The 56,448-nt window shown below is 64.4% G+C and carries 55 protein-coding genes and 1 tRNA gene (2 of these 56 cut by a window edge); 24 read left to right on the forward strand and 32 right to left on the reverse strand.

Going from position 1 to position 56,448, the window contains the following annotated elements:
* The 3 genes from BJG93_RS14035 to mpl form a co-directional block, all read right to left on the reverse strand.
* Positions 1-351 carry the start of a ribonuclease catalytic domain-containing protein gene (locus BJG93_RS14035; RefSeq protein WP_027198875.1) on the reverse strand. Its footprint begins 1,782 nt before the window's first position, so only the first 351 of its 2,133 coding nucleotides appear in the window; the start codon lies at positions 349-351; the stop codon falls past the left edge of the window.
* A 215-nt stretch (positions 352-566) separates the two neighbouring features.
* The gene (locus BJG93_RS14040) at positions 567-1,181 is read right to left on the reverse strand and encodes a YqiA/YcfP family alpha/beta fold hydrolase (protein WP_027198876.1); all 615 of its coding nucleotides are present in this window, start codon (positions 1,179-1,181) and stop codon (positions 567-569) included.
* Positions 1,178-2,572: a UDP-N-acetylmuramate:L-alanyl-gamma-D-glutamyl-meso-diaminopimelate ligase gene (mpl, locus tag BJG93_RS14045; protein ID WP_027198877.1), complete on the reverse strand. Its 1,395-nt coding sequence runs from the start codon at positions 2,570-2,572 to the stop codon at positions 1,178-1,180. The genes BJG93_RS14040 and mpl overlap by 4 nt, the downstream gene beginning before the upstream one ends.
* A gap of 186 nt (positions 2,573-2,758) precedes the next feature.
* Here mpl and BJG93_RS14050 point away from each other — a divergent pair, with 186 nt between their 5' ends.
* The 10 genes from BJG93_RS14050 to BJG93_RS14095 all read left to right on the forward strand — a co-directional run bounded on the left by BJG93_RS14050 (position 2,759) and on the right by BJG93_RS14095 (position 11,139).
* Positions 2,759-3,409, forward strand: coding sequence for a hypothetical protein (locus BJG93_RS14050; protein WP_027198878.1), 651 nt, complete (start codon positions 2,759-2,761; stop codon positions 3,407-3,409).
* Positions 3,410-3,428: 19 nt separating this feature from the next.
* Positions 3,429-3,989, forward strand: a complete 561-nt coding sequence (locus tag BJG93_RS14055) for a TlpA family protein disulfide reductase (protein ID WP_027198879.1) — start codon at positions 3,429-3,431, stop codon at positions 3,987-3,989.
* A gap of 208 nt (positions 3,990-4,197) precedes the next feature.
* On the forward strand, positions 4,198-4,653 hold the full coding sequence (gene aroQ / locus BJG93_RS14060; RefSeq protein WP_027198880.1) for a type II 3-dehydroquinate dehydratase: 456 nt from the start codon (positions 4,198-4,200) through the stop codon (positions 4,651-4,653).
* A gap of 79 nt (positions 4,654-4,732) precedes the next feature.
* Positions 4,733-5,200 carry an acetyl-CoA carboxylase biotin carboxyl carrier protein gene (gene accB, locus BJG93_RS14065; protein ID WP_027198881.1) on the forward strand — a complete coding sequence of 156 codons (468 nt, stop codon included), beginning with the start codon at positions 4,733-4,735 and terminating at the stop codon, positions 5,198-5,200.
* Positions 5,201-5,315: 115 nt separating this feature from the next.
* Positions 5,316-6,680, forward strand: coding sequence for an acetyl-CoA carboxylase biotin carboxylase subunit (gene accC, locus BJG93_RS14070; RefSeq protein ID WP_027198882.1), 1,365 nt, complete (start codon positions 5,316-5,318; stop codon positions 6,678-6,680).
* Between the two features lie 3 nt (positions 6,681-6,683).
* Positions 6,684-7,586: a 50S ribosomal protein L11 methyltransferase gene (gene prmA, locus BJG93_RS14075; RefSeq protein WP_027198883.1), complete on the forward strand. Its 903-nt coding sequence runs from the start codon at positions 6,684-6,686 to the stop codon at positions 7,584-7,586.
* A gap of 47 nt (positions 7,587-7,633) precedes the next feature.
* The gene (locus BJG93_RS14080) at positions 7,634-9,034 is read left to right on the forward strand and encodes a zinc-ribbon and DUF3426 domain-containing protein (RefSeq protein WP_027198884.1); all 1,401 of its coding nucleotides are present in this window, start codon (positions 7,634-7,636) and stop codon (positions 9,032-9,034) included.
* Between the two features lie 72 nt (positions 9,035-9,106).
* The gene (tpx, locus tag BJG93_RS14085) at positions 9,107-9,607 is read left to right on the forward strand and encodes a thiol peroxidase (protein WP_027198885.1); all 501 of its coding nucleotides are present in this window, start codon (positions 9,107-9,109) and stop codon (positions 9,605-9,607) included.
* A gap of 91 nt (positions 9,608-9,698) precedes the next feature.
* Positions 9,699-10,637, forward strand: coding sequence for a carbohydrate kinase family protein (locus BJG93_RS14090; protein ID WP_027198886.1), 939 nt, complete (start codon positions 9,699-9,701; stop codon positions 10,635-10,637).
* Positions 10,638-10,662: 25 nt separating this feature from the next.
* Positions 10,663-11,139: an outer membrane lipoprotein gene (locus BJG93_RS14095; protein ID WP_027198887.1), complete on the forward strand. Its 477-nt coding sequence runs from the start codon at positions 10,663-10,665 to the stop codon at positions 11,137-11,139.
* Between the two features lie 227 nt (positions 11,140-11,366).
* Here the strand turns inward: BJG93_RS14095 and BJG93_RS14100 are convergent, their stop codons facing one another.
* The 8 genes from BJG93_RS14100 to BJG93_RS14130 form a co-directional block, all read right to left on the reverse strand.
* Entirely contained in the window at positions 11,367-12,017 is a 651-nt protein-coding gene (locus BJG93_RS14100) for a histone H1-like repetitive region-containing protein (RefSeq protein ID WP_082194663.1), read from the reverse strand.
* 29 nt (positions 12,018-12,046) lie between these two features.
* On the reverse strand, positions 12,047-12,364 hold the full coding sequence (locus tag BJG93_RS14105; RefSeq protein ID WP_082194664.1) for a hypothetical protein: 318 nt from the start codon (positions 12,362-12,364) through the stop codon (positions 12,047-12,049).
* An 87-nt stretch (positions 12,365-12,451) separates the two neighbouring features.
* Positions 12,452-13,687 carry a ribonucleotide-diphosphate reductase subunit beta gene (locus BJG93_RS14110; RefSeq protein ID WP_027198888.1) on the reverse strand — a complete coding sequence of 412 codons (1,236 nt, stop codon included), beginning with the start codon at positions 13,685-13,687 and terminating at the stop codon, positions 12,452-12,454.
* A gap of 567 nt (positions 13,688-14,254) precedes the next feature.
* Complete coding sequence (locus BJG93_RS14115) at positions 14,255-17,257, reverse strand: ribonucleoside-diphosphate reductase subunit alpha (RefSeq protein WP_027198890.1); 3,003 nt, start codon at positions 17,255-17,257, stop codon at positions 14,255-14,257.
* A gap of 43 nt (positions 17,258-17,300) precedes the next feature.
* Positions 17,301-17,435 carry a hypothetical protein gene (locus tag BJG93_RS36065; RefSeq protein ID WP_269217454.1) on the reverse strand — a complete coding sequence of 45 codons (135 nt, stop codon included), beginning with the start codon at positions 17,433-17,435 and terminating at the stop codon, positions 17,301-17,303.
* A gap of 354 nt (positions 17,436-17,789) precedes the next feature.
* The gene (gene ampD, locus BJG93_RS14120) at positions 17,790-18,386 is read right to left on the reverse strand and encodes a 1,6-anhydro-N-acetylmuramyl-L-alanine amidase AmpD (protein ID WP_027198891.1); all 597 of its coding nucleotides are present in this window, start codon (positions 18,384-18,386) and stop codon (positions 17,790-17,792) included.
* The gene (locus BJG93_RS14125; protein ID WP_027198892.1) at positions 18,383-18,691 is read right to left on the reverse strand and encodes a PP0621 family protein; all 309 of its coding nucleotides are present in this window, start codon (positions 18,689-18,691) and stop codon (positions 18,383-18,385) included. Before BJG93_RS14125 ends, ampD begins: the two co-directional genes overlap by 4 nt.
* A 10-nt stretch (positions 18,692-18,701) precedes the next feature.
* Positions 18,702-19,625, reverse strand: coding sequence for a cytochrome C assembly family protein (locus tag BJG93_RS14130; RefSeq protein WP_027198893.1), 924 nt, complete (start codon positions 19,623-19,625; stop codon positions 18,702-18,704).
* Positions 19,626-19,706: 81 nt separating this feature from the next.
* Here BJG93_RS14130 and ffh point away from each other — a divergent pair, with 81 nt between their 5' ends.
* Together ffh and BJG93_RS14140 are read left to right on the forward strand one after the other, a co-directional pair.
* The gene (gene ffh, locus BJG93_RS14135; protein WP_027198894.1) at positions 19,707-21,074 is read left to right on the forward strand and encodes a signal recognition particle protein; all 1,368 of its coding nucleotides are present in this window, start codon (positions 19,707-19,709) and stop codon (positions 21,072-21,074) included.
* A 153-nt stretch (positions 21,075-21,227) separates the two neighbouring features.
* A complete protein-coding gene (locus BJG93_RS14140) occupies positions 21,228-21,779 on the forward strand; it encodes a hypoxanthine-guanine phosphoribosyltransferase (RefSeq protein WP_027198895.1) in 552 nt (183 codons plus the stop codon).
* A 93-nt stretch (positions 21,780-21,872) separates the two neighbouring features.
* Here BJG93_RS14140 and BJG93_RS14145 read toward each other — a convergent pair whose 3' ends face one another.
* Both BJG93_RS14145 and BJG93_RS14150 read right to left on the reverse strand, forming a co-directional pair.
* The gene (locus BJG93_RS14145) at positions 21,873-22,472 is read right to left on the reverse strand and encodes a MarC family protein (RefSeq protein ID WP_027198896.1); all 600 of its coding nucleotides are present in this window, start codon (positions 22,470-22,472) and stop codon (positions 21,873-21,875) included.
* A 12-nt stretch (positions 22,473-22,484) separates the two neighbouring features.
* Positions 22,485-24,221 (reverse strand): proline--tRNA ligase, encoded by a 1,737-nt coding sequence (locus tag BJG93_RS14150; protein ID WP_027198897.1) that lies wholly within the window; start codon positions 24,219-24,221, stop codon positions 22,485-22,487.
* Between the two features lie 301 nt (positions 24,222-24,522).
* Here BJG93_RS14150 and BJG93_RS14155 point away from each other — a divergent pair, with 301 nt between their 5' ends.
* The gene (locus BJG93_RS14155; protein ID WP_027198898.1) at positions 24,523-25,272 is read left to right on the forward strand and encodes an RNA pyrophosphohydrolase; all 750 of its coding nucleotides are present in this window, start codon (positions 24,523-24,525) and stop codon (positions 25,270-25,272) included.
* 76 nt (positions 25,273-25,348) lie between these two features.
* Positions 25,349-25,906, forward strand: coding sequence for a CNP1-like family protein (locus BJG93_RS14160; protein ID WP_027198899.1), 558 nt, complete (start codon positions 25,349-25,351; stop codon positions 25,904-25,906).
* 34 nt (positions 25,907-25,940) lie between these two features.
* Here BJG93_RS14160 and proB read toward each other — a convergent pair whose 3' ends face one another.
* From proB to rplU, 4 genes are all read right to left on the reverse strand, one after another.
* On the reverse strand, positions 25,941-27,059 hold the full coding sequence (gene proB, locus BJG93_RS14165; RefSeq protein WP_027198900.1) for a glutamate 5-kinase: 1,119 nt from the start codon (positions 27,057-27,059) through the stop codon (positions 25,941-25,943).
* A gap of 69 nt (positions 27,060-27,128) precedes the next feature.
* The gene (gene cgtA, locus BJG93_RS14170; RefSeq protein WP_027198901.1) at positions 27,129-28,250 is read right to left on the reverse strand and encodes an Obg family GTPase CgtA; all 1,122 of its coding nucleotides are present in this window, start codon (positions 28,248-28,250) and stop codon (positions 27,129-27,131) included.
* Positions 28,251-28,469: 219 nt separating this feature from the next.
* A complete protein-coding gene (gene rpmA, locus BJG93_RS14175; protein ID WP_008923994.1) occupies positions 28,470-28,730 on the reverse strand; it encodes a 50S ribosomal protein L27 in 261 nt (86 codons plus the stop codon).
* Between the two features lie 25 nt (positions 28,731-28,755).
* Complete coding sequence (gene rplU, locus BJG93_RS14180; protein WP_007180329.1) at positions 28,756-29,067, reverse strand: 50S ribosomal protein L21; 312 nt, start codon at positions 29,065-29,067, stop codon at positions 28,756-28,758.
* A gap of 284 nt (positions 29,068-29,351) precedes the next feature.
* On the opposite strand from rplU, the gene BJG93_RS14185 reads away from it, so the two are divergent.
* The 9 genes from BJG93_RS14185 to BJG93_RS14225 all read left to right on the forward strand — a co-directional run bounded on the left by BJG93_RS14185 (position 29,352) and on the right by BJG93_RS14225 (position 37,569).
* A complete protein-coding gene (locus tag BJG93_RS14185) occupies positions 29,352-30,344 on the forward strand; it encodes a polyprenyl synthetase family protein (RefSeq protein WP_027198902.1) in 993 nt (330 codons plus the stop codon).
* A 49-nt stretch (positions 30,345-30,393) separates the two neighbouring features.
* Positions 30,394-30,470, forward strand: a tRNA-Pro gene (locus tag BJG93_RS14190).
* A gap of 315 nt (positions 30,471-30,785) precedes the next feature.
* On the forward strand, positions 30,786-31,997 hold the full coding sequence (locus BJG93_RS14195; RefSeq protein ID WP_027198903.1) for an HlyC/CorC family transporter: 1,212 nt from the start codon (positions 30,786-30,788) through the stop codon (positions 31,995-31,997).
* A 148-nt stretch (positions 31,998-32,145) separates the two neighbouring features.
* A complete protein-coding gene (locus BJG93_RS14200; RefSeq protein ID WP_027198904.1) occupies positions 32,146-33,402 on the forward strand; it encodes a GspE/PulE family protein in 1,257 nt (418 codons plus the stop codon).
* Complete coding sequence (locus tag BJG93_RS14205) at positions 33,399-34,640, forward strand: type II secretion system F family protein (RefSeq protein WP_027198905.1); 1,242 nt, start codon at positions 33,399-33,401, stop codon at positions 34,638-34,640. The genes BJG93_RS14200 and BJG93_RS14205 overlap by 4 nt, the downstream gene beginning before the upstream one ends.
* 27 nt (positions 34,641-34,667) lie before the next feature.
* Positions 34,668-35,609: a prepilin peptidase gene (locus tag BJG93_RS14210; protein ID WP_027198906.1), complete on the forward strand. Its 942-nt coding sequence runs from the start codon at positions 34,668-34,670 to the stop codon at positions 35,607-35,609.
* A 3-nt stretch (positions 35,610-35,612) separates the two neighbouring features.
* Positions 35,613-36,227 (forward strand): dephospho-CoA kinase, encoded by a 615-nt coding sequence (gene coaE, locus BJG93_RS14215; RefSeq protein WP_027198907.1) that lies wholly within the window; start codon positions 35,613-35,615, stop codon positions 36,225-36,227.
* 259 nt (positions 36,228-36,486) lie between these two features.
* Positions 36,487-37,242 (forward strand): cell division protein ZapD, encoded by a 756-nt coding sequence (zapD, locus tag BJG93_RS14220; protein ID WP_027198908.1) that lies wholly within the window; start codon positions 36,487-36,489, stop codon positions 37,240-37,242.
* Positions 37,243-37,365: 123 nt separating this feature from the next.
* Positions 37,366-37,569 carry a DNA gyrase inhibitor YacG gene (locus BJG93_RS14225; RefSeq protein WP_027198909.1) on the forward strand — a complete coding sequence of 68 codons (204 nt, stop codon included), beginning with the start codon at positions 37,366-37,368 and terminating at the stop codon, positions 37,567-37,569.
* An 82-nt stretch (positions 37,570-37,651) separates the two neighbouring features.
* On the opposite strand, the gene BJG93_RS14230 is transcribed toward BJG93_RS14225, so the two are convergent.
* The 4 genes from BJG93_RS14230 to secA form a co-directional block, all read right to left on the reverse strand.
* Entirely contained in the window at positions 37,652-38,101 is a 450-nt protein-coding gene (locus BJG93_RS14230; protein ID WP_027198910.1) for an NUDIX domain-containing protein, read from the reverse strand.
* On the reverse strand, positions 38,098-38,967 hold the full coding sequence (locus BJG93_RS14235; RefSeq protein WP_027198911.1) for an ATP-binding protein: 870 nt from the start codon (positions 38,965-38,967) through the stop codon (positions 38,098-38,100). Before BJG93_RS14235 ends, BJG93_RS14230 begins: the two co-directional genes overlap by 4 nt.
* Positions 38,968-39,004: 37 nt before the next feature.
* Positions 39,005-40,246 carry a bifunctional glutamate N-acetyltransferase/amino-acid acetyltransferase ArgJ gene (gene argJ / locus BJG93_RS14240; RefSeq protein WP_027198912.1) on the reverse strand — a complete coding sequence of 414 codons (1,242 nt, stop codon included), beginning with the start codon at positions 40,244-40,246 and terminating at the stop codon, positions 39,005-39,007.
* A 153-nt stretch (positions 40,247-40,399) separates the two neighbouring features.
* Positions 40,400-43,216, reverse strand: coding sequence for a preprotein translocase subunit SecA (secA, locus tag BJG93_RS14245; RefSeq protein ID WP_027198913.1), 2,817 nt, complete (start codon positions 43,214-43,216; stop codon positions 40,400-40,402).
* Between the two features lie 286 nt (positions 43,217-43,502).
* On the opposite strand from secA, the gene BJG93_RS14250 reads away from it, so the two are divergent.
* Positions 43,503-43,985, forward strand: coding sequence for a DciA family protein (locus BJG93_RS14250; RefSeq protein WP_027198914.1), 483 nt, complete (start codon positions 43,503-43,505; stop codon positions 43,983-43,985).
* A gap of 60 nt (positions 43,986-44,045) precedes the next feature.
* On the opposite strand, the gene lpxC is transcribed toward BJG93_RS14250, so the two are convergent.
* The 11 genes from lpxC to mraY all read right to left on the reverse strand — a co-directional run.
* Positions 44,046-44,963 (reverse strand): UDP-3-O-acyl-N-acetylglucosamine deacetylase, encoded by a 918-nt coding sequence (lpxC, locus tag BJG93_RS14255; RefSeq protein ID WP_027198915.1) that lies wholly within the window; start codon positions 44,961-44,963, stop codon positions 44,046-44,048.
* Positions 44,964-45,251: 288 nt separating this feature from the next.
* Complete coding sequence (locus BJG93_RS14260) at positions 45,252-45,755, reverse strand: peroxiredoxin (protein WP_013090605.1); 504 nt, start codon at positions 45,753-45,755, stop codon at positions 45,252-45,254.
* A 264-nt stretch (positions 45,756-46,019) separates the two neighbouring features.
* Complete coding sequence (ftsZ, locus tag BJG93_RS14265; RefSeq protein WP_027198916.1) at positions 46,020-47,222, reverse strand: cell division protein FtsZ; 1,203 nt, start codon at positions 47,220-47,222, stop codon at positions 46,020-46,022.
* Between the two features lie 115 nt (positions 47,223-47,337).
* Positions 47,338-48,570, reverse strand: a complete 1,233-nt coding sequence (gene ftsA / locus BJG93_RS14270) for a cell division protein FtsA (protein ID WP_008921172.1) — start codon at positions 48,568-48,570, stop codon at positions 47,338-47,340.
* Between the two features lie 27 nt (positions 48,571-48,597).
* Positions 48,598-49,350 (reverse strand): cell division protein FtsQ/DivIB, encoded by a 753-nt coding sequence (locus tag BJG93_RS14275; RefSeq protein WP_027198917.1) that lies wholly within the window; start codon positions 49,348-49,350, stop codon positions 48,598-48,600.
* A 23-nt stretch (positions 49,351-49,373) separates the two neighbouring features.
* Entirely contained in the window at positions 49,374-50,315 is a 942-nt protein-coding gene (locus BJG93_RS14280; protein WP_027198918.1) for a D-alanine--D-alanine ligase, read from the reverse strand.
* Position 50,316: 1 nt separating this feature from the next.
* A complete protein-coding gene (murC, locus tag BJG93_RS14285) occupies positions 50,317-51,720 on the reverse strand; it encodes a UDP-N-acetylmuramate--L-alanine ligase (protein WP_027198919.1) in 1,404 nt (467 codons plus the stop codon).
* On the reverse strand, positions 51,717-52,841 hold the full coding sequence (gene murG, locus BJG93_RS14290) for an undecaprenyldiphospho-muramoylpentapeptide beta-N-acetylglucosaminyltransferase (protein WP_027198920.1): 1,125 nt from the start codon (positions 52,839-52,841) through the stop codon (positions 51,717-51,719). The genes murC and murG overlap by 4 nt, the downstream gene beginning before the upstream one ends.
* On the reverse strand, positions 52,838-54,112 hold the full coding sequence (ftsW, locus tag BJG93_RS14295) for a putative lipid II flippase FtsW (protein WP_027198921.1): 1,275 nt from the start codon (positions 54,110-54,112) through the stop codon (positions 52,838-52,840). Before ftsW ends, murG begins: the two co-directional genes overlap by 4 nt.
* Positions 54,109-55,620 (reverse strand): UDP-N-acetylmuramoyl-L-alanine--D-glutamate ligase, encoded by a 1,512-nt coding sequence (gene murD / locus BJG93_RS14300; protein ID WP_027198922.1) that lies wholly within the window; start codon positions 55,618-55,620, stop codon positions 54,109-54,111. The genes ftsW and murD overlap by 4 nt, the downstream gene beginning before the upstream one ends.
* 25 nt (positions 55,621-55,645) lie before the next feature.
* Positions 55,646-56,448: the 3' portion of a phospho-N-acetylmuramoyl-pentapeptide-transferase gene (gene mraY, locus BJG93_RS14305; protein WP_027198923.1), read on the reverse strand. 367 nt of this gene lie beyond the right edge of the window; the window shows 803 of its 1,170 coding nt (coding positions 368-1,170); the start codon falls outside the window, past its right edge; the stop codon is at positions 55,646-55,648.

Raw genomic sequence — 56,448 nt, forward strand, 5'->3', positions numbered from 1 at the left:
GCCGCGGCCCTTGCGGCGGAAGTACACCGGCGAGCCGTGCATGCGCAGCACCAGCGCCGCACGCTCGGTCGCGCCGAAGCTCGCGCCGAAGTACTCGGCGCCCAGCGTCGCGAATGGGAATTCATCGTCCGGCGCGCACTCCCACAGGAAGTCGAGATCGATCTCTTGCGCCAATGCGTCGGCCTGCTGCATCAGTTCGGCCGCGGTGGGCTTGTCGAACTCGATCAGCACATCCTTCGCGCGCACCTTCGCGCGCCGGCCGCCCGGCAACTCGACCTGAAACGCGTCGCCCTGACGCGACAGCACGCTGCCGGCCTTGAAACTACCCGATTCCTCGAAGAAAACGTTCACTCAATACTCTCGTTCTGACTTGCATCTGCCGGCGCGCCCGACGCTCTCTAGCGATCGATCACTGCCTGCGCGGCACGGCAAGCTGTTCGTGATAATGGATCCGCGGCGCGCACTGCGCGTGCCAGCGGGTTGAATCTTGCGACCAGCGGTGACCGTCGATGTGTCTTGCTGTCTGACGTCGTTGCAGGGATCGGCGCGGCCGCGTTCGCGCACCGTCAAGCCGCCGCGCGCGGCGCCGGCGGCTCGACGTGGGCGGCGTCGCAAAAGGCCAGCACGTCGTCGAGATACTGCGCGAACTCGCTGATCGCATGGTCGCTGCCTTCGATCAGCGTCGTGCGCGCGCCCGGATAGTGCGCGAGCATTTCGCGGTAGTCGAGCACTTCGTCGCCGGTGGCTGCCATCAAATAATAGCGTTCGGGCCGCGTGATCGACGCGACACCAAGCGCGCGCAATTCGTCCAGATGACGGGGCTCGACGACGATGCTGCCGCCGCCGTGCCATAACGGCTGCTCGCCGAGATAGGCGCTCAGGTCGCGCTGCGGCACCACCGCCGGGTTCAGCAGCACGGCCGGCCAACCGTGCTTCTCGGCCAGATGCGTGGCGAAGTAGCCGCCGAGCGAACTGCCGATCAGCGTCACCTGCCCCGCGGCGCCTTTCGCGCGTGCCCTCGTCACCAGCGATTCGGCGAGCGCCACGGTTTCGAACGGCGACACCGGAAGCATCGGGCAGCACCACTCGTCGGCGCGGCCCAGTTCGGCGAGACGTGCCGCCAGCAGGCGCGCCTTGAACGAATTCGGCGACGAGCGGAAACCGTGCAGATAGAGAATCACGCCGCGCCTCGCGTCGAAAGAGCGTCGAGCAGCTTCTGATGCACGCCGCCGAAGCCGCCGTTGCTCATCACCAGAATCTGATCGCCGGGGCGCGCCGCGTGGACCACCGCCTTCACGAGCGCGTCGAGGTTGTCGAACGCCTGCGCCTTGCCGTCGAGCGGCGCGAGCGCTTCGCGGAGATTCCAGCCGAGCGCGTCGCGCCCGCTCGGCGCGCCGTAGCCGAACACGAGGTCGGCGTCGGCGAGGCTCGCCGGCAGCTGCGCTTTCATGACGCCGAGCTTCATCGTGTTCGAGCGCGGTTCGAGCACGGCGAGAATCCGCGTGTTGTCGCGGCCGACGCGCGCGCGCAGCCCGGCCACCGTCGTCCCGATCGCGGTGGGGTGATGCGCGAAGTCGTCGTAGACGGTCACGCCGTCGACGCTGCCGCGCACTTCCATGCGGCGCTTCACGTTGCGAAAGCCTGACAGCGACTTCGCGGCTTGCGCGGGCGGCACCCCGACGTGGCGCGCGGCGGCGATCGCGGCGAGCGCGTTCATGCGGTTATGCTCGCCCTGCACCTGCCAGTCGACCACGCCGACTCGCTCGCCGTTGTGGTACACGGCGAAGCGTTCGTCGACGGGCACGCCCTGTTCCGCCGGTTGAACCTCCCAGCCGCCCTGCACGCCGAAGCGCTCGACCTCGCTCCAGCAACCGCGCGTCAGCACGCGCTCGAGCGCGTCCTCGCGGCCGTTCGTGACGACGCGGCCGAGCCGCGGCACGGTGCGGATCAGGTGATGAAACTGCGTTTCGATCGCGGCGAGATCGGGGAAGATGTCGGCGTGATCGAATTCGAGATTGTTCAGCACCGCCGTTTTCGGGCGGTAATGGACGAACTTCGAGCGCTTGTCGAAAAACGCGGTGTCGTATTCGTCGGCTTCGATCACGAAAAAGCTCGAATCGGTGAGCCGCGCCGACACGCCGAAATTGAGCGGCACGCCGCCGATCAGGAAGCCCGGGTTCAGGCCCGCGTCCTCGAGCAGCCAGGTCAGCATCGAGCTCGTGGTGGTCTTGCCGTGCGTGCCGGCCACGGCGAGCACCCATTTGCCGTTCAGCACGTGCTCGCCGAGCCACTGCGGACCGGACACGTACGGCAGGCCGCGGTCGAGAATCGCTTCCATCAGCGGGTTGCCGCGCGTGACCACGTTGCCGATCACGAACAGATCCGCGCGCAGGCCGTTCAGTTGGTCGGCGTCGTAACCCTCGATCAGACGGATGCCTTGCGCCTCGAGCTGTGTGCTCATCGGCGGATAGACGCCGGCGTCGCAGCCGGTCACGGTGTGGCCCGCATTGCGCGCGAGCACCGCGAGACCGCCCATGAAGGTGCCGCAGATGCCGAGGATGTGGATATGCATAAGCCTGTCGTGCCGCGGGGGTCTTTTTGCGGGAAATGGAGTGGCGCAGGACGGCCGGAATGACCGTCTGCAAAGGACGCCTATTGTAACCGACGCGGCGCGCGCTGCCCCTGCCGGCCATGCCCGGCGGCGCCCCGCGCGGGCCGCCTGGCCGCGTCGCCAGGGGCGATCGAGTATCATGCGAGGATGGTCCGCAAATCACATTTCGATCCGCAGCGCGTGCGCGAGGAAATCGCGATCGCGGCGGCACGCCTGATTGCCGAAGACGGTCTGGATTACGCCAGCGCGAAGCGCAAGGCGGCCCGGCAGGTCGTCGGCGAGACCCGGGTTGCCGGCGAATGGCTGCCGGACAACGATCAGATCGAACAGGAAATCCGTGAATATCAGTCGCTGTTCCAGGGCGACAGTCAGCCGGCGCTGCTGCGACGGCTGCGCATGATCGCGGTCGACTGGATGAGGCGGCTCGCGCCGTTCAATCCCTACCTGACGGGCGCGGTGCTGGGCGGCACGGCCGGCGAGCATTCGGATATCCATCTCCAGGTCTTTTGCGACAACCCGAAGGAAGTCGCGATCTACATGCTCAATGCAAACCTCCAGTATGACGTGTCCGAAACGCGCCATTTTGCGGGCCGCGGCTATGTGGAAACGCTGAGCTTCCTGTGGCGCCCCGCGGACGAGCGCGCCGCCGAGCCGGTCGGCATCCACGTCGCGCTGTACGAAACCGACGACCTGCGCGGCGCGGTGCGCGCCGACGCGCGCGGCCGCACGGCGCGGGCGAATCTGCAGGCGGTCCAGGCGCTGCTCGACGGCGACGAAGTGCCGTCCTTCACCAATTGATCAGACGGAACGGAGCACGATGAACACGAGACGTATGCTGGTGGGCGCGGTCGTCGCGCTGGCTGCCGCCGGCGGCGGCGTGCTGGCCAATCACTGGCTCAATCGCGGTGCGGACGTCGCGAATGCGGCGCAGGCCGGGTCACAGTCCGACGCGCATGCGAGCCCCGTCCAGCAGCTGTGGACCACACCCGTCACGAACATCGACGGCAAGCCCCAGTCGCTGAGCCTGCTCAAGGGCCACCCGATCGTCGTGAACTTCTGGGCCTCATGGTGCGGTCCGTGCGTCGAAGAAATGCCGGCGCTGTCGCAGATCCAGCGCGAGTACGCGCAGAAAGGCATTCAGTTCGTCGGCCTCGGCGTCGACTCGGAAAAGAACATCCAGACCTTCCTGCAGAAGGTCAAGGTCGCGTACCCCATCTACGTAACCGGCTTTGGCGGCGCGGACCTCGCTCGGGCGTTCGGCAACAATGCGGGCGGCTTGCCGTTTACCGTCGTGATCGACGCAAAAGGCAACGTCCGCTCGACCAAATTAGGCCAGATCGACGCCGCGGCGCTGCGCCGGACGCTCGACACGCTGTAAATTCCCCGATTTCTCACGCCGCGTTTTTTGGCATGCAATTCCGCGCAGAACGAGCAAAAATACGCGGATGATTCCCGAATTTGAGTGAAGTTCGACCCTCGGCCGCGCCGCAGCCCGCCGCGGCCGTGGCCGGGTACGCGCGTGAAACTAGACAAGTTTCTCTAATCAGCGCTAAAGTGCGCGCAATTCCACGGAAAAAGAAGCGACCATGACGCGACTGCTGGTACTGCACGGACCCAACCTCAACCTTCTCGGCTCCCGGGAACCCGAGGTCTACGGTCGCGTGACCCTGCCGCAGATCGATCAGGCGCTAGCGGACCGCGCAGCCGATGCAGGCGTCGAGCTCGCGTCTTTCCAGAGCAATCACGAAGGCGCGCTGGTCGACCGTATCCAGGCGGCCCGCGCCGAAAAAACCGATTTCATCCTGATCAATCCCGCCGCCTACACGCAGACGAGCGTGGCTATCCGAGACGCACTGGCGGGGGTCGGCATCCCGTTCGTCGAGATTCATCTATCGAATGTGCATCGACGGGAATCGTTCCGGCATCACTCATATTTCTCCGATCAGGCTGAGGGCGTCATTTGCGGCCTCGGCTGGAAGGGGTATCTGTACGCGCTCGAATTCGCGCTCGACCGGCTCGCGGCCGGCTCGTCGCGCGGCTGAACCCAAACACGTCCAATTTGAGCCGGCTACTGCACGCTCGCACGCGCCGGCATACAACGCATTGAAAAGGGGCACCCCGATGGATCTACGTAAACTAAAAACTCTGATCGACCTCGTCTCCGAGTCCGGTATTTCGGAACTCGAAGTGACCGAGGGCGAAGGCAAGGTCCGCATCGTCAAGAACGCGCCGCCCGTTTACGTTCAACCGTCAGCCTCCTACGCCGCACCGCAATTCCAGCAAGCCGCGCCGCCAGCCGTCGAGGCGCCGGGCGCCGCGGGCGCTCCTGCCACGCCGGCCGCCGCCGCGCCGCAGGGTCACGTCGTGACTTCGCCGATGGTCGGCACGTTCTACCGCGCACCGTCGCCGGGCGCCGATCCGTTCGTGCAGGTCGGCGACACGGTCAAGGAAGGCCAGACCATTTGCATCATCGAAGCGATGAAGCTGCTCAACGAGATCGAGTCGGACAAGTCCGGCGTGGTCAAGGAAATCCTCGTCGAAAACGGCCAGGCGGTCGAGTACGGCCAACCGCTGTTCGTGGTCGGCTAACGCGGCACGCACTGTTCGCCGCCCGCGCGCCGTTCTCCCGAGGCGCGCGACCGATCCTCTGCGGCAGCCGGCGTCGTGACCGACCCGGCGCCCATTGATGAGTCGAAAACCCGCTATGTTTGAAAAAATCCTCATTGCCAATCGTGGCGAGATCGCGCTTCGTATCCAGCGCGCCTGCCGCGAGCTCGGTGTCAAGACCGTCGTCGTCTATTCGGAAGCCGACAAGGAAGCCAAGTACGTGAAGCTCGCCGACGAGGCGGTCTGCATCGGCCCCGCGCCGTCGAATCTGAGCTATCTGAACATGCCCGCGCTGATCAGCGCGGCCGAAGTCACCGACGCCGAAGCGATCCATCCCGGCTACGGCTTCCTGTCGGAAAACGCCGATTTCGCCGAGCGCGTCGAGCAGTCCGGCTTCACCTTCATCGGCCCGCGTCCGGAAACGATCCGCATGATGGGCGACAAGGTCACGGCCAAGCAGACCATGATCAAGACCGGCGTGCCTTGCGTGCCCGGTTCGGAAGGCGCGTTGCCGGACGATCCGAAGGAGATCGTGAAGATCGCCCGCCAGGTCGGCTATCCGGTCATCATCAAGGCCGCGGGCGGCGGCGGTGGCCGCGGCATGCGCGTGGTCCATACGGAAGCGGCGCTCGTCAACGCGGTCAACATGACCCGCGAGGAAGCCGGCCGCGCGTTCGGCAACCCGCAGGTCTACATGGAGAAATTCCTCGAGAACCCGCGGCACATCGAAATCCAGGTGCTGGCCGACTCGTTCAAGAACGCCGTGTGGCTCGGCGAGCGCGATTGCTCGATGCAACGCCGTCACCAGAAGGTGATCGAGGAAGCGCCGGCGCCGGGCATCGCGCGGCGTCTGATCGACCGCATCGGCGATCGTTGCGCTGACGCGTGCAAGAAGATGGGCTATCTCGGCGCGGGCACCTTCGAGTTCCTGTATGAAAACGGCGAGTTCTACTTCATCGAGATGAACACGCGCGTGCAGGTCGAGCATCCGGTGACCGAACTGATCACCGGCGTCGACATCGTGCAGGAGCAGATCCGCATCGCGGCCGGCGAGAAGCTCACGTTCCGTCAGCGCGACATCCAGTTCCGCGGCCATGCGATCGAATGCCGGATCAACGCCGAAGATCCGTTCAAGTTCACGCCGTCGCCGGGACGCCTGACGTCGTGGCACATGCCCGGCGGTCCTGGCATCCGCGTCGATTCGCACGCCTACAATGGTTATTTCGTGCCGCCGAATTACGATTCGATGATCGGCAAGCTGATCGCTTACGGCGCGACGCGCGAACAGGCGATCAAGCGGATGCGCATCGCGCTGTCGGAAATGGTGGTTGAAGGCATTCACACCAACATCCCGCTGCACCGCGAGCTGATGCTCGACGCGAAGTTCGTCGAAGGCGGCACCAGCATCCACTACCTCGAAAACCGGCTGGCCGCGCGTCAGCAGGTCGCGGAAGAAGCGTAAGTCATGAGCTATCGGGAACTGGTTGCCGAACTGGCGCGGGAGCACGCGGACGAGTTGTCCGACGCGTTGCTCGAATTGGGCGCGCTGTCCGTGTCGGTCGAAGACGCCGACGCCGACACGCCCGATGAGCAGCCGCTGTTCGGCGAGCCGGGTCTCACGCCTGATCGCACGGCGTGGCAGCATTCGCGCGTGATCGCGCTGCTCGCGCCGGAACAGGATCCGGCCCTGCTGCTCGCCGCCGCCGCCAATGAAATCGGACTCGATGCCGCGCCGGCGCATACCGTGCGCGAGGTCGAGGAACAGGATTGGGTGCGGCTCACGCAGTCGCAGTTCGATCCGATCCCGATCGGCGAGCGCATCTGGGTCGTGCCGTCGTGGCACGATGCGCCGGAGCCCGACGCGCTCGTGCTCGAACTCGATCCGGGCCTCGCGTTCGGCACCGGCAGCCACCCCACGACGCGTCTGTGCATGGAGTGGATCGAGCAGTCGGTCAAGGCGGGCCAGTCCGTGCTCGACTACGGCTGCGGTTCGGGCATCCTCGCGATTCTCGCGAAGAAGTGCGGCGCCGATCCGGTGATCGGCATCGACATCGATCCGCAGGCGGTCGAATCGGCGCGTCACAATAGCGAGCGCAATCACGCCGACGTCACCTATGGCCTGCCGGATACCTGCCCGGCCGGCGAGTTCGACGTCGTGGTCGCGAACATCCTATCCAATCCGCTGAAGCTGATGGCGTCGATGCTGTCGTCGAAGGTGAAGCCGGGCGGGCGCATCGCGCTGTCGGGCATTCTCGCGCGCCAGGCCGACGAAGTCGCGCGGGTCTACACGCACTGGATCGATATCAGCGTGTGGCGTGAACACGAAGGTTGGGTGTGCCTCGCCGGAACGCGCCGCGAAAGCAATTAGAATAAGGCGTATTGTCAACCCAACGGCCTCAGGCTCAACGGCTCGAAATGCACCTGGCGACGCGCTGCCCCTTCTGCGAAACTGTCTTCCGTCTGCAACCGGCGCAGCTTGCGCAGCGCCGCGGCCTCGTGCGATGCGGGCATTGCCAGGAAGTCTTCGACGCGTCGAGCAGTCTGTTCGACGTCGCCGAAGGCGGCGATTTTTCCACCGCCAAACCGGTTGCCGCCGCGGCGGCGATCGAAGCGCTGTCCGGTGTGCGGCAGCAGCGCCCGGACTTCAGCAGCGACGCGTGGGACACGTGGGTGCCGGCTTCGCACCCGGTGTCCACTAGCCATTCCAGCAGCACGCTCGACAGCCGTTTGCGCGACCACGCGAGCAGCGTGCCGCTCGCGCCGCTGCCGCCTGGCGGCAACGAGCACGCACCCATCACATCGGGCACGCCGCACCTACCGACCGAACCGCAGTTGCACGCCGGCGCTTTCACGGCGCCGCTACCCGCGGACGACGAACCGACGCTGGCCGACGCGCCGCTCGATCCGTTTGCCTATCCGTCCGACGACGCGGTTGACGAACCGCCTGTCGTCACGCCCACCGCGCCTGCTGCCCCATCGCGAGCCGAAGACGAAGCGCCGCGCGTCTGGCACAAGGTCGAGCGCCCCGGGCCGTCCACGTTCGATGAACCGGCGCGGCGCGAACCGGCAAGCCGGCATGGCATGCCGGACAACGAACCGCGCTTCGGATCGGGCGGTGCGGGGCCGGCCGGCTTCGGCGCCGCCGCTGGCCTGGGTGCTGCGGGTGCTGCGGGTGCTGCGGGTGCTTTCGGCGCCGGCGGTCCCGGCGGTCCTCGCCCGCCGAACGGTCCTTCGCCCGCCGCATCGAGCGGCGAACCATTTTCGGTCAACCCTCCCGTCAGCGACGGCGCCGATCCGTTCCCGGTCGTGCGAGAAACCCGCCCCGCGGACGCCGGGCGCGTCGGCTGGATCGTAGCCGGCGTGGTGCTCGCCACCCTGCTCGTCATCGCGCTGCTGGCGCAGCTCGCGTGGTGGCAGCGCGAGACCGTGATGGTCAACCTGCCGCGCTCGCAACTCCTCTACGCTCAAGCCTGCGCGCACCTCGGCTGCCAGCTGACGCCGCCGCACGACATCGAAGGCTTGCTGGTCGAGCCCTCCGATCTGCGGCAGATCGACGGTCCGCACAAGCTCGAGCTGAAGATGCCGCTGCACAATCGCCTGAACATCGCGCTCGCCTACCCCGCGATCGAACTCACGCTGCTGGACGATCAGAATAACGTCGCCGTGCGGCGCGTGCTGTGGCCGCAGGATTACGTGCCGCCCGGCACCGGAATCGCGTCCGGCCTGCCCGCACACGCGACGCAGACGATGATCGTGCATCTGGACACCGGCACTGCGATCGCCTCCAATTTTCGCGTACAGATTTTTTATCCGTAGCGCACCCTCGCGCGCCCGCTCGCGAGCGGGCGCATCATTGTCTTCACTGACGCCCTTTTCGGAGCACAACACATGAGTCAAGTCACGCTGGGTGGCAACCCGATCGAAGTAAGCGGCACGTTCCCGTCGGTCGGCCAGCAGGCGGCCGCCTTCTCCCTGATCGGCAAGGACCTGAAACCGCTGACGCTCGCCGACTTCGCCGGCAAGCGCAAAGTCCTCAACATCGTCCCGAGCCTCGATACGCCGACCTGCGCGACGTCGACGCGCAAGTTCAACGAAGCGGCCGCGAAGCTGAGCAACACGGCCGTCATCGTCGTCTCGGGCGACCTGCCGTTCGCGGCGTCGCGCTTCTGCACGACCGAGGGCATCGAGAACGTGGTGACGGCATCGACGTTCCGCGGCCACGAGTTCGCACAGGCGTACGGCGTCGACGTGACGAGCGGTCCGCTGACCGGCCTGACCGCGCGCGCGGTCGTCGTGCTCGACGAAAACGACAAGGTCCTGCACGCCGAGCTGGTCGGCGAAATCAAGAACGAACCGAACTACGACGCAGCGCTCGCCGCGCTGAAGTAAGCCCTCTCGCACGAACGACGGCGCCGCGTCTCGCGCGGCGCCGTCGCTGCGTCGCGTCTCTTCCCACCGCTTTCATACAGGAACGCTCGCCTTGGCTACGCTCATCTGCGGCTCGCTCGCGTACGACAACATCATGACCTTCGAAGGCCGCTTTCGGGAGCACATCCTGCCGGAGCAGGTCCACATCCTGAACGTGAGCTTTCTGGTGCCGACCATGCGTCGCGAGTTCGGCGGCTGCGCGGGCAACATCGCCTATGCGCTGAATCTGCTCGGCGGCGACGCGCGCATCATGGGCGCGATCGGCGCCGTCGACGCGCAGCTCTATCTGGACCGCCTCGCGCAGCTCGGCCTGTCGACGCAAAACGTGCTCGTCGTGCCCGACACCTACTCGGCGCAGGCGATGATCACGACCGACCTCGAGAACAACCAGATCACCGCGTTCCATCCGGGCGCGATGATGCAATCGCATCTGAACCGCGCTGATGAAGTGGCAGGCCTGACCCTCGGCATCGTCGCGCCGGACGGCTACGACGGCATGGTTCAGCACTCCGAACAGCTTGCCGCCGCGGGTGTTCCGTTCATCTTCGATCCGGGCCAGGGTTTGCCGCTGTTCGACGGCCAGACGCTGCGACGCATCATTGAACTTGCTACCTACGTTGCGGTCAACGATTACGAAGCCAGGCTGGTGAGCAATAAGACCGGCTGGTCGATCGAACAGATCGCCAGCAAGGTCGACGCGCTGATCATCACGCTCGGCGAGAAGGGCGCAGAGATCCATCACGGCGGCGGCATCGAAGAGATTCCGGCGGTCACCGCGAAGCAGGTGCTCGACCCCACAGGTTGCGGCGACGCGTTTCGCGGCGGCCTGCTCTACGGTATCGAGAAGGGCCTCGGCTGGGCCACGACCGGCCGTCTTGCCAGCTTGATGGGCGCACTGAAGATCGAGCATCAAGGCCCGCAAAACTACGCGCCCAGCCGGGCGGAAATCAACGAGCGGTTCAAGCAGGCCTTCGGATACGACCTGCACTGATATCGCGTGCTATGGGAGTTTGGGAATGAGAACAACGCGTCGCCTGATCGTCGCCACTTTGATCGCCGGTTCGCTGGCCATGTCGGGGTGTGCGGTCAACAGCAGCTCTCCGGACGTTTTCACCGCTTCGCAGGCGCAACGCGAACAGACGGTTCGCATGGGCACGGTGGATAGCGTTCGCGCGGTGCGGATCAGCACGAACAACGGTCAGCCGAGCGGCGTCGGCGCACTCGGTGGTGCGGCGCTCGGCGCGCTCGCCGGCAGTACGATCGGCGGCGGACGTGGCTCGATCGCGACGGGTATCGTCGGCGGCATCGGCGGTGCGGTCGCGGGCAATGCAGTCGAAAACCGCGTCGCGGTGCGCGACGGTATCGAAATCACCGTGCGGCTCGACAACGGCGACATGCGCGCCATCACCCAAACTGCTACCGGCGAGATCTTCCGCGCCGGTGATCGCGTGAGGCTGCTGTCGAGCGGCGGCGTCACGCGCGTCACACACTGAGCGCAGTTGTTCCCTCGCGCGGCCGCGCATAGATCAGCGCCGCGACGACTTTACACGCATGCGCCCTCGCGGGTTCATGCGTGTTTTTACTTGTTGGGGCGACGCGCAAAAAAAAGCCCGCCACCGGCACTCCGGTAACGGGACACTGACCGGGTGGCGCTCGCACCAACTCGAGCACGACCCGGTCACCCGACACATCGTGCGATGTGTCGAATTACTGCTACTGCTTACGGACGGCTGCCCGTCGGGAACGGCCATGCCGCTGCCGGGTTCAGCGCGGTCTTCACAGTCGCCGCCGGTGCGCTCGAGACAGCAGGCGCAGCGGGAGCAGGGGCGGCCTTCTTGGCAACAGCCTTCTTCGCAGGGGCAGCCTTCTTCGCAGGCGCAGCGGCCTTCTTCGCGGCAGCCTTCTTGGCAGGTGCAGCCTTTTTGGCAGGCGCAGCCTTCTTGGCAGGTGCAGCTTTCTTGGCGGGTGCGGCTTTCTTGGCTGCAGCCTTTTTCGCGGGTGCCGCCTTCTTGGCAGCGGTCTTCTTCGCTGCGGCCTTCTTCGCCGGTGCAGCCTTCTTCGCCGCGGCCTTCTTCGCCGGTGCCGCTTTCTTCGCTGCTACCTTCTTCGATGCGACCTTCTTCGCTGCCGCTTTCTTCGCCGGTGCTGCCTTCTTCGCCGCGACCTTCTTGGCTGCAACCTTCTTCGCTGCAACCTTCTTCACTGCGGCTTTCTTCGCCGGTGCTGCCTTCTTCGCCGCGACCTTCTTCGCTGCAACCTTCTTCGCTGCGACCTTCTTGGCCGGAGCAGCCTTCTTAGCCGGAGCAGCCTTCTTGGCTGCGGTCTTCTTTGCTGCGGGCTTCTTGGCCGCGGCCTTCTTTGCAGTTGCCATCATTTTCTCCTTCAGGTTTTCAGATGAGGTCAGTTCAAACTACACCCTTCGTCAAAACCCGCTTCCCGCGGACGCTTCTCAGGGCGCGCGCTACGAAGCGGGCTATTCATCGGCGTACGCAGGTCCGGCGCGCTTACGCTAATGAATGCGGTAAGGCGCGCCGTGCCCGAAGGCACCGCGCGCCAAATCTGGTCGACGTCGCAAGGCGACGCCGGCAATTGCTTGATCGGGCCGCCGGCAACGACGCCAACGGCTTTTTCCGGGGGGAAGTTTGCCCATCCCACTGAAGGGTCCGCAAAGTGCCTGTCATGTTTGTGGGCCGTCAAGGCACCGGGCACGCTTTGCATCAGGCCGTTCTGCTCCTAACCCGGGGCGCCGCGGCCACAGGCGGCGGCATCCCCATCAATGAATACATCTGCGACGCGAATCCCGGCTTACTCCCAGGAAAGCGCTCCGCCAGTCTGATATTCGATCACTCGCGTCTCGAAGAAATTGCGCTCCTTCTTCAGATCGATCATTTCGCTCATCCACGGGAACGGGTTTTCCTCGTTCGGGTAGAGCGGGTCGAGACCGATCTGCTGGCAACGGCGGTTGCAGATGAAGCGCAGATAACTCTTGAACATCGACGCGTTGAGGCCGAGCACACCGCGCGGCATCGTATCTTCGGCGTAGCGGTATTCGAGCTCGACCGCCTGCTGGAAGATCGCGCGAATTTCGGCGCGGAACTCGGCCGTCCAGAGGTGCGGGTTTTCGAGTTTGATCTGGTTGATCAGGTCGATGCCGAAGTTGCAGTGCATCGACTCGTCGCGCAGGATGTACTGGTACTGCTCCGCCGCGCCGGTCATCTTGTTCTGGCGGCCGAGCGCCAGGATTTGCGTAAAGCCGACGTAGAAGAACAGGCCTTCCATCACACAGGCAAACACGATCAGCGAGCGCAGCAGCGTCTGGTCTGCTTCGAGCGTACCGGTCTTGAAGGCCGGGTCGGTCAGCACGTGGATGTACGGAATCAGGAATTCGTCTTTCGCGCGGATCGACGGGACCTCGTGATACGCGTTGAAGATTTCGCCCTCGTCGAGACCGAGCGACTCGACGATGTACTGGTAAGCGTGCGTGTGGATCGCCTCCTCGAACGCCTGGCGCAGCAGGAACTGGCGGCATTCGGGCGCCGTGATGTGGCGGTAGGTGCCCAGCACGATGTTGTTGGCGGCGAGGGAATCTGCCGTCACGAAGAAGCCCAGGTTGCGCTTGACGACGCGGCGCTCGTCTTCGGTCAGCCCGTTCGGGTCTTTCCACAGGGCGATGTCGCGCGACATGTTCACTTCCTGCGGCATCCAGTGGTTGGCGCAACCCGCCAGATACTTTTCCCAGGCCCACTTGTACTTGAACGGCACCAGCTGATTGACGTCAGTCTGGCCGTTGATGATGCGCTTGTCGGCAACATTGACGCGCGCTTCGGAAGCAGCCGCCGCGTTGGCAACCGCGTTGCCAACATGAGCGACCGGAGCGACAGCGATGTCGTTCGCGAAGACTTCTTGAGCGGAGGGAGCGTGAGCAGCGGAACGCGTTCCGATTTGCGAACTCACAGCCGACCCCGCAGCGTTGCGCAACACGTTCGGTTGCGTCGCGCTCGAGGGAGTTACGGCAGTGATCTCGTCATCCCAGTTGAGCATAAATGTCACCATCAATTTAGAACGGTTTGTACCATCTTTTCACGAGCGATAAAAGACTTCGTTCGCGAAAATTCCTGTTTTCGATTCGCGTTGCTACGTTCATACAACACTTTGTTCGACATGCTGTGCGTGACGCGTCGAGTGACGCGTGATGAACGCATGTTGAAGATGTGTTGCCGAGGTGCTTCGAGAACTCGAAGAGCAACGTTTCGACACGACGTTTCGTTGCTCTATCTCTATCTATATGTATTGCGCAGTGCGTTCGCGGCATCCGTCGACTGATCGACGCCGCGCGAGCCGCTCATCGCGAGAGTCGGCGGTGAGCCGCGTTGATCATCTTGCGTCAGCGTTCGCGGGTGACGTGCGATGTCATGTCGAGCGATCGTCTGGTGTTGCCAACTGCTGGGTCGCTTCGCTGCGTCGACGAGCGGTGAGACTTCGATACGGCTCACCGCTCATCGACCTGCTTCTACTTCATCGACGACGCGCGTTGCTCGCCGCCTGCGGGTCACCTCCTGCGACCCTCGCGTGCAGTTAGCAAGCATCGCTCCCGCTGCTTGCCTCTTTTTACTGGCAAGCCTCGCACTCGTCGAAGCCCGGATCGCCAGGACGCATCATGCAGACCGGACCATCCGCTTCCGGTGCCGCTTCGACCGCCGCCGCGGCAGTCGCTGCAGCAGCCTGGAAGCCGCCGCCCACACCACCCGCAGCGCCGCCGCCCACGCCGAAGCCGCCTGCCGCGCCGCCTGCGCCACCCGAGCCGTCATGACCCGAGCTCACCGCGTTGAGCGCGCCGTGCGCGACCGTCGACTTCTCGACGTGCGTTGCGGCCATCGTGCGGAGGTAGTACGTGGTCTTCAGACCGCGCAGCCATGCGAGCTTGTAGATCTCGTCGAGCTTCTTGCCCGATGCGCCCGCCATGTAGATGTTCAGCGACTGCGCCTGGTCGATCCACTTCTGACGACGCGAGGCCGACTCGACGAGCCACACGGGATCGACTTCGAACGCGGTCGCGTAGATCGCGCGCAGATCGGCCGGGATGCGGTCGATGCGCGACAACGTGCCGTCGAAGTACTTCAGGTCGGCGACCATCACTTCGTCCCACAGGCCGCGCGCCTTCAGGTCGCGCACCAGGTAGTCGTTGACCACCGTGAACTCGCCCGACAGGTTCGACTTCACATATAGGTTCTGATAGGTCGGTTCGATGCACGCCGACACACCGATAATGTTCGAGATCGTCGCGGTGGGCGCGATCGCGACGCAGTTCGAGTTGCGCATGCCGTAGGTCGCGATGCGCGAGCGCAGCACGGGCCAATCCATCGACTCGCTCGAATCGACTTCGACGTAACCGCCGCGCGCTTCGGCGAGCAGCGCCACCGAATCCTGCGGGAGGATGCCGCGATCCCACAGCGAACCGCGGTAGCTCGAGTAGCGGCCCCGCTCTTCGGCGAGCTCGGTCGACGCGTAGTACGCGTAGTAGCAAACCGCTTCCATCGAGCGATCGGCGAACTCGACCGCTTCCTGCGACGCGTACGGCGTGCGCAGCACGTGCAGGCAGTCCTGGAAGCCCATGATGCCGAGGCCGACCGGACGGTGCTTCAGATTCGAGTTACGCGCCTTGGCGACCGCGTAGTAGTTGATGTCGATCACGTTGTCGAGCATGCGCATCGCGACGCTGATCGTGCGTTTCAGCTTGTCGTGGTCGAGCGCGAGCGTGCCGTCGGCCTCTTCCTTCAGGTGCGCGACGAGGTTCACCGAGCCGAGGTTACAGACGGCGATTTCGGCGTCGCTGGTGTTCAGCGTGATTTCCGTGCACAGGTTCGACGAATGGACGACGCCGACGTGCTGCTGCGGCGAGCGCACGTTGCACGGATCCTTGAAGGTGATCCACGGATGGCCGGTTTCGAACAGCATGCCAAGCATCTTGCGCCACAGCTGCGCCGCCGGGATCTTCTTGAACAGCTTGATCTCGCCGCGCGCGACCTTGGCTTCGTAAGCCGTGTAAGCCGCTTCGAACGCAGCGCCGAACTTGTCGTGCAGATCCGGGCAGGTGGACGGCGAGAACAGCGTCCAGTCGCCGCCTTCCATCACGCGCTTCATGAACAGATCGGGAATCCAGTTCGCGGTGTTCATGTCGTGCGTGCGACGACGGTCGTCGCCGGTGTTCTTGCGCAGCTCGAGGAATTCCTCGATGTCGAGGTGCCACGATTCGAGGTACGCGCACACCGCGCCCTTACGCTTGCCGCCCTGGTTCACGGCGACCGCCGTGTCGTTGACGACCTTCAGGAACGGCACGACGCCCTGCGACTTGCCATTGGTGCCTTTGATGTGCGAGCCGAGCGCGCGCACACGCGTCCAGTCGTTGCCGAGGCCGCCGGCGAACTTCGACAGCAGCGCGTTTTCCTTCAGTGCTTCGTAGATGCCGTCGAGGTCGTCGTCGACCGTGGTCAGGTAGCACGACGACAGCTGCGAGCGGCGCGTGCCCGAGTTGAACAGCGTCGGCGTCGAGCTCATGAAGTCGAAGCTCGACAGCACGTTGTAGAACTCGATCGCGCGCGCTTCGCGGTCGATCTCATTCAGTGACAGGCCCATCGCGACACGCATAAAGAATGCCTGCGGCATCTCGATGCGCACGTTGTCGTGATGCAGGAAGTAGCGGTCGTACAGCGTCTGCAGACCGAGGTAGCCGAACTGCAGGTCGCGGTCCGCGTCGAGCGCGGCGCCGAGGCGCTTCAGGTCGAACTGCAACAGCTTGTCGTCGAGCAGTTCGGCTTGCACGCCGCGCTTGATGAACTGCGGGAAGTACTCGGCGTAGCGCTCGCCCATTTCGGCTTGCGTGACTTCTTCTTCGAGGATTTCGCGGCGGATCGTGTGCAGCAGGATACGCGCGGTGGCCTGGCTGTAGGCCGGGTCCTTTTCGATCATCGTGCGGGCAGCGAGGATGGCCGAGTCGTACACCTGGCTCATCGGCACGCCGTCGTACAGGTTCTTCACCGTTTCCGCGACGATCGGCTCGGCGCTCACCGCGTCGCCGAGGTTCGCGCACGCCGACTCGATGATGCCGCGCAGCGCAACCATGTCCAGCGGACGCGTGATGCCGTTGTCGGTCACGTTCAGGCCCGGCGTGCTGCCCGCTTCCGGATGCTCGTCATGCGCGCGCGCCTGGTTGCGCTTCTCGCGATACAGCACGTACGCACGCGCGACGTTGTGTTCGCCGCCGCGCATCAGCGCGAGTTCGACCTGATCCTGAATGTCCTCGATATGGAACGTGCCGCCGTTCGGACGGCTGCGCACCAGCGCGCGCACCACGTTCTGCGTGAGTTGCTCGACCAGTTCGCGCACACGCGCCGACGCCGCGCCCTGACCACCGTTGACGGCGAGGAACGCCTTCGTCACGGCGATCGCGATTTTCGACGGCTCGAACGACACCACGCTGCCGTTGCGGCGGATCACCTTGTAGTCGGTGTAGTTCGCTTGCGCGGCGAGCGCCTGTGCGCCTTGAGCCTGGCCGAACGCCTGGCCAGTCGGTGAGCCCTCGTACCGGGTCGTCACGTTGTCGGTGGTTTGCATGTGCAAAGCTCCTGGTCTTGGAAATGGCGGCGGGTGCCGCGGATTAAATCGAACGCCGCGCCGCCGCGTGCGCGAGCGATGAGGTGCAGGAAGGCCGGCTACGCCGGTTGGCGGGATGCAACTGCGAGGAAGCCTGGTTCGATTTGATGGCGGTCTTCATCGGGTCGGTCGCGATCACTGGCTGGTCCTTTCCTGAATGCTTCTGGATGCGGCCGGCGATCCCCCTACCGGCTGCGCCCCAGGAATTTTTTCGCTGTCTGGAACGCTTGCGGCGCCATGCTCGAGGAGCGGGGCGCCGCAGACTTATCCACGCTTATTCACTCGGTTATGCACATGGTTATTCACAGCACAACACAAGATATAGTGCGAAACTCAGTTGTCGGCACCAAGTATAGTGGAGTTTCGAGACAGGTCAAATCGTTTTATTTGCCCTCGGCGCCTTGACTTTTGCCTCGTGCGGCGCGCAGAAGCTCCCCGGAGACGCAGGCTGCGCCTCGTTCTCTGCGGATTACGCAAGATCGTGCGAAGGGGATTACCGCTTTTCTGAAAACTTGAGATAGGGGAAATACCGACCGTCGAGCGAGGTGTCGCGCCGCAGCCGTGGCCACTCGAAATACGGACCAGGATCGGTCTTGCGGCCGGGCGCGATGTCGGAGTGACCGGCCAGCGCGTCGATCGGATAGCGCGCCTGCAATGCGCTCACGAGCGCGGCGAGCGTGCGGTATTGCGCCGCTTCGAAGGCGGTGGTGTCGCTGCCTTCGAGTTCGATGCCAATCGAGAAATCATTGCAGCGCTCCCGGCCGAAAAAATTCGACGGCCCGGCGTGCCACGCGCGCTCGTCGCATGACACGAACTGCTCGAGTGCGCCGTCGCGACGAATCACGAAATGCGCGGACACGCGCACGCCGCGCAGCTGCGTGTCGTAGTACGGGTGAGCGTCGCAGTCGAGCGTGTTCTGGAACAGCTCGGCAATTGCGGTGCCGCCGAACTCGTTCGGCGGCAGGCTGATGTTGTGGACGACGATCAGCGTCGGCACCGCACCTTGCGGCCGCGCTTCGAAGTTCGGCGAGGGGAGCTTGCGTGCGGCGGGAACCCAACCGTCGGCGTCGACGGTGAACGCGCCGCTCATCGAGCCTCGCGGCCGCTCGGACGCGCGCCGTGGCGCTGCGCGTGCGCGGCGCAGCAGAACACCTGCCCCGCCACGCTGACCGAGTCGCTCTGCGGCGCATGCACGCCGCACTCGACGCAGCGGATCATCGGCTCGGCAAGCTGCGGCTGTTCCTTCGAGGCACGCGCGCCGCCATTCGCAGCGCCGGCACCGTTAGCGGCACGGGCACCGGTGCGTTGCGCGGTTTGTGCGTCGTGGCGGCGCAGCGCCTTCACGAGCCATTGACCGACGATGAACAGCAGAATCAGCAAAAAGATTTGTCGCATGGGGACACGCTCACACTACAGGCCGGTGCAACAGCACCTCGAAAACGAAACGGCTGCCGACGTACGCGAGCAACAGCGCGACGAACGAGGCCAGCACCCAGCGCAATGCCGCACGGCCGCGCCAGCCGGACACCTTGCGCGCGGTCAGCAGCGCGCCGAACATCACCCACGAAAGAATCGCGAACACGGTCTTGTGATCGAGCCGCAACGCGCGGTCGATCAGCTGCTCGCTGAACAGGATGCCCGACAGCAGCGTCAGCGTCAGCAGCACGAAGCCGGCGCCGATCAGACGGAATAGCAGCTTCTCGAGCGTGAGCAGCGGCGGCAGCGTATCGAGCCAGCTCGACCACCAGCCGTTGCCCGCCGCCGCGTGCCGCTGCGCGAGACCGCCGCGCATCGCATGCAAACGCCGCTCGACAGCAAGCATCAGCACCGCGTGCAGCGCCGCGATCGCGAACAGACCGTACGCGACGTTCGCGATGAGGAAGTGCAGCTTGAACATCGGCGCGGCCGCATACGGCAGCACGCGCACGCCGCCGAACGCGAGCGGCAGCAGCGACGCCACGCAAGCGAGCGGCAACACCAGCAGCCGCAAGCCGTCGAGCGGGAAGAAGAAACTCTCGATCCAGTAGATGCCGGCGCCAAGCCAGAACATCGCGGACAGCGCAAACGCGAAGCCGAACACCATCGCGTTCTGCGGGAAGATCGTGGTATGCAGCAGCACGCCGTGAGCGAGCAGCGCGACGAACAGCAGCGCGCGCCCCGGCGCGCTCATGCCGGAGGCGACCAGGGCGCCCGCGCTGGCGGCATGACCGGACAGCGGCGGCACGCTCTCGAGCAGCGGACGCACGGCCAGGTGCCGGTGCGAGCGCCAGCCGGCCACCGCGAGGCCGCCGTAGAGAAGCGCGGTGAGGGCATACAGTACAATATCCATATTCGAAGTTTACACTAGGGCCCTGCTCCGCGACGTCTTGCGCTTCGCGCGCTGCGCGGGTCCCACCGTCCATCGCTCCCCATGCTCGACAATCTGACTCAACGGATGGCGCGCGTCGTCAAGACGCTGCGCGGCGAAGCCCGGCTTACCGAGGCGAACACCCAGGAAATGCTGCGCGAAGTGCGTCTCGCACTGCTCGAGGCCGACGTGGCGCTGCCCGTCGTGCGCGAGTTCATCGCCAAGGTCAAGGAGAAGGCGCTCGGCGAGGAAGTGATCGCCAGCCTATCGCCGGGTCAGGCGCTCGTCGGCGTCGTGCAGCGCGAGCTGACCGCGGTGATCGGCGGCGATTACGAAGGCAAGGCCGCCGAGCTCAATCTCGCCGTCACGCCGCCCGCGATCATTCTCATGGCGGGTCTGCAGGGTGCCGGTAAAACGACCACGGTCGGCAAGCTCGCAAAGCTGCTGCGCGAAAAGTACAAGAAGAAGGTGCTGACGGTTTCGTGCGACGTCTATCGTCCCGCCGCTATCGCGCAGCTGAAAACGGTGACCGAGCAGGTCGGCGCGGACTTCTTCCCGTCGGAGCCGAACCAGAAGCCGGTCGACATCGCGCGCGCCGCGCTCGACTGGGCCAAGCGGCACTATCACGACGTGCTGCTCGTCGACACGGCCGGCCGTCTCGGTATCGACGAAGCGATGATGAATGAAATCGCCGCGCTGCACGCCGAGCTGAAGCCGGCGGAAACGCTGTTCGTCGTCGACGCGATGCTCGGCCAGGACGCGGTCAACACCGCCAAGGCGTTCAGCGACGCGCTGCCGCTTACCGGCGTCGTGCTGACCAAGCTCGACGGTGATTCGCGCGGTGGCGCGGCGCTGTCGGTACGTCACGTGACGGGCAAGCCGGTCAAGTTCGTGGGTGTCGCCGAAAAACTCGACGGCCTCGAAGTGTTCCACCCGGACCGCATGGCGAGCCGCATTCTCGGCATGGGCGACATTCTCGCGCTGGTCGAGGAAGCGCAGCGCGGCGTCGACGTGCAGGCCGCGCAGAAGCTCGCCGACAAGGTCAAAAAAGGCGGCGACTTCGACCTCAACGATTTCCGCGCGCAGCTCACGCAAATGAAGGGCATGGGCGGTCTGTCGACGCTGATGGACAAGCTGCCCGCGCAGTTCCAGCAGGCCGCGGCCGGCGCTGACATGAGCCAGGCCGAGAAGCAGATGCGCCGCATGGAAGGCATCATCAACTCGATGACGCCGGCCGAGCGCGCCAAGCCCGAATTGATCAAGGCGACCCGCAAGCGCCGCATCGCCGCGGGCGCGGGCGTACAGGTGCAGGAAGTCAACCGCATGCTGAACCAGTACGAACAGATGCGCACGATGATGAAGAAGCTCAAGGGCGGCAACCTGCAGAAGATGATGCGCGGCATGAAGGGCATGATGCCCGGCATGCGCTAAGCTTGATGGGAACGGCGCTCGCTCGCGCCGATGCGTGGCTGACTTCGGCATCGTGCGGGTTTATTCTGTAGCGCATCGCGTCGTCCCTCGCGGGAACGTCCCCCGGGATGTTGCCTCTCACACTATGTACACAGTTACCGTCCGTCAGACGTCATGAACCGCGAAGAAGCCCTCCATATTTTTCAACACTCCGAAGAGATCGTTTCGGCCTCGGACGTCACTGCGTCGATCATCCGCATGGCGGGCGCCATCCGCGACGAGATGAGCGAGGACTTTCCGCTCGTTCTGTCGGTGATGGGCGGCGCCGCGGTATTCACCGGCATGCTGCTGCCGCATCTCAATTTCCCGCTCGAGTTCGACTACATCCATCTGACGCGCTACCGCAATACGACCAAGGGCAGCAACGAGATGCAATGGCGCGTTGCGCCGGCCGAGTCGGTGAAGGATCGCGTGGTGCTCGTGCTCGACGACATCCTCGACGAAGGCGAGACGATGGCCGCGATCCGCGACCGCATCCTGGCGATGGGCGCGAGGCGCTTTCTGTCCGCGGTGCTGTGCGAGAAGATCATTCCGAAGGCGAAGCCGCTGCGCCCCGATTACTGCGGTTTCGAAGTGCCGGACCGGTATGTGTTCGGCTGCGGGATGGACGCCAAGGGGTATTGGCGCAATCTGCCGACCATTCGGGCTTTGACCGAGGGGGCGTGAGCGGCGCATCCGCGTACCGGCGAAAAAAAAAGCAGCCTGCATGGCTGCTTTTTTATTGCTGCGACAGTCGCAACTCGCACGCCGCCGCCCGCTTCAGAGCTTGTGCACGAAAGAGCGGATACCGCCGAGCATCATCTCGACTGAAATCGCGACGAGTACGAGGCCCATCAGCCGCTCGAACGCCGCCATCACCCGTTCGCCGAGCCAGGCTTGAATGCGCTCTGCGAGCATCAGCACGATCGCGCAGATGATCATCGTGACGGTCAGCGCACCGACCCACTCGAACATCTTGCCCGGCGCCTGCGAGGTGAGCAGCATGACCGTCGCGAGCGCCGACGGGCCCGCCAACGCTGGAATCGCGAGCGGCACGATCAGCGGCTCGCCGCCGCGCGCATCGCCGCCGAACGGACCGTCCGGATGCGGAAACACCATGCGCAGCGCGATCAGAAACAGCACGATACCGCCGCCGATCCGCAACGACTGGTCACTGAGGCTCATCATGCGCAGGAAGCTCTGCCCCAGCACCATGAACACCAGCAGGATGGCAAACGCGATCGCGACCTCGCGCAGGATCACGACCGTGCGACGCTCCGGCACCACACCCCTCAGACAGCTGACGAAGATCGGGATGTTGCCGAGCGGATCGGTGATCAGGATCAGCAGCACGGTCGCGGACAGGAAGGTGTACTCCACTGCCCGCTCCGCTTAGTTCGCGAGCGCCGCGCGCACTTTGTCGATCACGGTCTGCGCGGCGTCCTCGACCGGCAGCAGTGTCGCTTCGAGGTCGCGGCGGCCCTGATACTCGATCTTGCCGTCCTTCAGACCGCGCTCGCCGATCACCAGTCGATGCGGCACGCCGATCAGCTCCCAGTCGGCGAACATCACGCCGGGACGCTCGCCGCGATCGTCGAGGATCACGTCGATGCCAGCCGCGACGAGTTTCGCGTACAGCTTGTCGGCCTGCTCACGCACCGCGTCGCTGCGGTCGTAGCCCATCGGGCACAGCACGACTTCGAACGGCGCGATCGATTCCGGCCAGATGATGCCCTTGTCGTCGAAATTCTGTTCGATCGCGGCACCGAGAATACGTGTGATGCCGATGCCGTAGCAGCCCATCTCCATCGGGCGCGGCTTGCCGGTTTCGTCGAGGCACGACGCGTTCATCGCTTCGGAATACTTGGTGCCGAGCTGGAACACGTGGCCAACTTCGATGCCGCGACAGATGTCGAGCACGCCCTTGCCGTCCGGCGACGGATCGCCCTTCTTCACGTTGCGGATGTCGGCGACGACCGGCTCCGGCAGGTCACGGCCCCAGTTCACGCCAGTGATGTGATAGTCGATCTCGTTTGCGCCGACCACGAAGTCGCTCATATTCGCGACCGTGCTGTCCGCGATGACCTTGACCGGCTTCTTCGTGTTGATCGGACCGAGATAGCCCGGCGGCGTGCCGAACGTCTCGACGATTTCGGCTTCGGTCGCCATGCGGAAAATACTCAGGCCCGGCAGCTTGGCCGTCTTGATCTCGTTCAGATCATGATCGCCGCGCAGCATCAGCAGCCAGATCGTCGGCTCAGCGCCTTCGTTCTCAGTTGCGAGCACGACCGACTTGATCGTGCGTTGGAGCGGAATGTTCAGTAGTTCGGCAACCGCCTCGCACTTCGCCTTGCCGGGCGTCGCGGTCTTCGTCATCTCTTCCGCCGGCGCCGCGCGTTCTGCGATCAGCGACAGCGCTTCGGCCGCCTCGACGTTCGCGGCGAAATCCGAGCTCGGGCAATACGCGATGTCGTCTTCGCCGATGTCGGCGATCACGTGGAATTCATGCGAGCCGCTGCCGCCGATCGAACCGTTGTCGGCCGCCACCGCGCGAAACTCGAGCCCGAGACGCGTGAAGATGCGCACGTACGCGTCGTACATCTTGCGATACGACTCGCGCAGACCCTCCGCGTCTTTGTCGAACGAGTACGCGTCTTTCATGATGAACTCGCGGCCGCGCATCACGCCGAACCGCGGACGGATCTCGTCGCGAAACTTCGTCTGGATCTGATAGAAGTTGACCGGCAGCTGGCGGTAGCTCTTGATCTGATTGCGCGCGATATCGGTGACCACTTCCTCGTGCGTCGGGCCCATGACGAAATCGGCCTGCTTGCGGTCCTTGAAGCGCAGCAGCTCGGGACCGTACTGCTCCCAGCGGCCCGACTCCTGCCACAGCTCGGCCGGCTGCACGGCCGGCATCAAGAGCTCGATGGCGCCTGCCCGGTTCATTTCCTCGCGCACGATCGCTTCCACCTTGCGGATCGAACGCAGGCCGACCGGCAGGTAGTTATAGATACCACCGGCGACGCGACGGATCATGCCCGCGCGCACCATGAGCTTGTGGCTGATGATCTCGGCGTCGGCGGGCGCTTCTTTGAGGGTGCCGATAAAGAAACGGGAGGCTTTCATTCAAGGTGTCCAAAAGCGGCGGCTTCCGGTGGGAGCGCCAAAAAGGGTGAAAACATGGGGAAATCGACACAGATCGGTGGCGAAGCCGGCACGGTTCGCGCGACCGGCTGCGCTGCCCCCCGCGCGGCGCTGAAACCGCCGCGCAAAGCCTCTCACACAAGGGATGGGGCACGGAAAACCGACAGGCTACCGCAAACACGGGCCGGTTGCGGCGAATCGTTCCATTCTTATGCGATTCGGTGCGAAGGGTCCGTTATCTGTTTATAATCAAAGCAATTTTAAAGGATTCGAAGGTGGTTGTATGCTGGATCGTGAAGGCTTTCGCCCGAACGTCGGCATCATCCTCTTGAACGCGCACAACGAGGTGTTTTGGGGTAAACGGCTCCGTGAACATTCCTGGCAGTTTCCGCAAGGGGGCATCAAATATGGTGAGACCCCAGTGCAAGCGATGTATCGGGAGTTACACGAAGAGACCGGGCTGCTTCCGGAGCACGTCAAGGTGATCGGTCGCACGCGCGACTGGTTGCGTTACGAGGTGCCTGACAAGTTCATCAAGCGCGAAGTACGCGGTCATTACCGCGGCCAGAAACAAATCTGGTTTTTGCTCCGGATGGTAGGACGCGACTGCGACATCTGTCTGCGCGCCACCGACCACCCCGAGTTCGATGCGTGGCGTTGGAACGAGTATTGGGTACCGCTCGACTGTGTGATCGAGTTCAAGCGGGATGTGTATCAGTTGGCGCTGACGGAGTTGTCCCGTTTCATGCGCCGGCCTGCGCCGCGTGCGGAAAAACCTGGCGGGCATCATGGGTCGCGTTATCCCCGGATAGCGTCGTCGATGCAAAGCCCGCCGGATTCCACGGTAAGCACGGTGGTCGCTACCGTCACTACCGTGAGTTCGGTCAGCGTCGAAACTTCGACGCGCGTGCTGGTCGTGCCGGACTGCGGTCCCGGCTTACGGGATGCGAACGCGAGACCGGAGCACGAGCGGGAAACGGCCGAAGCCGACGACGCAGTCGCCCCGTTAGTCCGACGAGGCGTGCGCGATTAATCATTCCAGGCGGCGGCTCACGCCGCCTCTCTCTGGCGCGGCTTTCGGGCCGCGTCCGTCTTTCGAGGGAATCATATTGAAAGCATTTGCACTCGCCGTGGCGTGCGTCGCCACCGGCGCCCTGCTGGCAGGCTGTTCGAGCGCCGGCAAACCGGCCAACAAAGACGACAGCGCGTTCACTTATCTGCTGGATCGCCAGAGCAACTGGGTTGAAAACAAGGTTGACACGTTGCCGCCGCTGCCCACCGACGCAAACCTGCTGCCGTTCGAGGTTTCCGGCAATACGCCGCTGCAGTTCGCGATCGACCCGAAGTCGGTCAGCGTCGGCAATGACGGCGTCGTGCGCTACACGGTTGTCGTCACGAGCCCGGGCGGCGCGCGCAACGTCAATTACGAGGGCATTCGCTGCGACACTTATGAATGGCGTCAGTACGCCGGCCTGAACGCCGATCACGATGGTTGGGACACGACGGTAGCCAACTCGTTTTCGCGCATCGAAAACGGCGCGCTAAACGCGTACCAGGCCGCGCTGTATCAGGACTATATGTGCGCGAACAAGATGCCGACTGGCACGGCACAGCACATCGTCGAGAACATCCGTTACAAGCGCACACAGACGTCGCAGATTCATTGAGCCCGTGCGCGCGATGCGCGCGTCGCCTGAAAGATCAAAGCAGCACGAGATTGTCGCGATGAATCAGCTCGGGCTCGAGCATGTAGCCGAGCACCGACTCGATCTCGCCGCTCGGACGCCGCTGGATCAGCTTGGTTTCCGCGCTGCTGTAGTTCGTCAAACCACGCGCGACCTCGCGCCCCGACACGCTCAGGCAGGCGATCACCTCGCCGCGTGCAAACGCACCCTGCACGTCGACGATGCCGATCGGCAGCAGGCTCTTGCCGCCGGCGGTCAGTTTTTCGACCGCGCCGTCGTCGATCACGACGTGGCCGCGCACCTGCAGGTGATCGGCCATCCATTGCTTGCGCGCCGCCATGCGCGCGGTGCGCGCGATCAGTTGCGTGCCGATCGCCTCGCCCGCCGCCAGCCTCACCAGCACGTCCGCCTCGCGCCCACTTGCGATCACCGTATTGGCGCCGCTATGGGCCGCGCGCTTCGCCGCGAAGATCTTGGTCAGCATGCCGCCGCGGCCGAGGCTCGAACCCGCTCCGCCCGCCATTGCCTCCAGTTCCGGCGCGCCCGCGTCGGCCTGCTCGACGAGCGTCGCGTTCGTGTCCTTGCGCGGATCGGCGGTGAAGAGACCTTGCTGGTCCGTCAGAATGATTAGCGCGTCGCCCTCGATCAAATTGGCGACCAGCGCACCGAGCGTGTCGTTGTCGCCGAACTTGATTTCGTCGGTGACGACCGTGTCGTTCTCGTTGATGATTGGCACGACACCGAGCCGCAGCAGCGTGAGCAGCGTGGAGCGCGCATTCAGATAGCGCTCGCGATCGGCGAGGTCGGCGTGCGTAAGCAGGATCTGCGCGGTCTGGATGGAATGCTCGGCGAAGCGGCTTTCGTACACTTGCGCGAGGCCCATCTGACCGACCGCCGCAGCCGCCTGCAACTCGTCGATTTCACGCGGCCGCTTCGTCCAGCCAAGCCGCTGCATGCCCTCGGCGATTGCGCCCGAGCTGACCAGCACCACTTCCTTGCCCTGCGCGCGCAGCGCGGCAATCTGCGCGGCCCAGCGGCCGATCGCCGCGTGATCGAGGCCGCGCCCGTCGTTTGTGACGAGGCTCGAACCGACTTTGACGACCAGTCGCCGTGAATCTGCGATGACGGAACGCATTGTGCGCTGTCTCCCAAGATGACGCGTGATGCATGCCGGCACCGGCCGCTGCCGCCGGCGCTCGACTTGTTATTGCTGTGGATCGGTGCCGGCTTCGCCGGTCGCGGCCGGCACTTGCGTTCCTTCGCGGAAACGCACGTCGGAGGCGAGGTCTTCGGCTTCGGCCGCGCGTTGCGCGTCGGAGTGCTCGGCGAGGTAGTCGAACACCGCGTAGCAAAGATTTTCGCAACCTTGGCCAGTCAGCGCCGAGATCTCGAACACCGGACCGTCCCATCCGAAACCTTCGAGGAAAGCCGCCACACGGGCTTCGCGATCGTCCTCAGGCACCATGTCCAGCTTGTTCAGTACGAGCCAGCGCGGCTTCTGGTAAAGCTGTTCGTCGTACTTGCGCAGCTCGTTGACGATGGCCTTCGCTTCCGCGACCGGATCGATCGATTCATCGAACGGCGCAATATCGACGATGTGCAGGAGCAGACCTGTGCGCTGCAGGTGACGCAGAAACTGATGGCCGAGGCCGGCGCCTTCCGCCGCGCCTTCGATCAGCCCCGGAATGTCGGCGATCACGAAGCTGCGGCTCGGCCCCACACGCACGACGCCAAGATTCGGCGCGAGCGTGGTGAACGGGTAATCGGCGATTTTCGGCTTCGCGTTCGAGACCGACGAGATAAACGTCGATTTGCCCGCATTTGGCATACCGAGCAAACCGACGTCGGCCAGCACCTTGAGCTCAAGTCGCACCATGCGGCGCTCGCCCGGCTTGCCGTCGGTCTTCTGACGTGGCGCGCGGTTCGTGCTGGACTTGAAATGCAGGTTGCCGAGGCCGCCCGCTCCGCCTTGCGCGATTTGCACGCTCTGGTTGTGCTCCGTTAGATCGGCGATCAGCTCGCCGGTGTCCATGTCCGTGATGGTGGTGCCGACCGGCATGCGCAACGTGATGTCGTCGCCGCCCTTGCCGTAGCAATCCGAGCCGCGGCCGTTTTCGCCGTTGCGCGCCAGATGTTTTTTCGCGTAGCGGTAATCGATTAGCGTGTTGATGTTGCGGTCAGCAACCGCGATCACGCTGCCGCCCCGGCCGCCGTCACCGCCATCGGGGCCGCCGAACGGAACGAATTTCTCGCGGCGCATCGACGCGCTGCCATCCCCTCCGTCGCCGGCGATGACTTCAATCCTCGCTTCGTCAATGAACTTCATGCGTTACTCCGTCCCGTGGTGTACTGCCCGATTCGATGCAGGGGTTGATACTGATTGGATTGTGCTATTTTGCCGCGCGCGCCGCGCGCTGATCAATCGACGAACGGCATAGTCGCCCGTGACAAGCGGTTCACTGCGCGACTGCGGCGCCACAATAAAAAAGGCCCCGCGAACTTCGCGGGGCCTTTTTCCGGTCCTGAAGCCCGTGCCTGATTAAACTCAGGCTGCCGGAACGACGGAAACGGTGTGCTTCTTCGCCGCGCCCTTCGTCGAGAACTGGACGTGGCCGTCCTTCAGCGCGAACAGGGTGTGATCCTTGCCCATGCCAACGTTTTCGCCAGCGTGCATGCGCGTACCGCGCTGACGCACGATGATGCCACCAGCGTTGATAGCCTGGCCGCCGTAAACCTTAACGCCGAGGCGCTTCGATTCGGAGTCGCGGCCGTTCCGGGACGATCCGCCTGCCTTTTTGTGTGCCATTTGATTTGCTCCTTAACCGGTGCGCTTACGCGTTGATCGCGTCGATGCGCAGTTCGGTATAGTTCTGGCGGTGGCCGCCATGCTTCTGGTAGTGCTTCCGGCGACGCATCTTGAAGATCGTCACTTTGGCGTGGCGACCTTGCGACACGACGGTAGCCTTGACGGAAGCCCCGCTGACCAGCGGCGTACCGAACTTAATCGATTCGCCTTCGCCCACTGCGAGAACCTGGTCGAGCGTGATTTCAGCGTCAATGTCTGCCGGTATCTGTTCTACTTTAAGTTTTTCGCCGACGGCAACCTTGTACTGCTTGCCACCGGTTTTTATGACCGCGTACATTGAGAACCTCACTCTGTATTCATTTTTCCCACGCACCGCGCGCGGAAACCTTCGATTATACATAGAGTTAGCTACTCGGTCAAAGTCTCCTCAGCAAACCGTCTACCGTCCGGCTTCGCCGTCTCTCGCAGGCGCTCGCATGCGGTAACACGCGACGCGCGGCGCCCGCAGACGACCTTTGGCAAGCGGCCCTCGCGCCATGCGGAACGCTTGCGCGCCGCAGCCGACGACCCTGAAACGCCCCGATCGCCTTATAATTCGCGGCACTACCCAATTCAGCCATCATGTCGTCGACCGCCATCCCCTCCCCCAACGTCGCCAACCTGCTTGCTCCGATCGCCGAAGACATGCAGCAGGTCAATCGCGTCATCCGGCAACGTCTTGCGTCGGACGTGATGCTGATCAATCAGATTTCCGAGTACATCATCAGCGCCGGCGGCAAGCGGCTGCGGCCCGCGTTGCTGTTGCTGGTGGCGGGCGCGCTTGGCGATACGACGGGGCACCGGCACGAGCTGGCCGCGGTCGTCGAATTCATCCACACGGCCACGTTGCTGCATGACGACGTGGTCGACGAGTCCGACCTGCGGCGCGGTCGCCAGACCGCCAACGCGCTGTTCGGCAATGCGGCGAGCGTGCTGGTCGGCGATTTTTTGTATTCGCGCTCGTTCCAGATGATGGTCGGCGTAGGCAAGATGCGCGTGATGGAGATTCTATCGGAGGCGACCAACATCATCTCCGAAGGCGAAGTGCTGCAGTTGTTGAACATGCACGATGCGGACGTCGACGAAGCGCGGTACATGCAGGTGATCCGCTACAAGACCGCAAAGCTGTTCGAAGCGGCCGCGCAGCTCGGCGCGGTGCTGGCCGGCGCGGACGCCAAAACCGAAGCCGCCGCCGCCGAATACGGCCGCCGCATCGGTACCGCGTTCCAGATCATGGACGACTGGCTGGACTATACGGGTACGGCCGAGTCGATGGGCAAGAACGCCGGCGACGACCTTCGCGAAGGTAAACCGACGCTGCCGCTCATCTATCTGATCGAACGTGGCACGCCGGAGCAGTCGGCGCTCGCGCGCGAAGCAATCGAGCAAGGCGGCACCGACCGTTTCGATACGATTTTTGACGCGATCACCCGCTCGGGCGCCCTCGATCACACCCTCGAATGTGCGAAACAGGAAGCCCAAGCCGCCGCAGCGGCAATCTCTCCATTCCCCCATTCCATTTTCAAAGAGAGCCTGCTAGAATTATGCTCTTACTCGACGGCGAGACAGTCTTGAACGAGACAGAAGTGCCAGATTAGTCCGAGTGGAGTCAGCAGTACCGAATCGGGGTGTAGCTTAGCCTGGTAGAGCGCTACGTTCGGGACGTAGAGGCCGGAGGTTCGAATCCTCTCACCCCGACCAGATTACCCTTGTTAGCTCAAGGTTCAGAAACCGCCGCAGCATTGCTCGGCGGTTTTTTGTTTTGCGCGGTGGGTTTCGCTGCTCCACTGCTGCGCTTCGCCGCGGTCTTTGCCTTCCAGCAGCCCGTACGTCGCTGCGTCGTCTCTCTCTCGGCAGCCATCGCCACGGCGGAACGCGCAGCCCCCTCTGCTATATTCTCTCCATCCTTTCCCTCATTTTCCCCGACGCGTGGAACAACTTCCTTTATGGGCGCAGATCGGCGCTGTCCTTCTGCTGCTTGTCTGCTCCGCCTTCTTTTCCATTTCCGAAACAGCGATGATGGCGCTCAACCGTCATCGCCTCAAACATCTTGCCAGCAAGAACACGCTCGGTGCGAAGACAACCCAAGGCCTGCTGGCAAAAACCGATCAACTGCTGAGCGTGATCCTGATCGGTAATAACCTGTTCAACACGATCATTCCGGTACTGACCACATCGGTCGCATTGCATACGTTCGGCCGCAATAGCCTCGTGCTGTCGATCGCGACCGGTATCGTCGCGTTCCTCATCATCGTTTTTGCGGAAATCACGCCGAAAATCGTCGGCGCGACGTTTCCCGAGAAAATCGCGCTGCCCGCGAGCCTCCTGATCGCCCCACTGATGCGGGTCGCGAGACCGTTGATCTGGTTCGTCAACCTGTTCGCCACCGGCATCCTGCGCGTGCTGCACATCAATACCAAGGGCGCGCGCGACCAGCGGCTGTCCACCGAAGAACTGCGCACCATCGTGCTGGAGTCGGGCAGCTTCATGCCGACCAAACACCGCAGCATCCTGCTGAATCTGTTCGACCTCGAAAACATCTCCGTCGATGACGTGATGATCCCGCGCCGCCGTATCGAGGCGCTCGACTTCGACGCGCCGTTCGAACAGATCCTGCATCAACTCGAGACCTGCTATCACAACAAGCTGATCGTCTACCAGGGCGACATCGACCGCGTGCTTGGTGTATTGCACGTGCGCAAGACGCTGTCGGCGCTGCACAACCAGGAACTCGAACGCGATACGTTGCGCGAGTTGCTCGCCGAGCCGTACTTCGTGCCGAGCGGCACACCGGTGTTCCAGCAGCTGCAATATTTCCAGGAGAGCCGGCAACGGAGCGCGCTCGTCGTCAACGAGTACGGTGAACTGCAAGGTCTCGTTACGCCAGAAGACATCATCGAGGAGCTGATCGGCGAATTCACCACGTCGATTCCGCGTGGCGCCAGTTCGCGCGGCGGCTGGAACGAGGCGGGCGAATGCATCGTCGCCGGCACCATGCCGTTGCGGGAGCTGAACCGCTGGCTGCAACTCGCGCTGCCCACCGACGGGCCCAGAACCCTCAACGGCCTGATTCTCGAAATCCTCGAAGACATCCCTGACGGCGATGTCTGCGTGCGCATCGGGGACACCAAGCTCGAAGTGATGCGCAGCGACGATCAGGCGATCCGCACCGTCAAGCTGTTCAAACCGCCGTCGCGCACGAAGACCGGTAAAACGCGGTTAGGCTGAACTTCACCCCGTCGCTCGCTGATTCACGATCAGCATCGCACAGGCTCGCGACGCGCGCCATTGGCCGAATGGCCGAATGGCATTCGGACGCCCGCAACCGGAAGATGAAGCCGTCATGTTCTACAGGCGGCTCACCACCGGTCTCTCAATGCAAACACCCTTTGCCACCGCGGCCGGATTGCCGCGCCCGCTCGCTGTCGACGGCGAATCCAGCGCAACGAGTCTGAACGATCCCGACAACGCCCCCGCCGTGCGTCTGCTGTCCGACACGTTGCACGAGGCGACGCGGCGCAATGCGTCGGATATCCACATCGAACCGGCCGAGCATGGTTGGCGTATGCGGCTACGTATCGACGGCGTGCTGCATGAAATCCCGCGGCCGCCGGCGCATCTGCGCGACGCGTTCGTCACGCGTGTGAAGGTGCTCGCGCGCATGGACATCGCCGAGCGACGCGTGCCGCAGGACGGCCGCCTACGCCTCGCGACGTCGCCAGGGCGGCTCGAGGACTACCGAGTCAATTCGCTGCCGACGCTGTTCGGCGAAAAGCTGGTGATACGACGGCTCGACGCATTGCCCGCCGAACTCTCGCTCGATTCGCTCGGCCTCGATCCGGCACAGCGCGATACCGTCGACGCCGCGATCCGCGCGCCGCACGGCCTGATGCTCGTCACCGGACCGACAGGCAGCGGCAAGACGCTGTCGCTGTACTGCTTCCTGAATCTGCTGAACGGCGAGGCACGCAACCTGTGCTCAGTGGAAGACCCGGCCGAGATCCAGCTGGCCGGCATCAACCAGGTCAGCGTGCGCGAAAAAGCCGGGCTGACTTTCGCGGTCGCGCTGCGCGCATTCCTGCGTCAGGACCCGGACGTCATCATGGTCGGCGAAATCCGCGACAACGAAACCGCCGATGTCGCCGTGAAGGCCGCCCAAACCGGTCACCTCGTGCTGTCCACGCTGCATACGAACGACGCGCCCGCGGCCATCGCGCGGCTCATCGATATCGGTGTCGAGCCGTACAATCTTGCGGCCGCACTGCGGATGGTGACCGCTCAGCGCCTCGTGCGGCGATTGTGCGTCGCATGCCGCGCGCCCGCGCCGCATTCAGCGGCGGCGCTCCACGCGGCGGGCTTCGGCGAACATGAGCTCGACGGCTGGCAACCGTATGCGGCGACCGGCTGCGCGGTTTGCCACGGGATCGGCTATCGGGGGCGCGTCGGCATCCATCAGGTGATGCCTGTTTCCGACGCGATGCGCGAGCTGATCGTCGCCAGCGCGGGCGCGCACGAACTGGCACGCCTTGCCCAGACCGAACAGGTTGCGACGTTACGCGACGCGGCGCTCGCGCGTGTGCGCGACGGCACCACGAGTCTCGCCGAAGCGCTCGCCGCCACGGAGGTCGCATGAGTACCGCCGCGCTGTCACCGACACAGTCCGTCGTCGCAGCCGAGCTGCGCTTCAGATGGCGCGGCGTCGACGCGGACGGCACGCGCAAGAGCGGCACGCTGATCGCACCCGACGCGAGCGCCGCGCGCACGATGCTCAAACGCGACAACCTCTTCATCGTCGAACTGGCAACGCAAGGGCCCGCGCCACGCCCGAAGACCAGCGCGGCCGATGTCACGCTGTTCACGCGACAACTGTCCAGTCTGCTGCGTGCCGGTTTGCCGCTCGCGCCCGCGCTCGAACTGCTCGCGCAGGCACCGACGTCGGGCCAGCGGCAAGGCATGCCGCGCATCATCGGCACCGTCGCGCGTGACATCACCGCCGGCCTGCGCTTTTCGGCGGCCTTGCAGCGACACTCGGCGCAGTTCAATGCGCTGTACTGCCAGCTGGTCGAGGTGGGCGAAGCGGCAGGTGCGCTCGTCACCGTGCTCGCGCGCCTCGCCGACGATCGCGAACGCGCCGCCGCGCAGCGCGCGAAAGTGCGCGCGGCGCTCACCTATCCAGTCGCGATCCTGCTGCTCGCGGTCGCGATTACCGCGGCGTTGCTAGTGTGGGTCGTGCCGACGTTCAAGCAGATCTTCGACGGCTTCGGTGCGAAGCTGCCCGCACCGACGCAGTTCGTGCTGATGCTGTCGGCGGCCGCCGCGCGCTGGAGTGTGCCGACGTTCGTGCTGATGGTCGCAATGAGTTCGATCATCTCGTTCGTACTGCGTCGGTCGGCCAGCGCGCGCATCCGCTTCGCGCGCGTGTCGCTCAACCTGCCGGTGGCCGGCCCGCTGCTGCGCACGCTATGCGCGGCGCGCTGGAGTCGCGCGCTCGGCACGTTGCTGTCCGCCGGCACACCGCTCGCCGACGCGTTCGATTCGCTCACACAGGCGACAGGCAATGCATTCTTCGATCGCGCGACGGCAAGCATCGCCATAAGACTGCGGCGCGGCGAACGACTCGCCGCGGCGATGCGCGCGGCCGACTGCTTTCCTCCCGAGGTCGTGCAGCCCGTTGCCGTTGCCGAGGAATCCGGCGCGCTCGACAGCATGCTGCTCGATGTCGCGTCGCTTGCGGACCGCCAGGTCGACGACAGGATCGGCGCGCTATCGAGCCTGTGCGAACCGCTCGTGATCGTCGTGCTCGGCACGCTGGTCGGTGGCCTCGTCATCGCGATGTATCTTCCCATTATTCAACTCGGCAACGTGGTGTAGCATCGCAGCCGAATCCACTCCATCACCATGCAGGCTCCTCTTCCGCTCGTGTCACAAACTTCCTCCAGCCTGCTCGCCGGCTTGCTGCCGGGCCGCTTTGCCGGCGATATCGGCCTCGCGTTCGCGAGCCTGCCCGCCGGCGTGCAGGTCGCATTCGCGATCGTGCTCGGCCTCGTGATTGGCAGCGTCCTGAACGTCGTCGTGCATCGGTTACCGATCATGCTCGAGCGGGCCTGGCGCACCGAAATCAGGGAGGCCACCAACGAGCCGCAGCCCGACGACCGACTGCCGGCGCGCTACAACCTGTGGGTCCCGCGTAGCGCGTGCCCGCATTGCGGTCACGCACTGAGTGCCTGGGAAAACTTGCCGGTGCTGAGCTACCTGCTGTTGCACGGCCGTTGTTCCGCGTGCGGCACGCACATCAGCGCGCGCTATCCGCTGCTCGAAATCGCGAGCGCCGCTTTCGCGGTAGGCGCACTGACCGCGTTCGGCCCGACGCTGATGGCACTCGCCGCATTCGGCCTGTGCGCGACGTTGCTCGCGATGAGCGCGATCGACATCGACACGCATCTGCTGCCCGATTCCTTGACGCTGCCGCTGTTGTGGGCCGGCTTGATCGTCAATTTCAACGGCATGTTCACAAACCTGCATGATGCGGTGCTGGGGGCCATCTTCGGATATCTGGTGTTATGGGCTGTACATTGGGTGTTCAAGCTCGTGCGCGGCATCGAAGGCATGGGCTATGGCGACTTCAAGCTTCTCGCCGCGCTCGGCGCGTGGCTCGGCTGGCCGGCACTGCCGCAGATCGTGCTGATCGCTGCGGTGGCCGGCGCCGTGATCGGCCTCGCGGCCATGTGGCGCGGCCGTATGCGCTTCGAGGAGCCGCTGCCGTTCGGGCCGTTTCTCGCTGCGGGCGGTGCGTTCACACTGTTTGTCGGCACGCCGCTTTACCTGGCTCTGGGAGGCTGAATCATGTTCGTTGTGGGACTCACAGGCGGCATCGGTAGCGGCAAATCGACGGTGGCCGAGCTGTTCGTCGCGCGCGGCGTACCGCTCGTCGACACGGACATGATCGCGCATCGAATCACCGCGCCGGGTGGCTTGGCGATGCCGCACATCGCCGCCGAATTCGGCGCGGAGTTCGTCAACGCCGATGGCTCGCTCGATCGCACGCGCATGCGCACGCTCGCGTTCAGCGACGAAACAGCGCGCAAACGTCTCGAAGGCATCACGCATCCGTTGATTCGCGCGGAAACCGAGCGCGAAGAGCGCGAAGCGCGAGGGCCGTATGTGATCGTCGTGGTACCGTTGCTGGTCGAATCCGGGGCATGGAAGGACCGGGCGAATCGCGTGCTCACCGTCGATTGCAGCGTCGACACGCAGATCGCGCGCGTGATGAGCCGCAACGGCTTCAGCCGTGAGCAAGTGCTGGCGATCATCGCGCGCCAGGCCACGCGCGAAGCGCGCCTCGCCGCCGCTGACGACGTGATCGTCAATGACGATACGCCGCTCGAAGAACTCGAGGCGCAGGTAGACGCTCACCATCAAGCGTATCTGTCGCTTGCGAAAGGTGAAACCGAGTCATAGCGCGAGCAGCACATAGGCCGGCCATTCGCTGCAGGCTCCAAGCGCATGCGCAGCCCTGTGAAGGCGGATACGCGTCCGCGACCGCCAAGTCACCGACATTGAACTTCGCTCACACGCGGGAGCCGAACCGCTAAGAACACCGGGAAGTCACGAAAAAAGTTGCGACAGCGCGCAGAAAAAGTGCGTGATTGCTTGGGTAGTCCCACGGCATTAGAATGTTTTGCATTCCTGTCACCGACCACGCCCGAGGCGAGCCCGCTTGATCCTTTACGAGTACCCCTTCAATGAGCGAATCCGGACGCTGTTGCGGCTCGAAGATCTGTTCGAGCGCTTCACGTTCTTTCTGACTCAGGAAGATGCGAGGGAACATCACGTCGCACTGACAACGCTGTTCGAAATCTCCGAAGTGGCCGGTCGCGCGGATTTGAAGTCGGATCTGATGAAAGAGCTCGAACGGCAGCGGCAAACGCTCGCGCCGTTTCGCGGTAATCCAGGCATCGAGCAGAACGCGCTCGAAGCGGTGCTCGGCGAAATCGAACAGACCCTTGCGGGTCTCACGCAAATGCAGGGCAAGACCGGCCAGCATCTTGCAGACAACGAGTGGCTCGCGAGCATTCGCAGCCGCGCAATCATCCCCGGTGGTACCTGCAAATTCGACCTGCCCTCGTATTACGCGTGGCAACAGTTGCATCCCGATCAGCGTCGCCAGGACATCGCCAAGTGGGTGACGCCGCTTTTACCGCTGCGCGACGCGGCCACGATCGTGCTGCGGCTTGCGCGTGAGTCGGGCCAGGCGTCGAAGGTGATGGCGATGCAAGGCAGCTATCAGCAAATGCTGTCGGGCCGCTCGTATCAATTGATGCAGGTCCGCGTCGCTCCGGAATTGCGCGTGATTCCCGAAGCGAGCGCCAACAAGTACATGCTGTGGGTGCGCTTCACGGTGCAGGACGGCGATCTGCGACCACGCGCTGTCGATGTCGACGTGCCGTTCCACCTCACGCTCTGCAGTCTGTAACAGACTGTCAACCACCGCCTCATCCAGCAGCGCGCGCCGGATTTGACGGGACGCGCCTTTGAAGCGGCGCGAAATAGCCCTATATTCGTTACTTGTTCCGTTCGCGAATGATCGTCTGACCGTATGCCTACCGTCGTCAAATGCCCTACCTGCGGTAAAGATGTCCGCTGGACCTCCGAGAGCCGCTTCCGTCCTTTCTGCTCCGAGCGCTGCAAGCAGACCGATCTCGGCGCATGGGCCGCCGAAAAATACCGGATTGGCGGCAACGAACAGGAAGGGGCTTCGTCCGAAGAGGAAACGCCGCGAGGCGACTACAATCCGCACTGAGCGGCCAGTAAAAAAGCCACGCGAATCGGCGCTGCCGAGACAGCGTCCGCTATCGCGTGGCCTTTTCAGTTATTCAGTGCAATCAATCGCTGTTCTCGGCCGCGAGCCACTCCAGCACCGGGATCGTGGCCGGCAGCAACGGCGAGACATCCGCAGGCAAGCACTGCCACGCGAAGGCCTGTCCTTCACGCCCATGCGGCTCGCCCGACCACTGCGTCACCTTGCAGAAGAAGAGGCGCACATAGGCGTGCGGATAATCGTGTTCGAGCGTATGCCACAGATGGCTCGCCTCGACCTCGATTCCCAGTTCCTCCTGCAGCTCTCGCGCAAGCGCGGCCTCGACCGATTCACCCGCTTCGAGCTTGCCGCCCGGAAACTCCCAGTAGCCCTCATACGGCTTGCCCGCCGGACGTTGCGCGAGCAGGTAGCGCCCATCTGGCTGCATCAGCACGCCGACCGCGACTTCGGTGACCGGACGGTGCGCGCCGATTTTTCCGGTGTCGATGCCGGCGTTTTCGCGTGTCTCGCTCATGCCGGCGTCTTGCGGCCGGACCAGTCGCGCGCGAACTGCCATGCGACGCGCCCCGAGCGGGAGCCACGCTCGAGCGCCCAGACCAGCGCATCGCCGCGCGCCGATTCAATCTCGGCGTCGTCGCAACCGAAATGGCGCAGCCAGTGCGCGATGATCGTCAGGTAGTCGTCCTGCTTGAACGGGTAGAAGCTGACCCACAGCCCGAAACGCTCGGACAGTGAAATCTTTTCCTCGACCAGTTCGCCCGGATGAATCTCGCCGTCCGACGTGTGCTTGTATGTCTCGTTGTCGCTCATGTACTCGGGCAGCAGATGGCGGCGGTTCGACGTCGCGTAGATCAGCACATTGTCGGACTGCGCGGCGATCGAGCCGTCGAGCGCGACCTTCAGCGCCTTGTAGCCGGACTCGCCTTCTTCGAAAGACAGATCGTCGCAGAACACGATGAAGCGCTCGGGGCGCTTTGCGATCAGATCGACGATGTCGCCGAGATCGTGCAGATCGTCCTTGTCCACTTCGATCAGGCGCAGCCCGTCTTTCGCGTACGCGTTCAGACACGCCTTGATCAGCGACGACTTGCCGGTACCGCGCGCGCCTGTCAGCAGCACGTTGTTGGCCGGTTGCGCGCGCACGAACTGGCGCGTGTTCTGCTCGATCAACCCTTTCTGGCGATCGATGTTCTGCAGGTCGTCGAGCGTGATCGACGAAATGGCGGGCACCGGCTGCAGGTAGCCGCGCCCCTGGCGCTTGCGCCAGCGGAAAGCGACCGCGGCCGACCAGTCGATGTCCGGCGCGGCGGGCGGAAGCATTGCTTCCAGGCGACCGAGCACGGCTTCGGCCCGGTTCAGAAACTGTTCGAGTTTGTCCATGGTAAGTAGGCGGCCCACGGCCGTGCTGTGAACCTGATTACGAGCGGTAGTCGGCGTTGATGCTCACGTAGTCGTGCGACAGATCGCAGGTCCAGATCGTGGCTTGCGCGTTGCCGCGGCCGAGCACGACGCGGATGCCGATCTCGCTCTTTTTCATCACGCGCTGGCCGTCTTCTTCGCGGTAGGCCGGGTTGCGGCCGCCGGCGGTCGCGACCAGCACGTCGTCGAGATACAGATCGATCTTGCCGACGTCGAGATCGTCCACGCCGGCATAGCCGATGGCCGCGAGAATACGGCCGAGGTTCGGATCCGATGCATAGAAGGCCGTTTTAACGAGCGGCGAGTGGCCGATTGCGTAGGCGATCTGGCGGCATTCGCCGACGCTCGAGCCGCCTTCGACATGCACGGTCATGAATTTGGTCGCGCCTTCGCCGTCGCGCACGATCAGTTGCGCGAGGCTCTGCGCGATCCCGGTCACCGCGTCGCGCAGCGCTGCATAAGCGGGCGAATCGGTGGACGTGATCGCAGGCAGGCTCGATTTGCCCGACGCGATGAGGATGAACGAATCGTTGGTCGACGTATCGCCATCGATTGTGATGCAGTTGAACGAGCGGTCCGCGACGTGCTTCACGAGCTCGTCCAGCACCGGCTGCGCGACGGCCGCGTCGAACGCGAGAAAGCCGAGCATGGTCGCCATGTTCGGCTTGATCATGCCGGCGCCCTTGCTGATGCCGGTCAGCGTGACCGTGTGACCGTCGATGGTGACCTGGCGCGAGCTCGCCTTCGGCAGCGTGTCGGTCGTCATGATCGACTGCGCCGCGTCGTACCAGTTCGCTTCCTTGCGGTTCGCGAGCGCCGCCGGCAAACCGGCCTTCAGACGATCGACCGGCAGCGGCTCGAGAATCACACCCGTCGAGAACGGCAGCACCTGCTCGGGCGCCATGTCGGCGAGTCGCGCGAGTTCCGCGCAGGTTTCGCGCGTCGCCGCGAGGCCCGGCTCACCGGTGCCCGCGTTCGCGTTGCCGGTGTTGATCACCAGCGCGCGAATCGGTTTGCCGCCCGAACTCGCGCGCTGCAGGTTCTCGCGGCAGACCGTGACGGGCGCCGCGCAGAAGCGGTTCTGCGTGAACACGCCGCCCACCGTCGCGCCTTCGTCGACGGAAATGACCAGCACGTCCTTCCGGTTCGGCTTGCGGATATTCGCTTCCGCCCAGCCGAGCGAGACGCCCGCGATAGGGTGGAGTTGAGCGGGATCGATCGAGGGAAAGTTGACAGCCATGGTCGCGACCTGTCGAAGAAAATGCCGGCAGATGCCGGCATCGGGAAAACGGAACTGATGACCCGGGCGTGCTGCCGGGTCACCCGCGAAATCGAAACGGCCAGACGGCGCTCAAAAACGATGCGGCGCGCCCGGAAGCGCGCCGCATCGGCATCAGGCGATCTTGCCGTGGCACTGCTTGTACTTCTTGCCGCTGCCGCACGGGCATGGGTCGTTGCGGCCGACCTTCGGCACGTTCTCCGTGTTCATGTGCACGGCAGCCTGCGGCGACGCGCCGTGGCCGTGGCTCATCGCGTCGCCGATCATCGCGGCGGTGGCCGCTTCGGCCGCGACGGGCGCGGCGGCGCCGGCTTCGGCAAACTCCGCATGACGGAACTCGACGTTCTCCAGATGACCGCCCTGCTCTTCCATCTGCTCCGCAGCCGCTTCGAGCTGCTCCGGCGACTGGATCTGCACGTTCATCACGATGCGCGTGACTTCGAGCTTCACGGCGTCGAGCATCGCCGCGAACAGTTCGAACGCTTCGCGCTTGTATTCCTGCTTCGGGTTCTTTTGCGCATAGCCGCGCAGATGGATGCCCTGACGCAGGTGATCGAGCGCGGCCAGATGCTCGCGCCACGCGCGGTCGAGCGTCTGCAGCATGATCGAGCGCTCGAACGCGCTGAACGATTCGCGGCCGACCAGCTGGACCTTCGCCTCGTACCCTTCGTCCGCGGCGGCCTCGACCGCTTCGAGAATCTCTTCTACGCTGATCGAGTTCGACTCGTTGATCATTTCCTGGATCGCGAGATCGAGCTGCCATTCGTTGCGCAGCACTTCCTCGAGTTCGGGCACGTCCCACTGCTCTTCGATGCTGCCCACCGGCACGAACTGATGCACGATGTCGCTGATGACGCCATGACGCATCGCGGTGATGGTCTCGGTGATGTCGTTCGCTTCGAGCAATTCGTTGCGCTGCTGGTAGATCACCTTGCGCTGGTCGTTCGACACGTCGTCGTATTCGAGCAATTGCTTACGAATATCGAAGTTGCGCGCCTCGACCTTGCGTTGCGCCGATTCGATCGAGCGCGACACGATGCCCGCTTCGATCGCCTCGCCTTCCGGCATCTTCAGGCGGTCCATGATCGCACGCACGCGATCGCCGGCGAAAATGCGCAGCAGCGGGTCTTCCAGCGACAGATAGAAACGCGACGAACCGGGGTCGCCCTGACGGCCCGCACGGCCGCGCAACTGGTTGTCGATACGGCGCGACTCGTGACGCTCGGTGCCGATGATGTGCAGACCGCCCGCGGCCTTCACCTGATCGTGAAGCGTCTGCCATTCGTCGTGCAGCTTCTGGATGCGGCGCCGCTTGTCGTCGTCGGCGAGCGTTTCGTCCTGTTCGATGAACGACGCCTGCTTCTCCGCGTTGCCGCCGAGCACGATGTCCGTACCACGGCCGGCCATGTTCGTCGCGATGGTGATGCGTTGCGGACGGCCCGCTTCGGCGACGATCTCCGCTTCGCGCGCATGCTGCTTCGCGTTCAGCACTTCGTGCGGCAAGCCGGCCTGCTTCAGCAGATGCGACAGCAACTCCGAGTTCTCGATCGACGTCGTGCCGACCAGCACCGGCTGACCGCGTTCGAAGCAGTCGCGAATGTCGCGGATCACCGCGTCGTAGCGTTCCTTTGCGGTCTTGTAGATCTGATCCTGCTTGTCGATCCGCTTCGGCGGACGGTTGGTCGGGATCACGACCGTTTCGAGACCGTAGATCTCGTTGAATTCGTACGCTTCAGTGTCGGCCGTGCCGGTCATGCCGGCCAGCTTCGCGTACATGCGGAAGTAGTTCTGGAACGTGATCGATGCGAGCGTCTGGTTCTCGCTCTGGATCTTCACGTGCTCCTTCGCCTCGACCGCCTGGTGCAGGCCGTCCGACCAGCGGCGGCCGGCCATCAGACGGCCGGTGAATTCGTCCACGATGATGACTTCGCCGTTCTGCACGACGTAGTGCTGATCTTTGAAGAACAGCGTGTGCGCGCGCAGCGCCGCGTACACGTGGTGCATCAGCGTGATGTTCTGCGGCGCGTACAGGCTTTCGCCGTCGCCGATCAGGCCCCACTCAGAGAGCAGGCGCTCGGCCTTTTCGTGGCCCGACTCGGTCAGGAAGACCTGACGGCCTTTTTCGTCCAGCGTGTAGTCGCCCGGCTTCTCGACGCCGGTGCCGTCCGCCTTCTCTTCGCCGATCTGGCGCTCGAGCAGCGGCGGCAGTGCGTTCATGCGCACGTAGAGTTCCGTGTGATCTTCGGCCTGGCCGGAGATGATCAGCGGCGTGCGGGCTTCGTCAATCAGGATCGAGTCGACCTCGTCGACGACCGCGAAATTAAGGCTGCGCTGCACGCGCGCGTCGGTCTCATAGACCATGTTGTCGCGCAGGTAGTCGAAGCCGAATTCGTTGTTGGTGCCGTAGGTGATGTCAGCGGCGTACGCTTGCTGCTTCGCCGTATGCTCCATCTGCGACAGGTTGATACCGACCGACAGACCGAGGAAGTTATAGAGACGCGCCATCCATTCCGCATCGCGCTGCGCGAGGTAGTCATTGACCGTGACCACGTGGACGCCGCGGCCCGACAGCGCGTTCAGGTAGACCGGAAGCGTCGCAACGAGCGTCTTGCCTTCGCCGGTGCGCATTTCGCCGATCTTGCCGTAGTGCAGCGCCATACCGCCGATCAACTGCACGTCGAAATGGCGCATCTTCAGCACCCGCTTGCTGGCCTCGCGGCAGACCGCGAACGCCTCCGGTAGGATCTTGTCGAGCGACTCGCCGCTCGCGACGCGCTGGCGGAATTCACCCGTTTTGGCGCGCAGTTGGTCATCCGTCAATTGCTCGATCTGCGGCTCGAGCGCATTGATCGCCGCGACGGTCTTTTGATATTGCTTGACTAGCCGCTGATTACGGCTGCCAAAAATCTTCTGTAGAAAACCGGTGGTCATCGGATCGGTGTCTGCGTCGCGGCTTCGGCTGGCTCGCGGTATGCGCTTCGCGCATACCGCGCCTCGGTCGGAAAGTCCTCGGCGGCTTAGTCCAAGAGTGAATTCGAATCGGGCATTTTAGCACGCGCCTCCGGCTGCGCTCGTGTCCGAGCCGTCACGGCGCCGGCCTCCGCCGGCCCCGCCCGGCAACCTCCAGCGCGCCGCGGACCGGCTTCGCGAACTGCCCCGCGAGGTACAATCGCGGCGTGAGCGCGCATGGGGCGAGCTCACGCCGTCAATGCCAAACATGCGCCGTTTTTCGTCCTTTTCAAGGCCGCCGAAGCAGTTCGATCCGCGCCGCCCGCAGCCGCTTGCCGAGGTACTCGGCCGCACGGACGCGTTCGCGGCGCTGCGCGCGGGCGTCGAGCAGATCGCCGCACTCGAGAAGGATCTGCGCGAGCTGCTGCCCGATTATCTGGCGACGAGCGTCGAGCCGGGCTTCATCAAGGAGGGCGTGCTGGCCCTGTTCGCCGCGCACAATGCGCTCGCCGCGCGTCTGCGTCATCTGGAGCCGCGGCTGCTGGCGGATTTGCAGCTGCGCGGCTGGCCCGTGCAGGCGCTGAAGATTCGCGTGCGGCCGCAGCCGCTGAAGGAACCGCCGCCCGTGAAGCAGGCGCGCATGACGCCGGCCGGCGCCAACGCGCTGCAGGCGTTGAGCGAATCGCTCGCGCCATCACCGCTGCAGGAAGCGCTCGCGCGCATGGCCGCGCGGCATCGGCGCAATCGCTGAACGCTCAACAAAAACGGCCCCGCGGGGCCGTTTTTCATCTGCTTGCCAGTCGCGCCGGCGTTATGCGAACGCCGTCTGGGTTTCGTACGCGAAGCCGCGCGGGGCCTTCTGGGTGTCGTCGAAGGTGACGATTTCGTACGAGTCTTCGTGCGCGAGCAGCTCGCGCAGTAGCGCGTTGTTCAGACCGTGGCCCGACTTGTATGCGGTGTACGACGCGAGCAGCGGGTGCCCGACCACGTACAGGTCGCCGATCGCGTCGAGCATCTTGTGCTTGACGAACTCGTCCTCGTAGCGCAGGCCGTCGTTGTTCAGAATGCGGTACTCGTCGAGCACGATCGCGTTGTCCATGCTGCCGCCGCGCGCAAGGCCGAGCTCGCGCATCATTTCCACTTCATGCGCGAAGCCGAACGTGCGGGCACGCGCGATTTCGCGCACATACGACGTATTGGCGAAATCCACTTCCAGTGCCTGGCCGGTTTTGTCCACAGCGGGGTGGCGGAAGTCAATCGTGAATTTGAGCCTGAAGCCGAAATACGGATCGAGGCGCGCGAACTTGTCACCGTCGCGAATTTCGACCGGCTTCGTCACCTTGATGAATTTTTTCGGCGCGTTCTGCTCTTCGATACCTGCCGACTGGATCAGGAACACGAACGAAGCCGCGCTGCCGTCCATGATCGGGATTTCCTCGGCGGTGACATCGACGTAAAGATTGTCGATCCCGAGACCGGCGCAGGCGGACATCAGATGCTCGATGGTCGACACGCGTGCGCCGTCTTTCTGCAGTACGGAAGCCAGACGCGTATCGCCAATCGCCATCGCCGACGCGGGAATGTCCACTGGGGTGGGCAAGTCCACGCGCGAAAACACGATGCCAGTGCCCGGCGCCGCCGGACGGAGCGTCAGATTGACTTTGCGGCCGGAGTGCAACCCGATGCCGACCGTCTTGACGATCGATTTGATTGTGCGCTGCTTCAACATGGTGATCTTCTGTTCGATTGAAAATCCTAATCAGGACTTTTTATTTCATAGCGCGAAGTATACTCCAATCCCCAGACCAACGTCCTTGCAGGGAACGTATCAATCTGTTTCGCTGCATTACCCGCGGGACGCAGCGACGCAAAGCGTGTTGGGCCGATGCCCCGGAACGGAGGCGTTTCCGGTCATCGGCCCGCGTAACGGCCTGTCACAAAAGCGTCGCAATCACCGTTGCCGTGGCGCCACGCGGCATTAGCGCGGGCGGTCGCGGCGAAGGTGCGAACTCAGCAACTAGCTCAACGTGGCGAGAATACTCGCCGCATCGCTGACTTCGAACTTGCCGGCAGCCTCGACGTTCAGCGTCTTGACCACGCCGTCGTCGACCACCATCGCGTAGCGCAGGGAACGGATTCCCATGCCGCGCGCCGACAGATCCTGCTCCAGACCAAGCGCCCGTGTGAAAGCCGCACTACCGTCCGCCATCATGCGCACCTTGCCCGAGGTGTGCTGATCGCGTCCCCACGCGCCCATGACGAACGCGTCGTTGACGGACACGCACCAGATTTCGTCGATGCCGGCAGCGCGCAACTGCTCGGCATGTTCGACATAGCCCGGTACATGTTTGGCCGAACACGTCGGCGTGAACGCGCCGGGCAATCCGAAGATCACCACGCGTTTGCCCGCCGTCTGCTCGCGCACGTCGAAACTGTTCGGTCCGATCGTGCAGCCCGCCCGGTCGTCTTCGACATACTCGAAGAGCGTCGCGTCGGGCAGCTTTTCACCTTCCTTGATCATGCTCAGTCCTTTGCATCGATGCGAAGCACGCTCGCACGTCCTCGTGTCGCAGTGAATTTCGGTTCGGCCCATTCAACGATAGGCCACGCCGTTCGCCGGCAGTCGCTCCGGTCCGCTTCGCGAATCCGCAGAGGGCAGTTGCCCCTGCCGCGAATCAGACGATACGCGACCTGCTTGCCGTTCACCCGCCACGCTCGTGCATTCGTCCGCCAGCGCTGCACCGCGACCCAACTCGCAGCGCGGCAACGAAGCCTGCCCGTGCGCTCAGTCCGCCTGCTTGCGCAGGAATGCCGGAATGTCGTACGTATCGACGCCCTTTTCCTGCAACGCCTGCACGTGCGAGGCTGCCGTGTCGCGTGACGTGCGCCACACTGCCGGCGTGTCGAGCGCGCCGTAGTCGGCCGTGCTGGCATGGCCTGCTGCCGGTGTGAACGCCGCATGCGCCATCGCGCCGATCGGCTGGTTGTCGGTGCCGGTGCGCAGCAGCGTCATCGGTGCCGATTGCTGCTTCTTCGCCGCGCGGCCGAGACCCGTCGCGACGACCGTCACGCGCAGCGCGTCGCCCATCGCGTCGTCGTACACGGCGCCGAAGATCACGGTTGCGTCTTCCGCGGCATAGCTCTTGATCGTGTTCATCACTTCGCGCGTTTCCGACAGACGCAGTGAACGGCTCGACGTAATGTTGACCAGCACGCCACGCGCGCCCGACAGATCGACGCCTTCCAGCAGCGGGCTCGCGACGGCCTGTTCGGCGGCGAGACGCGCGCGATCGACGCCGGCGACCGTCGCCGTGCCCATCATCGCCTTGCCCTGCTCACCCATCACGGTCTTCACGTCTTCGAAGTCGACGTTGACGAGACCGTCGACGTTGATGATTTCCGCAATGCCCGCGACCGCGTTGTTGAGAACGTCGTCAGCGCACTGGAAGCATTTGTCCATCTCGGCGTCGTCGCCCATCACCTCGAACAGCTTGTCGTTCAGCACGACGATCAGCGAGTCGACGTGATCCTCCAGTTGCTGCGAACCGGCTTCCGCCACGCGCATGCGCTTGCCGCCTTCGAATTCGAACGGCTTGCTGACGACGCCAACGGTCAGAATACCCATTTCCTTCGCGATCTGCGCAACGACCGGTGCCGCGCCCGTGCCGGTGCCACCACCCATGCCGGCGGTGATGAACACCATGTGCGCGCCACGCAGTGCGTCGGCGATACGCTCGCGTGCTTCTTCCGCGGCGGCGCGGCCCATTTCCGGCTTGGCGCCCGCGCCCAGACCCGTGTTGCCGAGCTGGATCACCGCGGTGGCGCGCGAACGCGACAGCGCCTGCGCGTCCGTGTTCATCACGATGAAGTCGACGCCTTGCACGCCTTTGTTGATCATGTGCTGAACGGCATTGCCGCCAGCGCCACCGACTCCGACGACCTTGATGATCGTGCCGCTCGTTTCGGTTTCCAGCATCTGGAATTCCATGTTGCCTCCGTCAAGATAAAAAGTTACCGCCACTCGGCGTTATCCGGCAGGAGATCGGGCAACCCCCTGTCGCGCGCCGGCCGCCGGCACCAGCGCGAATTTCTCAAAACCGTGATCAGAAGTTGCCGAGGAACCAGTCCTTCATACGCGAGAACACCTGTCCCATCGACCCCGACTGCACCGCAACCTTGCGCCCGCGCATCCGCTGCGAGCGTCCTTCGACGAGCAGGCCCATCGCCGTCGAATAGCGCGGATTGCGCACGACGTCGGCGAGACCGCCCGCATACTCCGGCACGCCGATGCGTACCGGCTTCAGGAAAATGTCCTCACCAAGCTCGACCATGCCGATCATCATCGACGCGCCGCCCGTCAGCACGACGCCCGAGCTCAGCAGTTCCTCGTAACCCGACTCGCGCACCACCTGCTGCACGAGCGAAAACAGCTCTTCGACGCGCGGCTCGATCACGGCCGCGAGCGCCTGGCGCGACAGCGTGCGCGGACCGCGCTCGCCGAGACCCGGCACTTCGATCATCTCGTCCGGATCGGCGAGCGCCTGCTTGGCGATGCCGTAGTCGACCTTGATGTCCTCGGCATCCGGCGTCGGCGTGCGCAGCGCCATCGCGATGTCGCTCGTGATCTGGTCGCCGGCGATCGGAATCACGGCCGTATGGCGGATCGCGCCTTCGCTGAAAATCGCGATGTCGGTCGTGCCGCCGCCGATGTCGACCAGCACCACGCCCAGTTCCTTTTCGTCTTCCGTCAGCACCGCGAGCGACGACGCGAGCGGCTGCAGAATCAGGTCGTTCACTTCGAGCCCGCAGCGGCGCACGCACTTGACGATGTTCTGCGCCGCGCTGACCGCGCCGGTGACGATATGCACCTTCACTTCGAGACGGATGCCGCTCATGCCGATCGGCTCGCGCACATCTTCCTGACCGTCGATGATGAATTCCTGCGTGAGGATATGCAGCACCTGCTGGTCGGTCGGGATGTTGATTGCCTTGGCCGTTTCGATCACGCGCGCGACGTCCGCCTGCGTGACTTCCTTCTCCTTGATCGCGACCATGCCGCTCGAATTGAAGCTGCGGATATGGCTGCCGGCAATGCCGGTGAACACATTCGTGATCTTGCAGTCGGCCATCAGTTCGGCTTCCTCGAGCGCGCGCTGAATCGACTGCACGGTGGCCTCGATATTCACCACCACGCCCTTCTTGAGCCCCTTCGATTCGCTCTGGCCGAGACCGATCACCTCGTAGTGACCCTCGCCCTTCAACTCGGCGACGATGGCCACTACCTTCGACGTCCCGATGTCGAGGGCGACCAGCAGATCCTTATAGTCTTTACTCATAGCGTGCTCAGTGCGTGTGATGTCCGTTTACTTCTTGCCCTTGTCGGGTTCGCTGATGAAGCGCATGCCAGCGGCACGAATCGCGAAACCGTTCGGATAGCGCAAGTCCGCATTCTCGATATCCTCTCCCCAACGTTGCGTCACCGCGCTCCATGCCGCGGTCAGGCGTTTGCTGCGATCGGCCAGCGTGTCCTGATTGCGTTCGCGGCCCAACTCCACCTGCGTGCCGTTCGACAGCTTCACCGTCCACGCGTAGCGCGGCGACAGCGTCACTTCCTCGGGGCTCGCGTGAATTGCCGCGAACCACTTCTGGAAGTCGTGATAGCGCGCGACGACTTCCTTCGCCGTACCGTCCGGGCCGTCGAACGCGGGCAGATCTCCGTCGAGCTCGCCCTGGTTCGCGGTGAACAGCTCGCCGTCGACGCTCACCAGCTGATCGCTGCCCCACGTCCCGAGCGGCTTGTACTCCTCGAGCGTGACAGCCAGTGCGTTCGGCCATACGCGCCGCACGCTCGCGTGACGCACCCACGGCATCTGCTCGAACGCCTGCCGCGCGACGTCGAGATCGACCGTGAAGTAGTTGCCCTTCAGGCGGCCCACGACGCCGGCACGCACGGTCGGCGAATTGATGTGCTCGGTGTCGCCGTCGATCTGGATCTCGCGCAGCGCGAAATTCGGGCGCTGGATCAGCCAGTAACCGCCCGCCGCCAGCAGCACGAGCACCAGCAACACGTGCAACGCGTTGGTGGTGAGATTGAGCTGGCGAACGTTGTTCCACATGATGTTGCTTGCGGTTGCCTTGGTTAGTCCTGCAGCGTCAGCGCCAACACGCCGACCACCAGTTCCTGATAGCTGATGCCGACCGCGCGTGCCGCTTTCGGCGGCAGCGAGTGATCGGTCATGCCGGGCGCCGTATTGACTTCGAGGAAGTACGGCTTGCCTTCGCCATCGAGCATGAAGTCCGCGCGGCCCCAGTCGGTGCAGCCGAGCACATCGAACGCGCGGCGCGCGAGCGCCTTCAGGCGCGCTTCCTCGTCGGCGCCGAGACCGCACGGAATCAGATACTGCGTGTCGTTGGCGACGTACTTCGCGTGGTAGTCGTAGAACTCGCCGGCCGGCACGATGCGGATCACCGGCAGGTCCAGATTGCCGGCGATGCACGCGGTGTACTCGCCGCCGCCTTCGATGCTCTTTTCGACCACGACGATACGGTCGTGCTTCACGGCTTCGATCAACGCGGCCGGCAGCGCCTCGGCGCTCTTCACCTTGATCACGGCAACACTCGAACCTTCGCTCGCCGGCTTGACGAACAGCGGCAAACCGAGTTTCGCGACGATCTCCTTCGCGCGCGCTTCGTAGTCGTCACCGCGCAGCACCGCTTCGAACGGCGGCGTCGGAATGCCGAGCTGCTGCCACACGAGCTTGGTGCGGAACTTGTCGAGACCGAGCGCCGAGCCGAGCACGCCGCTACCGGTATAGCGGATGCCATAAAAATCGAGCGCGCCCTGGATCTGGCCGTTCTCGCCGTAGCCGCCATGCAGCGCGTTGAATGCGCGCACGAAGCCTTCATCCTTCAACGCGGACAGCGCACGCTCGGCCGGATCGAACGGATGCGCGTCGACGCCGGCGTCGCGTAGACCTTGCAACACGAGACGCCCGGAATTGAGCGACACCTCGCGCTCGGCGGAGTCACCGCCGAGCAGCACTGCCACCTTGCCGAATCGTTTGGGATCGATACTGCTCATCTCACACCTTCTGTTCCTGAGCGAGTCGAACCGGCACACCGCCGATCGAACCCGCGCCCATCGTTATCACCACGTCGCCGTCGCGCACCACTGCGGACAGCGCGTCCGGCACCTCGTCCACCGTGTCGACGAACACCGGTTCGACCTTGCCCGCGACGCGCAGCGCGCGCGCCAATGCGCGACCGTCCGCGGCAACGATCGGCGCTTCGCCGGCCGCATAGACTTCGGTCAACACGAGCGCGTCGACGGTCGAAAGCACCTTCACGAAATCCTCGAAGCAATCACGGGTACGTGTGAAGCGGTGCGGCTGGAACGCCAGCACCAGCCGCCGGCCCGGGAATGCGCCGCGCGCCGCCGCGACCGTGGCGGCCATTTCGACCGGGTGATGACCGTAGTCGTCCACCAGCGTATAGGAGCCCGCGGCGTGGCCGTTGCTGACGACCGGCACTTCGCCGTAGCGCTGGAAGCGTCGGCCGACGCCGTTGAAATCCGCGAGCGCTCGCTGGATATCGGCATCTTTCACTTCGAGTTCAGTCGCAATTGCAATGGCGGCCAACGCGTTCTGCACGTTGTGCTCGCCCGGCAGGTTCAACGTGATGTCGAGCGGCGCCGCGTCTTCACGCATCGCGGTGAAATGCATGCGACCGTCGCGCGCTTCGACGTTGACCGCGCGCACCTGCGCATCGGCCGCGAGACCGTATCGAATGATCGGCTTCGACACGAACGGCAGGATCTCCTTCACGTTCGGGTCGTCGACGCACAGCACCGCGATGCCATAGAACGGCAGACGGTGCGTGAATTCGATGAACGCCTGCTTCAGACGCGCGAAGTCATGACCATAGGTGTCCATATGATCGGCGTCGATGTTCGTGATGACTTCGATCACCGGGAACAGGTTCAGGAACGACGCGTCGGATTCGTCCGCCTCCGCGACGATGAAGTCGCCGGTGCCGAGACGCGCATTCGCGCCCGCGCTGATCAGCCGGCCGCCGATCACGAAGGTCGGATCGAGCCCGCCCGCGGCGAGCACGCTCGCGACGAGCGACGTGGTCGTGGTCTTGCCGTGCGTGCCGGCAATCGCGATGCCCTGCTTCAGACGCATCAGCTCGGCGAGCATCACCGCCCGCGGCACGATCGGAATGCGGCGATGACGCGCGGCCAGCACTTCCGGGTTGTCGGTGCGCACCGCGGTCGACACCACCACCGCGTTCGCGCCTTCGATATTCTCCGCCGCGTGCCCGATCGAAATGCGCGCGCCGAGCGCGGCGAGGCGCTCGGTGACCGCGTTGCCCGACAGATCCGAGCCGCTCACCTGATAGCCGAGATTGACGAGCACTTCGGCGATGCCGCTCATGCCGACGCCGCCGATGCCGACGAAATGAATGTGTTTGACGATGTGTTTCATTGCTTTCCTTCTGGGCTCAAGCCCGCCGTCGAACCCGCACCCGCCACCGTCGCGCAGATCTGCGCGACCTGTTCCGTGGCGTCCGGTTTCGCGAGCGAGCGCGAGCGCTCCGCCATCTGCGCGAGACTTTCCCGCGTCTGGCTGCGCAACCAGTCGGCGAGCTTTTCCGCCGACAGATCGCGTTGTTGCACGACCAGCGCCGCGCCGTTGTCGGCGAGGAACGCTGCATTAGTGGTCTGGTGATCGTCGACCGCGTACGGGAACGGCACGAACAGCGCCGCCACGCCGACCGCCGAAATCTCCGATACCGTCATTGCGCCCGAGCGGCAGATCACCAGATCGGCCTGCGCGTAGGCGCTCGTCATGTCGTCGATGAACGGCACCAGCGAGACGTCCGCGCCTGCCTGCAAGCCGGCGGCCGCGTAGTTCTCGCGCAGCGCCTCGATATGCTTGGCGCCCGCCTGATGCACGATGCGCGGCCTCTCGTTGGCGCCAAGCAGCGCGAGCGCGCGCGGCACGACTTCGTTCAGCGCGGCGGCGCCGAGACTGCCACCCACGACGAGCACGTTCAGCGGACCGTTACGCTGCGCGTAGCGTGCTTTGGGTGCATTCGCGCGCGCAAGTTCCTCACGAATCGGATTGCCGGTCCATTCGCCATGCGGGAGCGCATTCGGAAACGCGACCAGCACGCGCCTGGCGAGCTTCGCGAGCACCTTGTTCGCGAGACCCGCGATCGAATTCTGCTCATGCAGCACGAGCGGCCGGCCACTCAGCGCGGTCATCAGCCCGGCCGGAAACGTGATGTAGCCGCCCATGCCGAGCACGACGTCGGGTTTCACGCGACGCAGCACGCGCAAGCTCTGCGTGCACGCGCGCAGCAGGTTCACCGGCAGCATCAGCTTGGTCTTCAACCCCTTGCCGCGCACGCCGCCGAAGCGCACGTACTCCATCGCAATGCCATGCTTCGGTACGAGCGTCGCTTCCATGCCCGCGGGGTTGCCGAGCCATACGACTTTCCAGCCCCACGCCTGCATCCGATGCGCGACCGCGAGCCCCGGGAACACGTGTCCCCCGGTCCCGCCGGCCATCACCATCAGCGTGCGTTGTGGCAGAGCCGTCATACCTTTCCCCCGCGCATCAACACCCGGTTCTCGTAGTCGACCCGCATCAGCACCGCGATCGCCACGCAGTTCAGCAAGATGCCCGAGCCGCCATAGCTGACGAGCGGCAAGGTCAGGCCCTTGGTCGGCAGAAGACCGAGGTTCACGCCCATGTTGATGAAGGTCTGCGCGCCGAACCAGATGCCGATGCCCTTCGCGACGAGACCCGCGAACGTGCGGTCGAGCGCGAGCGCCTGACGGCCGATCTCGAACGAGCGGCGCACGATCCAGTAGAACATCAGGATCACGACCAGCACGCCGACGAAACCCAGCTCCTCGCCGATCACCGCAAGAATGAAGTCGGTATGCGCTTCCGGCAGATAGTTGAGCTTCTCGACGCTGCCGCCGAGCCCGACGCCGAACCACTCGCCGCGCCCGAACGCGATCAGCGAGTGCGTGAGCTGATACGCCTTGCCCTGTGCGTAGCGGTCGTCCCACGGATCGAGGTACGCGAAGATCCGCTCACGACGCCACGGCGACGCCCACACCAGCAACGTGAACGTGCCTACCGCGGTCGCGACGAGGCCGCCGAACAGCTTGCCGTTCACGCCGCCCAGGAACAGCACGCCCATCGCGATCGCCGCGATCACCATGAACGCGCCCATGTCGGGCTCGAGCAGCAGCAGCATGCCGACCAGACCAACCGCGACCGCCATCGGCAGGAAGCCCTTCGCGAAGCTGTGCATGTACTCCTGCTTGCGCACCGTGTAGTTCGCTGCGTAGATCGTCACCGCGAGCTTCATGATTTCCGACGGCTGCATGTTCGTGATGCCGAGCGGGATCCAGCGGCGCGCGCCGTTCACACCCTTGCCCACGTGCGGAATCAGCACGATCACGAGCGCGACGAGCGAGATCAGAAACAGCTTCGGCGCGTACTTGTCCCACGTCGAAATCGGAATGCGGAACGATACGACGCCGACCACCGCGCCCATCACGACGAAGATGGTCTGCCGCACGAGAAACGCGTAATCGCGGTACGACGCGTACTTCGGCGAATCGGGCATCGCGATCGACGCCGAGTACACCATCACGATGCCGAGCCCGAGCAGCGCGACGACGACCCACAGCAGAGAGTGGTCGTAGTCGAGCATGCGCGAACGCAGCGGCCGAACACCGTTGACTGCGCTCGCGAGGCCGCTGCCGCCCGTGCGGGTGGACGTGCGCGTGGAGGTGCGTGCGGCGCCGTTGCCGCCGGCGGCTTCACGCGAGCCAAAACGTTCGGACCAGCTCATATCATCGTCCCCCGTTCGGCCGCGATATCTTCGACCGTGCTGCGGAATACGGCCGCGCGGTGTGCGTAACCCTTGAACATGTCGAAGCTCGCGCACGCGGGCGACAGCAGCACCGCGTCGCCGGGCTGCGCGAGCGCGGTGGCCGCGCGGGTCGCGTCTTCCAGCGTCGCGTGATCGGTCATCGCGACGCCGCAATGTTCGAGCGCCGCGCGAATCTGCGGCGCGTCGCGGCCGATCAGCATCACCGCGCGGCACCAGCGCATCACCGGTGCGGCGAGCGGCTCGAATTCCTGACCCTTGCCGTCGCCGCCGGCAATCAGCACCGCGCGTTGCGCGAGACCGTCGAGCGCGGCGACCGTCGCACCGACGTTGGTGCCCTTGCTGTCGTCCACGTAGTCGATGCCGTCGATCGACGCGATCAGCTCCACGCGATGCGGCTCGCCGCGGTACTCGCGCAGCCCATGCAAAAGCGGCGCGCCGGGCAGGCCGACCGCGCGTGCGAGCGCGTACGCGGCCAACGCGTTGGCGGCGTTATGCAAGCCGCGGATGCGCAGCGCGTCGGCCGGCATCAGACGCTTCAGCGCAATGTCGGGCGTGGCGGCCGCTTCGCCCTTGCGACGGCGCTTCGACGGGGCTTCGTCGCTCGCGTCGCGATCTTGCGCTTCGACGAGCCACACCATGCCGTTCTCGCGCAGCAGGCCGTAGTCGCCGTGGTTGTTCGGCTCGGTCACGCCGAACGTGACGACCTCCGCGTCGCCGCCCGCAGGCGCGAGCGTCATCACGCGCGCGTCGTCGCGGTTCAGCACGCGCACCGTCTGTGTACCGAAGATGCGGCCCTTCGCGGCCGCGTACGCGTCGAGTCCGCCGTGCCAGTCCAGGTGATCCTGCGTGATGTTCAGCACGGCCGCCGCGTCCGGCGCAAACGTATGCGACGTCTCCAGCTGGAAGCTCGACAGTTCGAGCACCCACACGTCGGGCAGCGCGGTCTGGTCGATCGCTTCGGAGAGCTTGTCGAGCAGCGACGGGCTGATGTTGCCCGCCACCGCGACCTTCTTGCCCGCGCGTTCGCACAGCAAGCCGGTCAGGCTCGTCGTCGTGGTCTTGCCGTTCGTGCCGGTGATCGCGATAACCTTCGGCGCATAGCCGGACTCGCCGAGCGTGCGCAGCGCCTGCGCGAACAACTCGAGCTCGCCCCACACCGGAATGCCCTGTTGGCGCGCGGCCGTGATCAGCGGCAGCAGATCGGCGGCCAGCGGCGACAGGCCCGGGCTGATCGCGACCAGCTCGACGCCTTCGAGCAGCACCGGCGAAAACGGACCGCCGACGAAATCGGTATCCACGCGATGCGCTTCGAGCGCGGACAGATTCGGCGGCACTTCACGCGTATCGGCCACGCGCAGCCGACAGCCGTGCCTGGCGCACCAGCGCGCCATCGCGAGACCGGATTCACCCAGTCCCAGCACGAGCACCATCGGCTTTTGCCGATCCCGAAACTTCTCGCCGAACATCGCCTGCTTCCTTGAATACTGCTGCTTAACGCAATTTGAGCGTGGACAAACCGAATAGGCACAACATCAACGTGATGATCCAGAAACGCACGACCACCTGCGTTTCCTTCCAGCCCGACAATTCGAAATGGTGATGCAGCGGTGCCATCTTGAAGAAGCGCCGCCCTTCGCCGTAACGGCGCTTCGTGTATTTGAACCACGTGACCTGCAGCATCACCGACAGCGTTTCCGCGACGAAAATGCCGCCCATGATGAACAGCACGATTTCTTGCCGCACGATCACCGCGACCGTGCCGAGCGCGCCGCCAAGCGCGAGCGCGCCGACGTCGCCCATGAACATCTGCGCCGGATGCGTGTTGAACCAAAGGAACGCCAGACCCGCGCCGCCCATCGCCGAACAGAAAATCAGCAATTCGCCCGCGCCGGGAATGTGCGGAAACAACAGGTACTTCGAATAGACCGAACTGCCCATCACGTACGCGAACACGCCGAGCGACGCGCCGACCAGCACGACCGGCATGATCACGAGGCCGTCGAGGCCATCCGTCAGATTCACCGCGTTGCTCGCGCCGACGATCACCAGATACGTGAGCACGATGAAGCCCCACACGCCGAGCGGATAGGTGATCGACTTGAAGAACGGCAGCAGCAGGTCGGCGCGCGCGGGCAGCCCCATCGACAGGCCGCTGCGCACCCACGCCATGAACAGATCGAACACGCGCACGTTGCTCGCCTCGGAGACGCTGAACGCGAGATAAACCGCCGCGAACAGACCGATCACCGATTGCCAGAAATACTTTTCGCGCGACGACATGCCACGCGGGTCCT

The organism is Paraburkholderia sprentiae WSM5005, from assembly GCF_001865575.2.
Taxonomy (GTDB): domain Bacteria; phylum Pseudomonadota; class Gammaproteobacteria; order Burkholderiales; family Burkholderiaceae; genus Paraburkholderia; species Paraburkholderia sprentiae.

Coding starts and splice junctions, on each gene's coding strand:
- rpmA (WP_008923994.1), bottom strand. CDS start 28,730: ATGGCACACAAAAAGGCAGGCGGATCGTCCCGGAACGGCCGCGACTCC.
- BJG93_RS14105 (WP_082194664.1), bottom strand. CDS start 12,364: ATGCAAAGCGTGCCCGGTGCCTTGACGGCCCACAAACATGACAGGCAC.
- aroQ (WP_027198880.1), top strand. CDS start 4,198: ATGACGCGACTGCTGGTACTGCACGGACCCAACCTCAACCTTCTCGGC.
- tpx (WP_027198885.1), top strand. CDS start 9,107: ATGAGTCAAGTCACGCTGGGTGGCAACCCGATCGAAGTAAGCGGCACG.
- argJ (WP_027198912.1), bottom strand. CDS start 40,246: ATGGCTGTCAACTTTCCCTCGATCGATCCCGCTCAACTCCACCCTATC.
- ftsW (WP_027198921.1), bottom strand. CDS start 54,112: ATGAGCTGGTCCGAACGTTTTGGCTCGCGTGAAGCCGCCGGCGGCAAC.
- proB (WP_027198900.1), bottom strand. CDS start 27,059: ATGCGTTCCGTCATCGCAGATTCACGGCGACTGGTCGTCAAAGTCGGT.
- BJG93_RS14155 (WP_027198898.1), top strand. CDS start 24,523: ATGCTGGATCGTGAAGGCTTTCGCCCGAACGTCGGCATCATCCTCTTG.
- lpxC (WP_027198915.1), bottom strand. CDS start 44,963: ATGTTGAAGCAGCGCACAATCAAATCGATCGTCAAGACGGTCGGCATC.
- rplU (WP_007180329.1), bottom strand. CDS start 29,067: ATGTACGCGGTCATAAAAACCGGTGGCAAGCAGTACAAGGTTGCCGTC.
- accB (WP_027198881.1), top strand. CDS start 4,733: ATGGATCTACGTAAACTAAAAACTCTGATCGACCTCGTCTCCGAGTCC.
- BJG93_RS14080 (WP_027198884.1), top strand. CDS start 7,634: ATGCACCTGGCGACGCGCTGCCCCTTCTGCGAAACTGTCTTCCGTCTG.
- murC (WP_027198919.1), bottom strand. CDS start 51,720: ATGAAACACATCGTCAAACACATTCATTTCGTCGGCATCGGCGGCGTC.
- BJG93_RS14260 (WP_013090605.1), bottom strand. CDS start 45,755: ATGATCAAGGAAGGTGAAAAGCTGCCCGACGCGACGCTCTTCGAGTAT.
- BJG93_RS14150 (WP_027198897.1), bottom strand. CDS start 24,221: ATGAAAGCCTCCCGTTTCTTTATCGGCACCCTCAAAGAAGCGCCCGCC.
- ffh (WP_027198894.1), top strand. CDS start 19,707: ATGCTCGACAATCTGACTCAACGGATGGCGCGCGTCGTCAAGACGCTG.
- BJG93_RS14225 (WP_027198909.1), top strand. CDS start 37,366: ATGCCTACCGTCGTCAAATGCCCTACCTGCGGTAAAGATGTCCGCTGG.
- mpl (WP_027198877.1), bottom strand. CDS start 2,572: ATGCATATCCACATCCTCGGCATCTGCGGCACCTTCATGGGCGGTCTC.
- prmA (WP_027198883.1), top strand. CDS start 6,684: ATGAGCTATCGGGAACTGGTTGCCGAACTGGCGCGGGAGCACGCGGAC.
- BJG93_RS14100 (WP_082194663.1), bottom strand. CDS start 12,017: ATGGCAACTGCAAAGAAGGCCGCGGCCAAGAAGCCCGCAGCAAAGAAG.
- BJG93_RS14125 (WP_027198892.1), bottom strand. CDS start 18,691: ATGCGACAAATCTTTTTGCTGATTCTGCTGTTCATCGTCGGTCAATGG.
- BJG93_RS14095 (WP_027198887.1), top strand. CDS start 10,663: ATGAGAACAACGCGTCGCCTGATCGTCGCCACTTTGATCGCCGGTTCG.
- BJG93_RS14130 (WP_027198893.1), bottom strand. CDS start 19,625: ATGGATATTGTACTGTATGCCCTCACCGCGCTTCTCTACGGCGGCCTC.
- BJG93_RS14050 (WP_027198878.1), top strand. CDS start 2,759: ATGGTCCGCAAATCACATTTCGATCCGCAGCGCGTGCGCGAGGAAATC.
- secA (WP_027198913.1), bottom strand. CDS start 43,216: ATGACCACCGGTTTTCTACAGAAGATTTTTGGCAGCCGTAATCAGCGG.
- cgtA (WP_027198901.1), bottom strand. CDS start 28,250: ATGAAGTTCATTGACGAAGCGAGGATTGAAGTCATCGCCGGCGACGGA.
- BJG93_RS14280 (WP_027198918.1), bottom strand. CDS start 50,315: ATGAGCAGTATCGATCCCAAACGATTCGGCAAGGTGGCAGTGCTGCTC.
- accC (WP_027198882.1), top strand. CDS start 5,316: ATGTTTGAAAAAATCCTCATTGCCAATCGTGGCGAGATCGCGCTTCGT.
- ftsZ (WP_027198916.1), bottom strand. CDS start 47,222: ATGGAATTCCAGATGCTGGAAACCGAAACGAGCGGCACGATCATCAAG.
- BJG93_RS14275 (WP_027198917.1), bottom strand. CDS start 49,350: ATGTGGAACAACGTTCGCCAGCTCAATCTCACCACCAACGCGTTGCAC.
- BJG93_RS14055 (WP_027198879.1), top strand. CDS start 3,429: ATGAACACGAGACGTATGCTGGTGGGCGCGGTCGTCGCGCTGGCTGCC.
- BJG93_RS14205 (WP_027198905.1), top strand. CDS start 33,399: ATGAGTACCGCCGCGCTGTCACCGACACAGTCCGTCGTCGCAGCCGAG.
- BJG93_RS14115 (WP_027198890.1), bottom strand. CDS start 17,257: ATGCAAACCACCGACAACGTGACGACCCGGTACGAGGGCTCACCGACT.
- murD (WP_027198922.1), bottom strand. CDS start 55,620: ATGTTCGGCGAGAAGTTTCGGGATCGGCAAAAGCCGATGGTGCTCGTG.
- BJG93_RS14210 (WP_027198906.1), top strand. CDS start 34,668: ATGCAGGCTCCTCTTCCGCTCGTGTCACAAACTTCCTCCAGCCTGCTC.
- BJG93_RS14185 (WP_027198902.1), top strand. CDS start 29,352: ATGTCGTCGACCGCCATCCCCTCCCCCAACGTCGCCAACCTGCTTGCT.
- BJG93_RS14200 (WP_027198904.1), top strand. CDS start 32,146: ATGCAAACACCCTTTGCCACCGCGGCCGGATTGCCGCGCCCGCTCGCT.
- BJG93_RS14195 (WP_027198903.1), top strand. CDS start 30,786: ATGATGGCGCTCAACCGTCATCGCCTCAAACATCTTGCCAGCAAGAAC.
- ftsA (WP_008921172.1), bottom strand. CDS start 48,570: ATGAGTAAAGACTATAAGGATCTGCTGGTCGCCCTCGACATCGGGACG.
- BJG93_RS14140 (WP_027198895.1), top strand. CDS start 21,228: ATGAACCGCGAAGAAGCCCTCCATATTTTTCAACACTCCGAAGAGATC.
- BJG93_RS14235 (WP_027198911.1), bottom strand. CDS start 38,967: ATGGACAAACTCGAACAGTTTCTGAACCGGGCCGAAGCCGTGCTCGGT.
- BJG93_RS14230 (WP_027198910.1), bottom strand. CDS start 38,101: ATGAGCGAGACACGCGAAAACGCCGGCATCGACACCGGAAAAATCGGC.
- murG (WP_027198920.1), bottom strand. CDS start 52,841: ATGACGGCTCTGCCACAACGCACGCTGATGGTGATGGCCGGCGGGACC.
- BJG93_RS14250 (WP_027198914.1), top strand. CDS start 43,503: ATGCGCCGTTTTTCGTCCTTTTCAAGGCCGCCGAAGCAGTTCGATCCG.
- BJG93_RS14110 (WP_027198888.1), bottom strand. CDS start 13,687: ATGCTCAACTGGGATGACGAGATCACTGCCGTAACTCCCTCGAGCGCG.
- coaE (WP_027198907.1), top strand. CDS start 35,613: ATGTTCGTTGTGGGACTCACAGGCGGCATCGGTAGCGGCAAATCGACG.
- ampD (WP_027198891.1), bottom strand. CDS start 18,386: ATGAGCGGCGCGTTCACCGTCGACGCCGACGGTTGGGTTCCCGCCGCA.